The sequence below is a fragment of the Acidobacteriaceae bacterium genome (genome assembly GCA_028283655.1).
In the GTDB taxonomy this organism is placed as follows: domain Bacteria; phylum Acidobacteriota; class Terriglobia; order Terriglobales; family Acidobacteriaceae; genus Granulicella.
Map to the genome: position 1 here is coordinate 2,589,897 of JAPWKE010000003.1, position 57,671 is coordinate 2,647,567.

At 57.4% G+C, this 57,671-nt stretch carries 31 protein-coding genes, 1 tRNA gene, 1 pseudogene and 1 CRISPR repeat array (2 of these 34 cut by a window edge); of the genes and pseudogenes, 15 read left to right on the plus strand and 18 right to left on the minus strand.

The genetic code is table 11. The features are described 5' to 3' along the window. From PW792_13970 to PW792_13985, 4 genes are all read left to right on the plus strand, one after another. On the plus strand, positions 1 to 575 hold the final stretch of the coding sequence (locus PW792_13970; GenBank protein MDE1163033.1) for a TonB-dependent receptor. The gene continues 3,148 nt to the left of window position 1, outside the view; 575 of the gene's 3,723 nt are visible here — the last part of the coding sequence; the start codon falls outside the window, past its left edge; the stop codon is at positions 573 to 575. 72 nt (positions 576 to 647) lie between these two features. Continuing rightward, positions 648 to 2,810 carry a hypothetical protein gene (locus PW792_13975; GenBank protein ID MDE1163034.1) on the plus strand — a complete coding sequence of 721 codons (2,163 nt, stop codon included), beginning with the start codon at positions 648 to 650 and terminating at the stop codon, positions 2,808 to 2,810. 44 nt (positions 2,811 to 2,854) lie between these two features. Continuing rightward, entirely contained in the window at positions 2,855 to 4,321 is a 1,467-nt protein-coding gene (locus PW792_13980; GenBank protein MDE1163035.1) for a GH1 family beta-glucosidase, read from the plus strand. A 45-nt stretch (positions 4,322 to 4,366) separates the two neighbouring features. Then, positions 4,367 to 4,459: transfer RNA gene (locus PW792_13985), tRNA-Ser, on the plus strand. Positions 4,460 to 4,735: 276 nt separating this feature from the next. Here PW792_13985 and PW792_13990 read toward each other — a convergent pair. Further along, on the minus strand, positions 4,736 to 5,950 hold the full coding sequence (locus tag PW792_13990; GenBank protein ID MDE1163036.1) for a hypothetical protein: 1,215 nt from the start codon (positions 5,948 to 5,950) through the stop codon (positions 4,736 to 4,738). 613 nt (positions 5,951 to 6,563) lie between these two features. Between PW792_13990 and PW792_13995 the strand changes: the two are divergent. Beyond that, positions 6,564 to 6,998: pseudogene (locus PW792_13995) on the plus strand (integrase core domain-containing protein). Between the two features lie 180 nt (positions 6,999 to 7,178). On the opposite strand, the gene PW792_14000 reads toward PW792_13995, so the two are convergent. The 8 genes from PW792_14000 to PW792_14035 all read right to left on the minus strand — a co-directional run bounded on the left by PW792_14000 (position 7,179) and on the right by PW792_14035 (position 25,349). Next, positions 7,179 to 8,603 (minus strand): sulfatase, encoded by a 1,425-nt coding sequence (locus tag PW792_14000; GenBank protein MDE1163037.1) that lies wholly within the window; start codon positions 8,601 to 8,603, stop codon positions 7,179 to 7,181. Positions 8,604 to 8,611: 8 nt separating this feature from the next. Beyond that, positions 8,612 to 11,905, minus strand: coding sequence for a carboxypeptidase-like regulatory domain-containing protein (locus tag PW792_14005; protein ID MDE1163038.1), 3,294 nt, complete (start codon positions 11,903 to 11,905; stop codon positions 8,612 to 8,614). Positions 11,906 to 11,980: 75 nt separating this feature from the next. Beyond that, positions 11,981 to 13,462, minus strand: a complete 1,482-nt coding sequence (locus PW792_14010; GenBank protein MDE1163039.1) for a sulfatase-like hydrolase/transferase — start codon at positions 13,460 to 13,462, stop codon at positions 11,981 to 11,983. Between the two features lie 318 nt (positions 13,463 to 13,780). Next, on the minus strand, positions 13,781 to 16,987 hold the full coding sequence (locus PW792_14015) for a TonB-dependent receptor (GenBank protein ID MDE1163040.1): 3,207 nt from the start codon (positions 16,985 to 16,987) through the stop codon (positions 13,781 to 13,783). Positions 16,988 to 17,318: 331 nt separating this feature from the next. After that, complete coding sequence (locus PW792_14020) at positions 17,319 to 18,683, minus strand: DUF1501 domain-containing protein (protein MDE1163041.1); 1,365 nt, start codon at positions 18,681 to 18,683, stop codon at positions 17,319 to 17,321. A 25-nt stretch (positions 18,684 to 18,708) separates the two neighbouring features. Beyond that, the gene (locus PW792_14025) at positions 18,709 to 21,795 is read right to left on the minus strand and encodes a PSD1 and planctomycete cytochrome C domain-containing protein (protein ID MDE1163042.1); all 3,087 of its coding nucleotides are present in this window, start codon (positions 21,793 to 21,795) and stop codon (positions 18,709 to 18,711) included. A gap of 295 nt (positions 21,796 to 22,090) precedes the next feature. Then, positions 22,091 to 23,542, minus strand: coding sequence for a sulfatase-like hydrolase/transferase (locus tag PW792_14030; GenBank protein MDE1163043.1), 1,452 nt, complete (start codon positions 23,540 to 23,542; stop codon positions 22,091 to 22,093). A gap of 742 nt (positions 23,543 to 24,284) precedes the next feature. Beyond that, the gene (locus PW792_14035; GenBank protein ID MDE1163044.1) at positions 24,285 to 25,349 is read right to left on the minus strand and encodes a glycosyltransferase family 1 protein; all 1,065 of its coding nucleotides are present in this window, start codon (positions 25,347 to 25,349) and stop codon (positions 24,285 to 24,287) included. A gap of 209 nt (positions 25,350 to 25,558) precedes the next feature. Between PW792_14035 and PW792_14040 the strand changes: the two genes are divergently transcribed. Beyond that, positions 25,559 to 27,160 carry an ABC transporter ATP-binding protein gene (locus tag PW792_14040; protein MDE1163045.1) on the plus strand — a complete coding sequence of 534 codons (1,602 nt, stop codon included), beginning with the start codon at positions 25,559 to 25,561 and terminating at the stop codon, positions 27,158 to 27,160. Between the two features lie 8 nt (positions 27,161 to 27,168). Here the strand turns inward: PW792_14040 and PW792_14045 are convergent, their stop codons facing one another. Continuing rightward, complete coding sequence (locus PW792_14045; protein MDE1163046.1) at positions 27,169 to 28,362, minus strand: hypothetical protein; 1,194 nt, start codon at positions 28,360 to 28,362, stop codon at positions 27,169 to 27,171. Next, complete coding sequence (locus PW792_14050) at positions 28,349 to 29,275, minus strand: glycosyltransferase family 2 protein (protein ID MDE1163047.1); 927 nt, start codon at positions 29,273 to 29,275, stop codon at positions 28,349 to 28,351. The genes PW792_14045 and PW792_14050 overlap by 14 nt, the downstream gene beginning before the upstream one ends. 92 nt (positions 29,276 to 29,367) lie before the next feature. On the opposite strand from PW792_14050, the gene PW792_14055 reads away from it, so the two are divergent. Both PW792_14055 and PW792_14060 read left to right on the plus strand, forming a co-directional pair. Beyond that, positions 29,368 to 30,321, plus strand: a complete 954-nt coding sequence (locus tag PW792_14055; protein ID MDE1163048.1) for a glycosyltransferase — start codon at positions 29,368 to 29,370, stop codon at positions 30,319 to 30,321. Then, the gene (locus PW792_14060) at positions 30,318 to 31,523 is read left to right on the plus strand and encodes a glycosyltransferase family 4 protein (protein MDE1163049.1); all 1,206 of its coding nucleotides are present in this window, start codon (positions 30,318 to 30,320) and stop codon (positions 31,521 to 31,523) included. Before PW792_14055 ends, PW792_14060 begins: the two co-directional genes overlap by 4 nt. Positions 31,524 to 31,564: 41 nt before the next feature. On the opposite strand, the gene PW792_14065 is transcribed toward PW792_14060, so the two are convergent. The 7 genes from PW792_14065 to PW792_14095 form a co-directional block, all read right to left on the minus strand. Beyond that, positions 31,565 to 33,613, minus strand: coding sequence for a family 20 glycosylhydrolase (locus tag PW792_14065; protein ID MDE1163050.1), 2,049 nt, complete (start codon positions 33,611 to 33,613; stop codon positions 31,565 to 31,567). 144 nt (positions 33,614 to 33,757) lie between these two features. Further along, positions 33,758 to 37,330 (minus strand): TonB-dependent receptor, encoded by a 3,573-nt coding sequence (locus PW792_14070; protein ID MDE1163051.1) that lies wholly within the window; start codon positions 37,328 to 37,330, stop codon positions 33,758 to 33,760. A gap of 154 nt (positions 37,331 to 37,484) precedes the next feature. Then, a complete protein-coding gene (locus PW792_14075; GenBank protein MDE1163052.1) occupies positions 37,485 to 39,614 on the minus strand; it encodes a glycosyl hydrolase family 18 protein in 2,130 nt (709 codons plus the stop codon). Between the two features lie 477 nt (positions 39,615 to 40,091). After that, entirely contained in the window at positions 40,092 to 41,267 is a 1,176-nt protein-coding gene (locus PW792_14080; protein MDE1163053.1) for an ROK family protein, read from the minus strand. A gap of 132 nt (positions 41,268 to 41,399) precedes the next feature. Then, a complete protein-coding gene (locus tag PW792_14085; GenBank protein ID MDE1163054.1) occupies positions 41,400 to 42,356 on the minus strand; it encodes an alpha/beta hydrolase in 957 nt (318 codons plus the stop codon). Positions 42,357 to 42,381: 25 nt separating this feature from the next. After that, a complete protein-coding gene (locus PW792_14090) occupies positions 42,382 to 43,296 on the minus strand; it encodes a carbohydrate kinase family protein (GenBank protein MDE1163055.1) in 915 nt (304 codons plus the stop codon). Next, positions 43,293 to 44,654 (minus strand): amino acid permease, encoded by a 1,362-nt coding sequence (locus tag PW792_14095; protein MDE1163056.1) that lies wholly within the window; start codon positions 44,652 to 44,654, stop codon positions 43,293 to 43,295. Before PW792_14095 ends, PW792_14090 begins: the two co-directional genes overlap by 4 nt. Positions 44,655 to 44,774: 120 nt before the next feature. On the opposite strand from PW792_14095, the gene cas3 reads away from it, so the two are divergent. Genes cas3 through cas2 form a run of 7 tightly spaced genes read left to right on the plus strand, consistent with a single transcriptional unit; the run spans position 44,775 to position 52,904 of the window. Beyond that, the gene (gene cas3, locus PW792_14100) at positions 44,775 to 47,354 is read left to right on the plus strand and encodes a CRISPR-associated helicase Cas3' (GenBank protein ID MDE1163057.1); all 2,580 of its coding nucleotides are present in this window, start codon (positions 44,775 to 44,777) and stop codon (positions 47,352 to 47,354) included. Then, a complete protein-coding gene (gene cas5c, locus PW792_14105; GenBank protein ID MDE1163058.1) occupies positions 47,347 to 48,162 on the plus strand; it encodes a type I-C CRISPR-associated protein Cas5c in 816 nt (271 codons plus the stop codon). Before cas3 ends, cas5c begins: the two co-directional genes overlap by 8 nt. Next, positions 48,159 to 50,084: a type I-C CRISPR-associated protein Cas8c/Csd1 gene (cas8c, locus tag PW792_14110; protein MDE1163059.1), complete on the plus strand. Its 1,926-nt coding sequence runs from the start codon at positions 48,159 to 48,161 to the stop codon at positions 50,082 to 50,084. Before cas5c ends, cas8c begins: the two co-directional genes overlap by 4 nt. Next, complete coding sequence (gene cas7c / locus PW792_14115) at positions 50,081 to 50,935, plus strand: type I-C CRISPR-associated protein Cas7/Csd2 (GenBank protein ID MDE1163060.1); 855 nt, start codon at positions 50,081 to 50,083, stop codon at positions 50,933 to 50,935. Before cas8c ends, cas7c begins: the two co-directional genes overlap by 4 nt. A gap of 2 nt (positions 50,936 to 50,937) precedes the next feature. Continuing rightward, positions 50,938 to 51,573 carry a CRISPR-associated protein Cas4 gene (cas4, locus tag PW792_14120; protein MDE1163061.1) on the plus strand — a complete coding sequence of 212 codons (636 nt, stop codon included), beginning with the start codon at positions 50,938 to 50,940 and terminating at the stop codon, positions 51,571 to 51,573. A gap of 2 nt (positions 51,574 to 51,575) precedes the next feature. Further along, positions 51,576 to 52,607, plus strand: coding sequence for a type I-C CRISPR-associated endonuclease Cas1c (gene cas1c / locus PW792_14125; protein MDE1163062.1), 1,032 nt, complete (start codon positions 51,576 to 51,578; stop codon positions 52,605 to 52,607). 6 nt (positions 52,608 to 52,613) lie between these two features. Next, complete coding sequence (cas2, locus tag PW792_14130; GenBank protein MDE1163063.1) at positions 52,614 to 52,904, plus strand: CRISPR-associated endonuclease Cas2; 291 nt, start codon at positions 52,614 to 52,616, stop codon at positions 52,902 to 52,904. Positions 52,905 to 53,127: 223 nt separating this feature from the next. Beyond that, positions 53,128 to 57,671: direct repeats of the CRISPR family, unit length 33 nt; unit sequence GTCGCTGCCCGCAGGGGCAGCGTGGATTGAAAC (it continues 258 nt past the right edge of the window).

A 57,671-nucleotide genomic window follows, 5' to 3' on the forward strand; every position in this document is an offset into this window, starting at 1 on the left:
GCATCACCAGTTATCAGTCCGGCCCGAATCTGCAAGCGATCTATAGCCTTAGCCTCAAGGCCAAGGGCACGGTCACGCAGGCCATTGCAGGTTCGACCACGGCGACGCTGCTGAACGTGAACAACACGAATTACCTTGGCACATCCGAGGTAAGCCTGCAGCCCATGCTGACCTGCGACCCGAGCACGGGCCTGAAGGACAAGCAGTTTGTGCGCGGTGAGTGCTTCAAGCTGCCGTCCATCGGCACGGTGAACGGCCAGTTCAACTATCCGTACATTCATGGACCGGCCTACTTCGACACGGACCTTACGCTGGTCAAGCACTTCCGCATCAGCAACCAGAAGGAAGTGCAGATTCGTCTGGCGGCGTTCAACTTTGTGAACCACCCCGTCACGAGCTTCTCGTCGCGCTTCCCCAGCGAGTCGACCCTGACCTACTCCGGCACCTATGCAAACCCGACGCTGCAAAGCCCGGACAACGGAAACTGCTCAGTAACAAGCTCGAGCTGCTTCGGTTACGCAGGCTATAAGCAGGGTCGTCGCGTGGTCGAAGTCGCCGCCAAGTACTCCTTCTAACTCATCGGGAAGAGGCGAAGCAGCCTCTTCCCTTCACCGCCAGAACACTTCCAGAGACGCCCAGCCGCCGCCATGTCGCCCATCGCCAAGCTCCATACCTCCGCCCGCTTCGCCACTCTTGCCCTTGTGATGCTTGCGCCTTGCGCAGTACTCAACGTCACGGGCTGCTCCAGCTCTGCACCGACGAACACCACGCCGGCTGGCTCACTTACGCTTGCCAGTTCAGCGAACGCACTCTCCGTGGCGCCGAACGCCACGTCCTCTGCGCTCACGCTGAGCGTGACGCGCAGCAGCGGCAATCAAGCGGCTGTCACGCTCTCAGCGTCTACTCTGCCTTCTGGCGTGACCGCGACGTTCACGCAACCGGCCTATGGCACCTACGGAACGGTTCAGTTCTTCACCACGACCACCATCACGCCGGGGCTCTACCCCATCACGATCACCGCAAGCGACGGCACAAACAAGGCAACGCAGACACTGAACCTTACCCTGCAGGAGGTCGATACCGTCAGCCTCTCGGCATCGCCCGCAGCCCTGACCCTCTTTCAAGCAGGCGCTACGGCGTCGACCAGCTTCAGCGTGACTCGTTCGTACGGCAATACAAACAACGTGAGCGTAAGCGCCACGGGCCTGCCCACGAACCTTACCGCAAGCTTTACGCAACCGAACGCTGGCACAACAGGCAGCGTTACGTTTGCGTCCGGCACAGGGACGAGCGTTCCGGCTGCGGGCACTTACACCGTGACGCTGACAGCGAATGATGGTGTGGCGACAGGGGCAACGACGGTGGCCGTAACTGTCGGCGCAACGGTGACCGTTGCCAACGCAACGAACACCGCACAAGGCATAAGCGGCAAGCTGCAGGAGTTCATGACCACAGGCTTTCAGCCGCAGCAGTACACCAACAGCTTCTTCATCACCTTCCCTTCGACGGCAGACCTTGCTGCGCTGAACGGCCTGCACATGCGACTGCAGCCAACACACTATGACCTGCCGTGGGTCGCGAACTCTTCGCCCGCTGCAGCCACGGACTGGAGCTTCACGCTGGTGGACCAGACAGTGCAGCCGGTACTAGCCACAGGCGATAACTCACCGGTCTTTCAAGTTGCACAAGCGCCGAACTTCCTCTGCGACTCCTCCGGCAACTTCGTCTTCAACACTGCAAATCTTGCGCTCTTTGCGCAGTATGCCGCGAACCTTGTCCGCTACTACAACAAGGGCGGCTTCGACGTTGCCGGCAAGCACTTCCAGTCCAAGAGCTCGCATCCAATTACATGGTGGGCAATCTTCAATGAGCCAAACCTGAACGGTCTGACTCCGGCACAGTATGTGCAGCTCTACAACACGCTTGTCCCTGCGATGCTTGCAGTTGACCCTTCGCTGAAGTTCAGCGCGATGGAACTCTCCGGCTACTCCGGGCAGGCGCAGCTATGGATGCCAACGCTCGTGGCCACAACCGGACTCACGGCACAGGTGGACGCGTTCTCCACGCACTACTACTCAACGTGCAAACAGAGCGACACCGATGCCACGGTCTTCAGCAAAGCCGCAGCCTTTGCAACGGACATGAACTATATCCGTGCGCAACTCAAGACACGCTTCCCGAACACCCCGGTCTGGGTGACGGAAAACAACGTCAACTCCGACTTCCAGCTAACGGGCAACATCTCCAACTGCAACGGCGGCACGTTCGTGAGTGATACGCGTGGCAGCAGCTCCTTCTTTACCTCGTGGCGGCCGTACGTCTTCTCGATCCTCGGCAAAGCGGGCAACCAGGCGCTATATCACTTCCTCTTTAACGGCGATCAGCAGTACGGCGAAATCCTGCAGACGACTGCGGGCAAAACGCTTGCGTACTGGACGGATTACGAACTCTCGCACCTCTTCCCCTGGGACGGCACCTCGGCCACCGGAAGCACCATTCTGACGACGACGAGCACCGAACAGACTGCCTCCGTGGAAACGCTTGCGGTGCGCAACACCGATGGCAGCTACACCGTGATGGTGACGCCGATCGCGCAAACGACGACCAGCGATAACAACCTCGGCGGGGCACCGCGTACCGTGAAGCTCGACCTTTCCGCGCTCGGCACCTTCACCTCCGGCTCACGCATCGACCTCAACGGTGCAACGAGCCTTACCGCTGGCCCTACGGCTACAAGCTTCACGCCGACCTCCACCATAACGCTTACCTTCCCTGGTTATGGCACGACGTTCCTCACGCTCAAACCCTGACCTTTCGCGGTTCGCCGCCTGCTTCCTTCGCTCTGGAGAACACCATGTCCACGCAACTTTCACGACGCCAACTTGGGCGTCTGGCTCTTGGCACCGCGGCAGCCGCAGCATTGCCCGCGGTAGCTGCGGAAGCCGCGGCACCGCAGGCGCTCGCGCACAATTACGAAATCCAACATGCTTTTCCGAAAGACTTTCTATGGGGTACAGCGACCGCCGCCTACCAGGTGGAGGGAGCGTGGAACGTCGACGGCCGCGGGCCCAGCATCTGGGACACGTTCTCGCATACCGCGAACAAGATCGACGGCAATGCGAACGGCGACGTGGCGGACGAGGAGTACCTCCGCTACCGCGACGATATCGCGATGATGAAGGACCTTGGCGTACGCGGCTACCGCTTCTCCATGTCGTGGACACGGCTCTTCCCCACCGGCAGCGGCGCGCCGAATCCTAAAGGCATCGCGTACTACAAACGCGTGGTCGAGTGCCTGCACGAGAACGGTATCGAGCCCTACTGCACGCTCTTCCACTGGGACCTGCCGCAAGCCCTGCAGGACAAAGGCGGCTGGCAGAACCGCGACACGGCAGAACGTTTCGCCGAGTATGCGGGGTTTGCCTCTCGCCAGATGTCTGCCGCTGGCGTTCGCCGCTTTATGACCGTGAATGAGCTGCGCACGTTCACCGAACTCGGCTACAAGACCGGCACGCATGCTCCGGGGCTAAAAGTGGACCGGCGCGCGATGGCGCAACTCAACCATTACGCCGTGCTGGCGCATGGACTGGGCCTCGCTGCAGTACGCGCCAGCACGCCGGGCGGAACGCTTGTCGGCTTTGCGGATAACCCAATCGCCACCACGCCGGTGATCAACGATGAGGCGCACCTACAAGCGGCACGAACGGCCTTCCGCGAAGAGAACGCGCAATACCTGACCGCGATCATGGAAGGTCGTTACACCGACCGCTACCTTGCCTCGCTCGGGGCGGATGCCCCGCACTTCACGCCTGCGGAGATGAAGGCCATCTCCGCGCCAATCGACTTTCTCGGCCTCAACATCTACCAGCCAACGTACGTGATGCCGGATGACGAGGCAGGCTACCGCATCGTGCCGCAAAGTGCGACGTTTCCGCGGATGCAGAGCCCCTGGCTAACGATTGGACCGGAGTGCCTGTACTGGGCTCCGAAGCTGACGGCTGAGCTGTGGAACGTGAACAACATCTACATCACCGAAAACGGCGCTTCCGCGCAGGACCACCCCAACCAGAACGGAGAGATTCTGGACGTCGACCGGATCATGTACCTCCGTAACTACCTCTCGCAGCTACAAAAAGCGATCGCCGAGGGTATCCCGGTGAAAGGCTACTTTGTCTGGAGCCTGATGGACAATTACGAGTGGAATGATGGCTACAACAAGCGTTTTGGGCTGGTTTATGTCGACTTTGCCACCCAGAAGCGCACGCTGAAGCTTTCGGCCAGGTTTTACAAATCGGTGATTCGAGAAAACCGGGTGATCTAGAGGCTTCACACGAAAGCGTGTCGAGGTATAATCAAGCTCATCGAAGGACAGTTGGCCGAGTGGCTGAAGGCGGCGGTTTGCTAAACCGTTATAGGACCAAAAGTTCTATCGGGGGTTCGAATCCCCCACTGTCCGCCAGATCAAAGTAGGCATCCAGCAAATGCCGAAGAAGCAAAGCAAAGTCCCCGCATACTGCGGGGACTTTGGCGTTTTAGTATGAAAAGTTCCGTCTAGAGAATGCACACGGATGCAGCGATTCGTAGAATTTTCTCCCTGAAGCCAGACTGGAGATTTCTCCGCAGAGACGTGTGAACTTCCGACAAGCCGACATATGAGGAGTAATCCCCACGCCTGTTATCAGAAAGCAGCGCTACGGAGATCTTTCTGAGCAGGACCCATCGCATCCCTGATGGTCTACTCAGCCGCTGCATCAATGCCAAAGACGGACGTTTTCAAAAGACTATTCGAAAGCGTCTTGAAACCTGGTAAGCCGGTCCCAAGCACCCGATTGAACAACACCGTAAGAAGGATTGGCTCCTCGTTCTGCCAGTTGCGTAATATCGGCGAAACTTGCCAACCTTCGCTAACAGCCCTATCAACATAGCTAATCAATGAGCCAGGTATCGTATTCAGAGCGTGGCGCTTCACAAAATCGCGGCGCTGTGACAAAGCGGCAGCATTCTTGACCACATTCGTGATCTCCCTTCGCACCTGTGGGATAGAAAAGTGCTCGAGCGCATGCAAAACTGCTTCCTCAGTTTTGGGACCTACTCGAACATCGGGGAGCCGGTAGCTATCCACCTCCTGCGCGACATGATCGAGAGCGTCATCGTAGGCAAGCATGCGCCACAGTTCCGCAACCGCTTGTTCATATTCTGGATCATCTTCGCGTGCATCGATAATCTCTCCCAGTAGCTTCATGACACTTGGGAATGACCGACCATTTGAATCACGAGCAAACTTCCAGTGAATGCGATGAGGGAAGTAGCTCCATCCGCCCTCTTTACCTAGCTCAATTGCCTGCGGAGGGGTCGTCTCCTCCATCCCAAGAATGCCTCGGTTGAACAGCCTTCCTAGCAGCGTCCCGGAAAGCGTTGAGGTGGTACACAAATTTAGGCCATCACTCTGTCGGAATCTTCCTTCCTCGCATGCTTCATCAGAAGCGAGCATGACGGCAAAAGCAATCACTGCATCGGCGTATTGGATATCGTCGTAACAAAAAGTTTGGTTCCGTTGGCTGGCATTGATGACAATTTCCCGAAGAGTAGAAAATCTCTGCCCCTCCTCCTGTGCCTGCTTCTCCAGACGCGCTCGATTCCTGGCCTGAAGGCACGATGTGCAGAGATGATCCCCGTAGACCTTAGCGGTGAACGTCGAACGAGACGAAAGCTCCTGCGGAGAATGGCAACCGTGACACCGAATGGAAGGATTCACAGCAATAGCCGCTAGTTTCACAAGTTTGGGGACGTCCTTCTTGGGAACCCCATGCAGCTCGGAGATGTCTTCAACAGAAGCACTCCATTTGAAGCGGCCATCCACCACGCCGCCGCTCCAATAATCGAGGGCGATCTGCCTATACTCCAGGTAGGCTTCTTCAAAGCATAGAAACGGATGTGCCATGAATTCCATAGGCTCCTGCATCCTATTTTAAGAGAACATCCCCGCTGGAAATCTGGGACTCTCTGTGGGTTTGGGCACAACCCCGATGCTTGGTGATGAGAGCCGGTCAACGCATTCACCGAAACGATTCCAGTACTGGCCTTGTACATCACTCCCCATAAACGCCGATTTCGTCAGTTGGCCAGTATCCGTCTCTGGTCTTCCCACTCGCTGGGTATCGTGAACAACTGCCGGCTGAGGAACAATGTTGACTGTAGTCGACCATCAATTATCTGTTCGATGATATCTGGAGCCAAGAACGCCAGAGGCAAGATCTTGCTGACATATCGCTCGTCATAGCTGTAGCTTGAGCAAGTGCTCGTTGATTGGGAACTTCGCCTTTCAGGATGAGCCTTAGCCACTCATGAGCGCGAGCCACAGCGTGAAGTAAGGGGGCGGTGTCGGCTCTATAGCCCCACATTCAGGTGATAGCACCAATCGGAGTGTGCCACCCTGGCGTTTCACATACGCTTTCGTCACTAGCTCGACCATCCGAGACTTCGCTAAGCTTTGATCTGGGATGCGCCCTCGGAGACGCTGCCGGAGGCTCGCACCGAAGCGATTGCCCTCCTCAAGCGCGAAAGTGATCGCAGCGCTGGCCGATGCGATGATCCTCAAGGGCATACCGGAGCATCTGAGATCGGACAACGGACCTGAGTTCATCGCGCATGATCTTCGCAAATGGCTTGCGGATACAGGAGCGAAGACGGCCTACATCGAACCCGGCTTCCCCTGGGAGAACGGCTACTGCAAGAGCTTCAACTCGAAGATGCGCGACGAGTTCCTGAATGGTGAGATCTTCTACTCGATGAAGGAACTCCGAGTGCTTGCTGAAGGCTGGCGCAGGCACGACAACACCGTCCGCCCACACTCCTCGCTGGGCTATCGCCCACCGGCACCAGAGGCATGGCTGGCATCGACCGCTCGGCAGGCGGAGGAGCCGCTCGCTTCGCTCACACTTCCTCCGCCTACCGTATCCTGCATCGATCCGATCTCGGAGATCGCTGCGCTACACTAACAATCCAACTGCTACAAAACATCGGTCAGGCCATTACAGCCGACATCACCCGACGCTGTTCCACAGAAAAACGCTTCTCCTTCTTCCAAAGCCTCCACCCTCGGAAGTTAGGTCTTGGTCTAAAACTAACATTCAGACTCGTTCAGAAATAACGTGGCCGATCAGCGATCAAAGAAAGGTTCACCTTAGCGTTTTCGGGACATACTGCGCCAGTCCCTTAGGTGAATCGGCATCTTGCGGCATGATGTGTCCGCCGGGAGCGAGGGGCACGGGCCCCAGCAAGAGCGGATCCTTCGTCTCATGCATCCATGCATCAAGGCGACGACGCAATCCCGGTAATTCGTCATGCACTCGAGACTCTCTACTTGCGATCAGATTGTTCTTTTCCTGAGGATCGAACGTAAGGTCGTAAAGTTCTTCGTGCGACACACTCGGCAAAGACTTCCAGCCACGCTCCATCCAGTACGTCTTGCTCAAGCTGTCATCGCAGTTCGGCGCCACAATGTTCTTGCGGTCATCGAAATGACGAATGTACTTCCACCGCTGTGTGCGCACCGAACGCTTCGGCTCGTACGCTGCGTGATACGTCACCTCCGCGAAGATGGCTTCATGAATCTCAGCCTTCGCGCCCTCAACAACCGGCAGAAAGGATGTACCCGTGTTCCAAGAGGCTCGCGGGATACCAAGATACTCACAAATTGTCGGAAAGACATCGACCTGCGAAAGCATCGCGTCGACCACCTTCGGCTCCGAGAACTGCGCAGGGCCTCGCATGATCAGTGAGACACCTGTGCCAGTATCACGCAAGCTGCACTTCATCTCGGGGAAGGCAATGCCGTGGTCGGTGGTGCTGATAATGAGAGTGTTCTCCAGAAGCCCAGCGCTCTCCAGCGCGTCGAGCACCTCCCCGACACCACGATCGAGGATGCGCGCGCTGGCATGAAAGCCAGCCATATCGCGGCGAACTTCCGGCACGTCCGGCAGAGGTGCAGGTGGCTGGATGAAGTCAGGATTGTCGACCGGCGCAGGATACTCACGATGCGTTTCAAAGAATCCAACATCGAGGAAGAATGGTTGCTGCGGGCGGCTCTTAATGTAGCCAGCGGCGGCAGGGGCGACATCCTTTGCGCTGCTCGTTGCGTGCTTAAGTATCTCGTCGTACCCAATCACCTTCGGATCTGCCGCGATGTGCTGCACCCCCGCGAGTACGGAGTGGTAGCCATGCTCGCGCAGCGTGTAGAGGATGTGCTGTCTGTAGTCATGCAAAGACCAGCCAAGGTGAGCAAGGCCGAGCATACCGGAGGCATGAGAGGGCTGCCCCGTGAGCAACGCCGCACGACTCGGCGAGCACGTCGGGCATGCGCTATGCATATTGCGGAACAGAACGCCCTCTCGCGCCAGACGATGAATGTTCGGCGTTGGCACGTTATGCCCGTAAGGCCGCAGATAGCGTCCTGAATCATGCGAATGCAAATAGACGATGTTGTACTTCCCTGCTGCCGCAGGCGATTGCGCGGATGCTTTGCGACCAAGCACGTTTGCAATCACCGCGGCAGCGGCCGATGCCTTCACAAACTGGCGACGTGAACTTCCGTTGGACTCCATGTCTCTCCTTAAAACTCGAGCTTCAGCGCCACCTGCAGCACGCGTGGCGAAGATGTTGAACTGATCACGCCGGCAGTAGCCGTACCGATCGTGGCCGCAGGGTTCGCAAAGTTGGCACGATTGAGGGTATTGAAAGCTTCGCCGCGAAGATCTGCGCTGAAGCGATCGGAGATGATGAAGCGACGCTCGACCGTCATGTCTACATCGAAATATCCGGGGCCAGTGAGGATGCCCGTGCCGGAGTTTCCGAAGGTGTACGCTGCAGGAGCCACAAAGGCGCTTGTATCGAAGTAATGCGTCAGAGTCTTGCCGGTGCTTAGCTTGCCCGAGGCAATGCGGTTCGGGCGCTGCGTGCCGCCGCCTGACGAGTTCGATACATTGCTACCGTAGAAGACCGTGAACGGCGAGCCAGAGTGTAGCGACCAGATGCTGCTGAGATTCCACGGTCCAACAATGTACGACAGCGGACCATGCGAAAGGAACTGACGACCGCGGCCGAAGGGCAGTTCGTAAACCTCGTTGATCACAAGGGTGTGACGATAATCATCCGGCGTCGGGCCATAGTTGCAACGCAGGCACTGTGCATCCTGAATGTCAGAGTTACCGCTGCCATTCGGGTTACCCACGTCCGAGAGATACTTTGCGTAGGTGTACGAAGCGCCGAAGTTCAGACCACGCGAAGTACGCTTCTCAAGGTGAACCTGCAGGCTGTTGTAGTTCGCGTCGCCACCGGCAGTACGATAGCCCACGTTCACTAGATTCGGATTGATGCTGTAGTACGGACGCAGCGTGTTCACGTTCGTCGCAGCGCCAGGGCGTGACTGATTGATGTTGAGGCTATTGATGAGCAAGTGCTCTGAACGAGTGCCCACATATGCCACATCAGCATAGATATCCGAACGCAACTCACGCTGCACGCCAAGGCTGTACTGGATGACGCCGGTCTGGCGCGTGTTCACATCCCACGCAGTCGGGCTACCGGTTGAGATCGCAGCGGTGTTGGTCGGATCCGGCTGAACCGGGGTCGTGAAGCCGTTACTCAATAACGTGACCGGCGCGGCCGTGGAGCTTGTCGTGATGGTCTGCGCAAAGTAATACGGCAGGTTCTTATAAAGCTGAGCACCACCGGCAAGCGTATCAACGTAGGAAATTCCGAAGCCAGAACGAATCACGGTCTTCTTATTCTTATCGAGGCTGTACGAGAGACCAACGCGCGGCGAGAACGTATTGAAATCAAAGTTGCGCAGACGGCGACTGTTGCCATTGAGCCCGGCAACCTTCATCGTGCCTGATGCCAGATCGAAGTTTGCCCAGTGGTTGTGAACCTCATACGGAGGCGCACTGATCTCGTAGCGAGCTCCATACTCCAATGTGAGGCGGTCAGAAACGCGCCATGTGTCCTGAATGTACGGGGCAAGCTGGAAGGTTCGCATGCCAAACTCGCCAGTGAGAATGTTCCGACTGGCTGCGTCCGTTGCGCCGAGCGCAAAGTCCGCCAGTGCCGAAGCCGCACCCGTTGTACCGATCTGGCGTGTGAACTGACCATTGAAGTCATATGTGCCGCGCACCGGGAACGCCGAGAAGCCGTTGAAGCGATGACGAAGGAAGAGTATGCCAGCCTTCACCGTATGGCGCCCCGAGGTGTGGATCACATCGCCGTCGTACTGGAAGGTTGTGATGAAGCTGTTCTCCGGATACGAGGAGCTATCGCCCAGCGTCGAGAGCCCTAAGATCGTGAAGCCGGGCAACCCGCCCGCGAGCGAGTTGTAGTTAATGCCCGGAATCCCGATCGCTGTTGCGGCAGCATACGGTTGGCCAAGCGGAGTGACCTCTGCGCGCCAACGCACGATCGCAGCATGAGCCTCGAGCAGTGTCTTCGGCGTGAAGATGTGGGAGTAACCAAGCGTAGCCGATTGCGTGCGAACCGGAGTATCGGTACCGTTGCCGCCTGTGGCGACATACGGACCAATGCTCGCGGCAGCACTTGCAAGGGTGCGCACAGTGCCGGGCGCTATCTGCTCCGTCTGGTCAAAAGAGTACTTGCCGAAGATGCGATCGCCATTGTGGAAGTTCTGATCGATGCGCACATCAAACTGATTATCCTTCAACGTCGTTGCGGGTGTGATGGTGTAGTTGTTCGTCGCGCTGCTCGTCGTATTCGCAGGCAGGCTGTTGATGAGGTTGATGGCTGCAGGGTCCAAGGAACTCGTGATGATATTGCTCGCATAGGCCGCACGCGTTGTCACGCCGCCTGTAGTCGTCGTTGAGAACGGGTTATAGAGCTGCGTACCTAGCGCGGAAAAGTTACCTGTACGCACCATGTTGCGTTGAACGTCCGTCGGCAGTGTCGACGTATAAGTATTCGGCACGGACTGACGAATTCCCTGATAGTCCACAAAGAAAAATGTCTTGTCCGAAACGATGGGGCCACCGAAAGTTCCGCCGAAAACGTTACGGTGATACGCCGCGCGAGCAATGTTGCTCTGCTTCGCAAAGTAGCTATTTGCATTCATCACGTTATTGCGCAGAAACTCCCATGCGCTGCCGTGGAAGCGATTGCTACCAGACTTTGTGGTGACCGTTGTGATCGCGCCTGCAGCTTCACCGAATTCTGCATTGAAGTTGCTGGTCATCACGCGATACTCCTGAATCGAGTCCACGATGGGCACAAGCACAAGCGTGTTCAACCACTGGTTGCGGTCGTAGATACCGTCGATCAAGTAGGAGTTCGCCGCCGCAATCGCACCGTTAACGCTGTAGTTTGCGCCACCACGAATGGAGTATGCGCTTGCCCCCTCAGCGAGGTTTAAAGCCGAGCCAGTATGTGCACCGGGCGTCAGCAGTACAAGGTCCGTAAAGTTGCGCGTGGCTAGAGGAAGCGCTACCATCTGCTTCGAATCAACAAGCGATGAAACAACACCGCTCTGCGTCTGCAGCAACGATGCAGCCTCAGATACATTGACCGTTTCTGTGGCGCTACCTACAACGAGCTTGAGGTCAACATTCAGCGTGGATGCGCTGGAGAGCGTGAGATCACTGCGGTCAAGCTTCTGGAAGCCAGCTTTCTCTACCGTGATGATGTACGAACCAGCAGGCAGTGAAGCCGCAGTGTATTGACCTACAGAGTTTGTCGTCACGATACGGTGCAGATCCGTCGAGGTATTGACCAACGTGACATTCGCGCCGGGAACTGCAGCACCTGAAGCGTCAGCAACGACGCCGACGATTGATCCAGTTTGCTGCGCCAGTAGAGGCACAGAAACGAAGATGAAAAGCAGGAAGAAACGAATAAAACGCGACAAGATACAGCCTCCAAAAGATGCAGGAATTAGGCGATCGCACCTGAGTACGTCGTCTTTTATGAAATTGAGTGGGATTTACAGCGAAGGGTTATGCCAAGCAAACAGCACAGCCTTCAAGCGATCGGCCGCTGGACGACATCGCGGATCCACCGCGAGGTTCCGCAACTCCATCGGGTCCGCCTTCAAGTCGTAGAGTTCATCGCGATCATTCAATCGATAGATGTACTTCATGTAGCCTTCGCGCACCATGTATTTTGCGCGTGGCTTACCGAGTTCATACTCCGCAAAGACCGGCCCAGCCTCGAACGTGCTCTCAGGCTTTTTTACCAAGGTGGCAAAGCTCACACCGTCATTTGGCTGCACCAGCTTCACGCCAGCGAGGGACGTTAGCGTTGCGGAGAGTGATACCTGGCTGAGTGGCACATGCGCTACCCCAGCATCGCCACCCGGAACATGGATGAGCAACGGAACACCGCAGGATCCTTCATAGAATTCGAATTTCTGCCACAGGCCGAGGTCACCAAGCATCTCACCGTGATCTGAGGTGTAGCAGATGATCGTATCGCGGTCGTGACCTGTGTCCTTCAGCGCTTGCATCACCTGGCCAAGCGCATCGTCCATCTGAGCGAGGTTCGCGTAGTAGAACGCGATATGCCTCTTCGCCTGCTCAGGATCTCGCACCTCGGGCGTTGGGTTGTTGTACTGAATCCCCTTCACCACCTCGCGCGGAAGCGTACTCAAATCAGCCTTGCCCCAGCTCGCGGGCAGGTGCATGTCTTCAGGCCTGAACATATCTGCAAAACGCTGCGCGGGCATGAAGGGATCGTGCGGCTTGAGGAAGGATGTAATGAGGAAGAACGGGCCGCCCTCCTCACGATGCTGATGCAAGAAGCGAACAGATTCGCGCGCCACAAACGAGTCGAACTGATCCTGCTCTGGAATCTTGGAGACACGCCCGTTGTGCACGAAGCCTTCACGATCATCCTTCTCGCGAACACCCTTCCAAGGATCGCCTTCGTCCTTCCAGAGAGAATCAATCTCAGGCAAGCCTGATCCCGAGTTCGGAATCGCCAACTCATCGGCATAGAGCTTCACCTTCGGCCCTAAGTATTGCAACCAGTCATTGAACTCAAGGCGATAGTCGAAACCATGTGTCTGCGCATCAACCCAGTGCATCTTGCCGATGAGAGCTGTCGTGTATCCCGCAGCTCCAAAGTGGTGCGCCATGGTCTTATGATTCGACGAAAAACCATGAGCGTTGTCCTGCGCCTCGTGATGATGACTGTAGAGGCCTGTCAGAATCGAGGCACGCGACGGTGTGCAGACGGGATTCGTGCAGTAAACGTCCGTGAAGCGCACACTTCGTTCAGCCAACGCATCAAGGTGCGGCGTCTTCGCGACGTTGTCGCCATAGGCGCCCATGCAACTACGCTTGTGCTGATCGGACATCAGCAGCAAAACGTTAGGGCGCTTTTCAGCGCTTGCCCAATCCAGCTGTGGGAAGGAAGTTGTAATCGCGGCAAGAATACTTGCCTTCAGAAGGTCGCGTCTGTCCATGGTCTTGCCCTGAACACCCACTAAGGAAGCGATCTCAAACGCTTTAACCTAATGGTGCTCGGATTGTTGTGCTGTGCAATCAACGCACGCACGCGCGCGTCCTCAACGTCAGAGAGACGGAGTGCAACAACAGCTACAACAATTCTGGCAAAGGAAAACCATCTGCCCTAAGTATGGCACAGATGTGCGCTCAGCATCGCCTTACGATGCTGAGCGGGATCCAGAACGCCCTTGGAGTGGATCAAGTACAGTACATTCGCGATACCTCCCTACGAGAGATGGGAGACCTCGGCGAGTAATCCCGACGAGGCTCCTCGGTTAGAAGGCAAGATGCAGCGCGAACTGCAAGACTCGAGATTGATTATCTCCAGCCTGCAGCGCAGAGATCGTACCGAACGCGCTGTTGCCGAAGGTTGTATTTGGGTTTGCAAGGTTTGCATGGTTCAGCACGTTGAGCGCCTCCGCACGAAACTGAAGCTTCGTGCTCTTCACAAGCGCAAACTCCTTCAACAGAGACGCATCGAGCAGTGTCGTTCCTGGACCACTGCCGAAGCTGCGCGGAGCGTTGCCAAAGGTGTAGTTCGCGTTAGCCGTAAAAGCCGCAGTGTTGAACCATTTGCTGATTTTGTCATTGCGCGATCGCGAGGCCGCAACAGCGTTTGGATCACTCGTCAGGTTCGGCCTCACAGCACCGGAGTACGTACCCGTGTTGTTTGTCGCGTCATACACTTCGAGAGGTGAGCCCGAGTGAATTTCGAAGATGCCGCCCAGTGTCCAGCCGCCGACGACTTCATCCAGCCAACGAGAGTTGACGTTCACGAGCTTGCCTCGACCGAACGGAAGGTTATAGAGCGCGTTCGCGATCAGACGATTCCTGACATCGTTCGCGGAGAGTCCACGCCACGCCGCAGGATGGTAGTAGTCAGTAATTGTTCCACTCGTTTGGCCAACGTTGCTACGAGCATCCACATTGTCGATGTACTTCGACCATGTGTAGTTCGCACCAAATTGCAAGCCAGACTTCGCCCTACGCTGAATCCCGATGTTGAGGCCGTTATAGCTTGAGGCACCGTAATCCTTTGCGAGGATGCTCACGTTGTTGAACTGCGGAAAGGGACGCAACGTTTGCTTATTGCTCGTCGTCGCAAGGAGCACCATCTTGTCGGGAGCAACCTGGTTGGTGTTGATCGAACTCGTCGCGGAGAGATGGTGACCGAAGGATCCCAGATAGCCCACCTCAACAAGCAGCGTCGGTGTGATCTGACGCTGCACGTTGAGGTTGCTCTGATAGATGTAGCCGGTGATGCGGTTCCTGTTGAAGTAATCCGGCGCCTGTGTCGGCTGACTGCCGACCGTCACCGCTCCGAAGGACGAGTTGAGCTGCAAATCAGTGGGCACTGACGCCTTGCCTGTGCCATCCGTTGCGTTGTTCTTGAGCAGAAAGGCAGGAGTACCGCTCACGGTATCCGTCGAGGTCAAGGAGATCGATTTGGAGAAGCCCGTGTACGCCACGATCGGCGTCGCCTGATCGTATTCACCGGGGTAAAGGATCGCGCCACCACCACGCACCACGGTGTTGTCGTCTACCTTGTACGAGAAGCCGAGGCGTGGACCAACATTGTTCAGATCCCACTGATGTGCGTAGCGAGTCAGTCCATTGCGTCCTGAGAACGTGATGACACCAGGCGTTCCTGACACGGGATTCAGCGTTGTTGGATCAAACGAGTTCTGACGATTTTGATCCTCCCAACGTGGCGTGTCCACGTCATAGCGAACGCCAAGATTCAGCACGAGACGAGGTGTGATTCTCCAGTCATCCTGAAAGAACGCAGCCCAACCATAGGCCGTAGTGTTCAATCGCAGCGTGTCATTTAGCGTGCCGCTATTCACGCGCCCCATCAGCAGATTGGCAAGACTGCCCAACGCCGTAGACGAGCTCACACCAAGATTTGTGAAGCCGAAGGCGCCGCCTGCTGAAGGACGATACACGTCCGAATTCTTCGAGGTGCGCCACTCCACACCAGCCTTGAACTGATGCTTGCCGCGCACAAATGTCACGTGATCGGTGTATTCGTCGCTGAGGATCGGCACCTGTAGGCGCTCTTGTTGAGAGTAGCCAAGTGTCGCCAATCCAGAAAGAGTAACCGTTGGGAAGAAGGAAGCGTCCGTTCCCTTCAATCCCACTTGATCAGCCAGTGCTGTGTTCGCCCCCAGCGAATAAGCCAAGGCCTTGCGCTGCGTGAACGTGACGCGCAGTTCGTTGATCACCGAAGGGCTGAAGTTATGGATCCAGGTAGCGAGCTCGTTGTAGTAGTAGTTGTCGCTCCGATTGCCATAAGAGTCCGTTCCAGGCGTCGGAAAGATGGCAGTTGTGTTCGAGGTATCTACCTGCGCGAGAAAGTGTCCATACAGACGATCGTTAGGTCCAATAATGTGGTCGATACGACCGGTGTAGGCATTGACGATCGCGGTCGTCGGATCATTCACGCGGTAGTTGTTCGTGTTCGCAGCCGCACCACTCACGTTTGGGTTCGGAAAGAACGCGGCCAACTTCACACCTACGGGATCCAGAACGCTCGATGGCAGCTTGTTCAACGTGCCGTCATCACCCACCGCCTGCAATCCAGTGTAGGGGTTCGTCACTACTGTGCTGAACGCCGAGAAATCGCCAGCACGTTCCGCAGCCGTTGGCACGTTCGCCGTCACCGTGGTCGACTTCGTCGAACGACGACCTTCATAGGTGAAAAAGAAGTGCGTTCGATCACGGATGATCGGACCACTAAAGCTCGCGCCGAAGAGGTTATAACGAAGGCGCGGCTTGGTCGTCGCAAAGTATGGAGTCGCTTGAATTGCATCGTTGCGAATGTACTCGTACGCCGAACCGTGGAAATGATTGGTTCCGGAGCGAGTCGTCATCTGCAGCACACCACCGCCGCTGCGACCGAGCTCGGCTTCATAGTTGCTGAGCGCGAGATTGAACTCCTGCAATGCCTCGATAGGAGGATCGAAGGAAAGCGTCGGAACACCTTGCAACAGATTTTGCGCGGTTCCACCGTCAATGAGATAGTTGGCGTTGCCGCCGCGACCGCCAGCAATGGAGAACGTTGCGCTACTACCACTGTTGCTACCAACGACGAATCCGCTCAAGCGTTGCAGTTGCGATGCTCGCCTATCCAACAGCGGCATATCCACGACGGTCTCGTTCTCGATGACCTTGCTAATGGTTGAGCTCTCGGTTTGCACGAGCGGAGTCTCAGCAGACACATCAATCGTCTGGTTCACAGCGCCTGCATGCAGAACGATATCCGCCACCGACGCGTTGCCCGTGAGAACAATCACTCCGCGCGTAATCTTCGTCTCAAATCCATCATGTTCCACCTTCACGTCATAATGGCCGGGAACAAGAAGCGGAAAGACGTAGTGGCCATCCGGCTTTGACTGCGATGTTTGCACCGCGCCGGTTTCAACCTGCTTGATAGTAACCTTCGCGTTGGCGACAACAGCGTTTTGTTCGTCCGCGATCACCCCTGAGATCTGTGAACTCTGAGCATGCGCCAAGCCGCCCACCAAGAGGACCGCAGCGAAGAAGAAGGCCCCCATAGCGGAGCGAAAGAAAGAGCGTGCCCGAAGGCGAGAATGTTGCGGCATAACAAATGACCTCAAATCAAAAACGAAAAAGCCCACGATTTCACTGATCGTGGGCATGAAACGGATTGCGCTTGTCATTACAAGCGCAGTATCCAGACGCCACGAGGCGGATGAGCAACCAGAGCGAATTCCGTGCAACAACAGAGCATGAGTGACATCAGAAAATTCCTTCGTGAAGAGAGATGAAGTACCGGTGTGCGTAAGACCTCTACGCAAAGACCTGCTGCTGAACAACGCCCGCGACGTTCGTTAGACGGAAGTCTCGGCCTGCGTACTTGTACGTCAGTCGCTCATGGTCGATGCCCATCAGCGCGAGCAGAGTCGCATGAAGATCGTTGATGTGCATACGTCCCTCCACTGCAGCCATGCCGAGATCATCCGTGCCGCCGTAGCTAAAGCCTTTTTTGACTCCCGCTCCGATCATGGCCATCGCATAACCAGTGATGTTGTGATCGCGACCATCAAGCCCCTGAGACGTTGGCAAACGTCCGAACTCAGAACCGAAAAGCACGAGCGTATCTTCCAACAGGCCCCTCTGCTTGAGGTCTGTCAGCAGAGCCGCGATAGGCTGATCAATTCGACGGCTTTGCTCGATCAGGCCATTATGAAGATTCGTGTGATGGTCCCAACCCGGTTGGCGAACCTCCACGAAGCGAACGCCTGCTTCACTCAGACGTCGCGCCATCAAGCACTGCCGCGCAAACGATCCCTCGATCCCTGCCTTCACGCCGTAAGCATCCAGCACGCTCTGCGTCTCCTTCGAGATATCAAGCAACGCAGGCACACTGTCCTGCATGCGGAAACCAAGCTCGTAGGACTTGATGAGCCCCTCTACTTCTTCAGGAGCTCCAGGTTTCCGTGCCTCTGACTCATTCAAGGACTGGATCAGATCAATCTGCTGGCGCTCCAGTTCACGACTCGTAGCGGCTTCAATGTTTGGCATGAGACCCGAATCGCTGATCGCGGTCCCCTGATAGTACGCAGGCAGGAACGCACTGCCGTAGTTGGACGCTCCACCGAATGCGACCGGCGGATTGATCGTGATGTAACCAGGGAGGTTTTGATTTTCCGTACCCAGCCCATAGAGCAACCACGACCCCATGCTTGGACGCGTGAGTGATGCGTTCGAACTGCCGGTATGCAACTGCACTACCGCCTGCGGATGCGCGGGCGTGTCTGTGTAGAGGCCACGCAAAAAGCAGAAGTCATCCGCATGCGTTGCCATATGTGGCAGCAGCTCCGAGAACCACGCTCCAGAGGCACCATACTGCTTGAACTTGAAGCGTGACGGCGTGATCGTGCCGCCTCCTGGGCCCGACTTGCCGCTCAGCTTCTCCAGTTGTGGCTTGTACTCAAAAGTGTCCACGCTGGACATCGCACCTTCCATGAAAAGGAAGATGATCTTCTTCGCCTTCGCAGGCAGCGGCGGGCGTTTCGCTGCGAGAGGGTTGAGCGTATTGAACTCCGCTGCAGCCGCAGTCTTAGAAAGCGAGCCGAGCAAGCCAGCCAATGCCAGATGGCCAAAGCCCGCACCAGCGGATCGCAGAATATCTCTTCGGGTAAAGCGATTCATTGCATTCTCCTGAAATCAACACGAGTTAGTGAACAAACTGAAACGCAGCAGAACCGTACAGCGACTGCACGAATGCAGACCAGGCAGCCTCTTGCGCGTTATCTAGGGTCACGGCAGACTGCGCGGGTGGAGCCTTCGCATCTTCGACCTCATCGTCCTGAGCAAGACCGTCTTCACGAATGATGCGCGCAGGATCGTTCGGCTTGTCTTGCCCCTGAAAAGCTATGCGGGCCACGCGCTTGTTCGACCGCGCCCAGGTCGCGGAGTACTCACGCAGAAACGCGGTCACACGCTTCCGCTCTGCGGTAGAGGGATCTCGCCCAAGCACCTTTTCATAGGCGATCCGAACTCCATCGTGTCCGCCATGATGTGCGAGAAGATTCCGCGCCAACTCCAGCGATTGCTCACGCACAAACGGTGAGTTGAGCATGAACAACGACTGCTTTGACACAGTGGTCACCTCTCGCTTGCCCGCAATCAACGTTTGCGTCACGGGATCGAAAGCGGCCAGCGAACGCGGCGTCTCATCACGAAGCAACGGCAGATAGATACTGCGATAGTGACTGCCGTCCGCTGCTTTCAGGATCGAGGCAACAGCCGGCCCATCATCCCTGACCTCGATCATGCGTAGAGCCATCGTTGGCGAACCATGTACCGCATGCAAATCCAGGTCACCAGCTGAGGCAAGAATACTGTCGCGAATTTCTTCCGCATCCATCCTGCGTGGAGAATGTCTCCACACATACTGGTTCTCGGGATCTACATTCTGGTTCTTCGCCGGTGCATCGGAACCGAGGCGATAGACATGTGAGAGTACGATCTCGCGAATCAGCTTCTTCGTCGACCATCCTTGCTCCACAAAATCATTCGCAAGATAGTCAAGCAACGCTGGATCCGAAGGAGTACCTCCCGTCACGCCGAAGTTGTCCTGCGTGACCACGATTCCCCGCCCGAACAAATGCTGCCATACGCGGTTCACATACACGCGCGTTGTCAGCGGATTGTCCGGACGCGCAATCCAGTCAGCGAGTTCGAGGCGCCCGCTATGATCTGCAGGAATGGTCGGCGTATTCGGTAACGAGAGCACAGTGAGGAAGCCGCGCGGAACCGTTGGTCCATGGCGCTCCTCCACGCCACGCACACGCACAGTCGTATCTGCGATCACGCCATCATGCATGCTGTGAATGCCATAGCCGTGTTCGCCCTTGTCCTCCAGCAATTGAAGGTTTTCACGTGCAGCGATGAAGTGTGTTCGCAGCTCGAGCCGATGTTTTTTCTCTTCATCCGATGGCGGAGGCAGACTCGGATTGAGCTTGAGCGCAGCCTCACGTTTCGCGTTCATCTCGTCCAGCTGCTTGCGATAGCTTGCAGCCTCCGCCTGCAGCTTCGCCTTCGCCGCTTTGTCCTCAATCGACACCGAGCTAGCGGCGCTCATGTATCCAAGGTGCTTCGGGTCGTAGTAGTCCAGGCTCGCGCCACCCATACGGCTGCTCAATCCAACATTGTCGTCCGTGCTGGTGAAGATGCCCGCCAGCGCGTAGTAGTCCTTCGTCGGAATGGGATCGAACTTATGGTCGTGGCAACGCGCGCAGGAAACAGTGATCGCCATCGTGGAGCGTGTCACCGTGTCGATGAGATCGTCGACGTTGTCCATCTTGTAGCGCGCCTTGAAGCGCTGGTTTACGTCTTTCGGCCCCAGAGCAAGATAGCCGGTCGCGATCAGCAGGCGATCACGCTCTTCTGGAGTGCTCGCAGGCAGAAGATCGCCTGCTATCTGTTCCCGCAGAAAACGGTTATACGGAACGTCACGATTTACCGCGTCGATAACGTAATCGCGATAGCGCCACGCGTTCGGATACGGCATGTTGCGCGAGGGCCCCGAAGACTCACCATAACGAGCGATATCAAGCCAATGTCTTCCCCACCGTTCGCCGAAGCGCGGCGAGGCAAGCAAGCGATCCACCAACTTGGCGTAGGCCTGCGGAGAATGATCGCGCTGGAAAGCACGCACTTCCTCCGGTGTAGGCGGCAAACCAGTCAGGTCAAAGGTGATTCGGCGCACAAGCGTGCCGGTATCGGCATCGGCAACCGGCGCCAGATGCTTCTCGTCTAACTTCGCAAGGACGTAGCGATCGATGTTTCCGCTCGCCCAACCAGCATCCTGAAGCACGGGAACGCCCGGATTGGTCAGCGGTTGCCATGACCAATGGCTCTGCTTCAACTTCGGATACAGTGCAGCAAGCCGACCAGGCGTCTGCGGCAGCTTCTCGGTTTCATCCGGCCAAGCGGCGCCATCCTTGATCCAACGCTCGAGGATAGCGATCTCTTCTGCAGGCAAAGCCTCCTTGCTCTCCTGCGGCATGCGTTGCTTTTCGTTGCTGCTCTTCACCCGCTCAATGAGCAAGCTCTTCTCCGGATGTCCAGGCACGATCGCAGGTCCGGTGTTACCACCGGCGAAGATGCTGATCCCAACATCAACGCGAAGGCCACCAGCTTCTTTGAAAGCGTCTGAGTGGCAGTTGTAGCAGCGGTTCACGAGGATGGGTCGCACGTTCTTCTCGAAGTACGCAAGCTGCTCTGCCGTTGCGGCGCGTGGATACGCTACGGCCGTCGCGATGAGCGGCGTCTTTGACTTCTCCATCACATCCTGCTGCGCCTTCAACTCACTCCAAGGCAGGTCATGCGCCACCCAGGCACGCAGGGCTGCGATCTCCGCCTCTGGAAGAGCATCGTCTCCCTTGGGCATGCGCTTCTTGTCATCGCTCGTGATGATGCGTTCTATCAACAAGCTCTCGTCGGGCTTGTCGGCGATGGCCGCTGGTCCCGATCGCCCGCCGCGCAAGATGCTCTCGCGATCGTCTAGCAACAGTCCACCTGCGGCGCGCGTGTCCTTGGAGTGGCAGTCATAGCAACGGCTCTTGAGAATCGGTTCGACCGTCTTCTCGTACGAAGCTGCGTCCGTCGCGTGCGGAGCCGCAGCGGGCTTCTCCGCAGCATCTACAGTAACCGTGCCAGAGCTGATGACAGAACCTAAAGCTAAGGCTCCAAGAACGATCGACAGCACAAGAAATGAGGATGGAGCAACATGGCTCCAACGCGATGACAATCGCATGTACATATCTCCGCAACCAAACGCACGCATATAGAGCGAAGCGCAGCTTGGCTAGCTAAGAAGGCAAATCAAATAAGAGAAAGAGGGAGATCCGGGAATGGACTAGCAACAACCACAACAGGGCGTCGTGGTTTGCGAGAGCGAGCGCTCAAGTACAGAAATGAATTCTGCAGGTTGCATTGCAAGACCTTAGCACTACAAGAATCAATAGTCAACATGTGGCAATGTAAATTACGCGTTGCTCGATAAAGGCAGGTAGCAAAGAGAATAGGCTCTTCGCTACCTACCTTCCATCCTAGGGATATAAAGCCGCAGACCGTATTACAGGCTCGCCTTCACCAGCGGCCCTTAGTAACTCTTTGAGTCGCTCGCGCAGTTCATCTGCTTTCTTTCGATATTCCTGCCTACCTGCGAGGTTGATAAGTTCATGGGGGTCTCCGCGCTGATCATAGAGTTGATACTCCGTGTAACTCTCCGCCGCAGGTGAAGTGCTTGAACCGCTCAGGTCGGCGACGCAGTATGTCCAATCCGGCGTCCGAATAGCACGAGCCGTCATCGACTCACTGATCTGGATGAACTGCTCTTGTTTCCAATGCTCACGTGCTGCAGAGTCATTCAGAAGCGCATACGCACTGCGGCCCTTCCACGAGGCCGGCACCGCTACCCCTGCTGCCTCCAGCAACGTAGGCGCAACATCAATCAGTCCAATCAGCTCCGGCACTTGCTGTGCTCCACGAAAACCCGGACCATCGATGATGAGCGGCACTCGAATCGAACTGTTGTGCGTGCTGCGCTTGTATTCCTTGTTGCGAGTAGCGAAGTGGCAGCCATGATCGCTGATAAAGACGAAGATCGTGTTCTCCGCTAAGCCCTCTTCTTCCAACACGCGACGTACTCGCCCCACCGAAGTATCGATAGCCGAGATGCAGCCGTAGTAGTCGGGAAGTTGCGACTGCCAGATTCCTGGCTGCGCGCGCAGGTCCTCCGGCACGGTGATGTTCTTGAACGTATCCGCCACACCATTTGGTGCGACCGGCGTGCCTCGATCATTCTGCTGATGCGGCTCTAGCTGCGAGATGAACAGGAAGAATGGCCTGTCATGTTTCTGACGAAGAAATCGCTCCGCACGGTCCGTGAGGAAGTCGACGCGGTACTCATCCTTGTATTCGATAGGTTGATTGTCGCGATCCCATATCGTGCCTTCGTAAGGGTGCGTGGTGCCCTCAATCGAATTGCTTCCCTCCCATAAATCGTCAAAGCCACCGCGCTCGGCAGCAGGCACAGCGCCCGGCCCACCACCTTGAGCCTTCCCGGGTGCAAGATGCCACTTACCGATGAGATTTGCCGAGTACCCGGCCTTGCGTAGCTCACCAGCCAACGTAGGAAGCGACTTGTTGAGCGGAAGACCGTTGTGCCACACTCCGGTTTCCGTCGCATAACGGCTAGTAAACAAAACCGAACGCGCAGGAGCACACACCGGCTGGTTCGTCACCGCTTGAGTAAAGTTCTTCCCTCTCGCTGCCAACGCATCGAGATTCGGCGTACGCGTAGAGTTGTTGAGTCTATTCGCTCCGACGAAATCCCAGCGGAACTGGTCAGCCAGATACAACACTATATTCGGTGCCGGCTTCTTCTTCGTTGTGGCAGCTGCAGCCGTGGTTACTTCGACTTGGCTTGCCCCAACCGTGAGTGCAGCGGCGACCGACTTTTTGAGAAATGACCTACGGGAGTTCGGTGATTGAGACATCAATATCCCTCCGCCGGCTTCTTGTCCGGCATGCTTCAAATAGTGCTCACCAGCCTCAGAATGCGGGACACTTCTTGAGGACACATGCAAAGAGTCGGCGCTCTGCAGCCATGGATTCAGCGCAGCATGTGCGAGGAGTGACCATCAACGCGATCGACCATTGGCATACAACACTCGTACGCAACTCGCCAGCAACCAGAGGCTCTGGAACCCAGACGGCTACAACAATGAGTTTTGAAATGAAAAAGGAATAGCAGAGCGCTTAGAAAAGAATCGCATTAGTAGCGACAACAAGCAGTCTGGTGATAGAAGTCCACGAACTCACGTTACCCACGATCAGTCACAATGTCAAACAGCTGCGGATCGCGTCTACACCTCTTCCGCGGACGGAACAATCATGAAATCTATGATGATTGAGGGTTCCCCCTTTAGGCGTACGCCTCAAGAATCCCTAGAGGAATACAAGGTGCGGTGAGTAGGCCCTACGCAAATGGTTTCCCTGTTTTTTCCTGTTTACTACGGGCCGCAGATTAGGATCAGTCTTTTAGACCGAATACACGGTGCGTCTGCTTGCTGTTGAATTCCCCAATTCCTTGTTTAATTCCCTGAAACAGCGAATGTCATTTAGAGACAGGGTTCGCCACAGACTACATCCACCGCCAGATTGAATGAGGCTTCGGCCTCAGAATGCGAAAGAGCCCGCTAAGCAGCGGGCTCTTTGCTCTTCTCTCCACGCTCTCCGCTAATCGTCCTTTGCAGCTCGCACGAGCGCATCGCGAAAGGCGTCCATCATCTGCGGGACGCGGAACAGAGCGGCCTGTGCGGCCCCACGCGCAATGTACTCCTGACGCGTCTCCGGCTCTTCGAGCAGCTTGCGAACAGCCGACTCGATGCTGCTCGGGGCAGAGGAATCGACAGCAAAGGGATCGACAAAAAGCGCGGCGGAACCGGCAATCTCGCGCAGAGCTCCCTCCTGCGTCGTAATGACGGGGCAGTTGAAGTGCATGGCCTCGAGGACGGGTAGACCAAAGCCCTCATAGAGCGACGGATAGACCAGTGCGAAGGCGCGCTGGTACAGCGCCACCAGCGTGCTGTCGTCTGCGACAACTGCGGTGACGCCTCCGCCCAGGCCCCAGCGGCTCAGGTAATCCTCTTCGGTATGGCTCAACCGGCCGGTACAGACGAGTTGCAGATCGGGGTACTCCTGCAGGATGGGCTGCAGGGCGCGGACGAGCGAGTAGAAGCCTTTCCTACCAGAGCGTTCGCCGACGAAGAGCAGGAATTTTTCTGGCAGCTTTGAGGTTGTCGGCGTCGCGCGGGCACTCGCCAGCAGGTTTCCCGTGGGAACGACGACGACGCGACGAGGATCCACCACAACCTGCTTGAGCAGCGCGTCGCGCGTGTCGTTTGAGATACAGAGCACGAGGCTTGCCCGGCAAGCGGCGTAGAGGAGGCTGGTCATGCCAGGGCCTGCGGCGTCAAAGAGCCCATCCGGTGCGGTCACGCACGTCATCAGATCATGCACGACCATCAGAAACGGTGCGTCTGCCCTCTCGTCCAGAAAGCGGGAGTCAAACTCGGGCGACGTGAACAGGATGACGTCGTACTGGCCTTGTCGCACGGCACGCCGAAACAGGCGCCGAGAAAGATAGTCCATCACGCGAACCGCAAAGGGAATGCGGTGCAGCCACAACGTGCGGCGGGAAAGCGGCGTATGGAAATCGCATTTGCTGGAGACCAGAGGAACGTTCAGCTCCACTCCGCGCTCGCGTAAGCCATCGCAAACAGCCGTGTAATAACGAGTCAATCCGCAACGACCAAAGCGAAAGACCGATGGATCAACGAGGACTCTCAAGGTAGGTAGAATACAAGAGATATTTACGCTTCATGAGCCATCGGGCGTCCTTTATGCAAACAGAAATCAGTTCCGATGGGATGAACCGCAAGGGAAAAACGCTCCACGCGGCAGGTCTTCGATTTGCTCTCAGACTGCTGTCGCCCAGCCAGCAGCGCTTCATGGGATTGATCGTCGGAGAGCGCATCCTTCTCGGCATCTGCGATCTTCTGCTTGCCGGGGCGATGTATCTGATGTTTCTGCAGCTCCAGGGCGGCCACCCCAAACATCACGCAGCATGGATACCCCAGACCGCGCTCTCCTCTGCGCTCTGCTCTGTTGTGCTGGTAGTCATACGGCTGCTGCTGGATCTGGGAGCGTCTCACCACGTCGTTCGATTTACGCAGAAGCTCTATGGCGAGTTTTCTCGGCAACTGGTGCAGGGATACAGCGAGCTTCGCTGGAATGCGTTTGTGCAGCGCAACCGCAGCGAGTTGGTCAAACACGCGACCTCTACCGCGCTCGATGCAGCGTACTCGTTTCAGATCTACACAGAGTTGATCGCGGGCTCCGTGATTGTTGTGCTGATGGCAACAGCACTGGTGTATCAGAGCGTCACGATTGCGGCCTGCCTCTCTGTCATCATCCTTCTGCTCTATCTGCTGCATCGTTACATCCTGCGGCGCAGACTGAAGCTGGCAGCGGCCAGCCGAGAGCAGTCGCTGCGCGTCATGCAACGCGTGCTGACCGAAGTCTTCACCTCCTCCAAGGAGATACGCGCGTACGGCAATCAGTCATTCTTCTACAAGCTTCTGACCAGAGAAACCGCGATACAGGCAGACAGCAACACGCAGCTTGCGCTGCTGCCTCAGTTCTCTCGCGTGGTTGCGGAGCAAGGCGTGATCCTGGTGTTTCTTGGGATCATCCTTTCCGCACTGATCTGGGGCGGCGACATTCATCAAATGCTTTCGCTGCTGATCTTTTACTTCGTCGTCTCGCGGCGGATGCTTCCTCTCATCAGCCAACTCGCTCTCCTCTTCGGGCAAATGGACGGAGCGTACGAGAACCTCAGCATCGTCCATCAAGAACTCAAGGACTCTCGAACAGCAAGAACAACCACAGAGTCGCCCCGCAGCCCGGAGCCCGGCTATGCGCTGCAACTCAACCATGTAACGTATGCGTATGACGATGGCAGCCGCGTCCTGGAGGACATCTCCTTCGACCTGCACGCAGGAACTACCATGCTTCTTCGCGGCGTTTCCGGCAGCGGAAAGAGCTCGCTCTTGAACCTGATCGCTGGAGTCGCGGAGCCCACAAGCGGAGAAGTTCTGATCGATCGCGCGACGGCAGCGTACGTGCCACAGGAGATCGCGATGCTGGATGAGTCCGTTCGCCATAACCTGCTCTTCGGGCTGGCTCCCTTGCCTGACGAGGTTCTGATGCAGGCGCTCGCCATCGCAAATCTGGATCAGTTTGTCGCAGCTCTGCCGCAGGGGCTCGACACGAGAGTCGGCGATAACGGTGTGCTCTTCTCTGGCGGCCAGCGGCAACGCCTCGGCATCGCTCGTGCCACGTTGCGTGGAAAAAAACTGCTGCTGCTGGATGAAGCGACATCCGCACTCGATGCAGAGAACGAGCGCCAGATTTTGGAACGCATTATCCAGTGCGACACGGCGGTGCTGATTGTGACGCACCGGTCCGATGACATAGGCATCGCCGACCGCACCCTGCAACTCGAGAACGGGAAGCTGGTGGAGCAAGCGTCAGAGCCTCCGTCGCAGTAACGCGGCTACTACCGCTGCGCGCGCATCGTCTCCTGCAGATTCTCGATCAGGCTGGCAGTAATGGACTCGTCTGAAAACGTCTCTCGAAGATGACGAGCCACGGCAGCGGCCTTTGCCTTGAACGCAATGCGATTCGCAAAGCAAGCCTGCATCCTCGCGGCCATCGTCTCGACATCCGTCTCCACCCACTGCTGATCTGCGGTGTAGGAGCCATCGCGGTCCCGGGAAGGAATCCGCGACCAGGCACTCTCCACCAAGCCATACTCCGCTTCTGCCGTCAGGTAGGCACGGTGTCCACCTTCGTTCGGCGCAAGAACCGGTTTCCCGTAAAGCGCGGCTTCATACATTCCGATGCCCCACCCTTCGCCACGCGTGCAGGAGACGTAGCAGCCGCCAAGCGTATGCAGCGCGGCGATCTCGCAGGACGGCCAGTCCTCTTCGATCGAAAGAATCTGTGGAGACTCTTCGGCGAGCTTTCGTGCGCGATCCATGGGAGAAGGAACGATCCTGCAGAAAGCACGCCGTAGCCGCCCTCCCGGAGCAGAGGTCCGCGTCGCTGGGGTCTTCAGAACAAGTGCTACGTCCTCGCGTGCCGCAAAGGCACGCAGGAACGCCTGCACCAGAAGATCGTTGCCCTTACGCGCAGACCACGTACCCACGTTGTAGAAGAGGAAGCGGTTGCTTGAGGACGGAAGACGAACGCGCAAAGCCTGCAGGCAGGCATCCTGCGGCGCATGGCCATGAAACTCTGACAGATGCGGTACAGCGAAGAGGGGGCACGACACGCCACTCTCACGAAAGAGCGTTACGTTCCACGGAGACGGCGCCATCAAGGCATCCAGTGGCTGCAGCAACGCTGGCCAGTGTTGCGGAATCCGCGTCGTCTCCCAGACCGTCATGCCGACGATAGGCCCGCGAACGCCACGACTCCGAAGCCACGCCGTTAGGGGCGCGTAGTACTCGGGAACGCAGTGCAGGATAGAGATGCCGTCGAGAAAGAGAGTCGCAGAGCACTGTTCACGAAGCCCCGCAGGAAGCATGTCCGTAGCGGCACATTCGTACCAAAGGCCAAGCCCCGGCCCGGGAAGCAAAGGCTGAAAGCAGACGGAGACACCCATGCGGCTGAGGGCTCTGACGTACTGCCCGGCGGCACACGCGTAGCCGGTCTGGTCCGCAGGGGCAAGGTAGTTAACCTGCAACATCGCTCTTTACGATCCATTGGTGAGCTTCGGTGTTCAACCACCGGGCTTCGTTTCGCCGATAGCCGATGAAGCCAACAGCGTATCCCTTCAGACTCAGAATGCGGCTGCGCCTGCGCTTGCCACGAAGCAGCACGCTGCCGGCGAGATGCTTGCCTGTCTCCCAGACTGCGCGAGGAAGGTAGCTGGACCTCCAGTGGCGAGCAAAGCAGGCGCCGCGTGCGCGGGCGTATCGATACGTTTTCTGGAGCGCGACCTCATCGCTGTAAGGGCTTGCATCCGCATGGATAAAACAGACATCGGGAACGTACGCCGCGCGCACATCGGGCACGGCCGCCCATAAGCGCCGAATCAGATCCACCGCTTCTTCTGCTCCGTAGACTCCGCCGGGCCCGAAGAAAGCATCGAAGCCCCCGATCTGATCGAACAGGCTGCGACGGATGTACAGAGTGGACTCCGCGAAGGCGTTGCGCAGGCTGCGACGATCAATCTCGCAGGCCTGATCCGGCCAGCGCAGCACGGAGGCCTTCCCCTCACGATCAATCGTGCGGCCGCTCAGCACATCGCACGCCGTAGTTTGCAGGTGATGCCGCAACCTTTCTAGCGTTACCGGAGTGAGCGCGCAGTCATCATCGGGAAAGCCAATCCACTCTCCAACCGCAACCGAAGCCCCGAAGTTCCTCGCAGAGCTTGCGCTCTTGCGGTTCATGCGAAGGTGCTGCACAGGCAAAGGAAGCTGAATGCTGGCGAGCAGGTCCACAAGACGATCATCATCATTCTGATCCACGATGATCAGTTCTACATCCGAGAGCTGCGAGGACTGGAGGCTACGCAGGAAGCTCTGCAACTCCGATGTGCGGTCGAGCGTGGCCACGATGAAAGAAAGCAGGGGCGCAGGATCAGCAGGGAAGCTCATAAAGTAACTCTTCTGGAATGAATGCGATAAGTGATGGGCGCAGCGTTGTGGCATCTACTGCGTAAGGGGCATTGCGGTTATATTCGAAAACGATGAGCATTCCCCGAATATTTCACTTCATCTTCGGCTTGAAACAGCAAATTGAACCGTTTCATCTCATGCACTATCTCTGCCTGCGATCGTGCCTGGAGCGCAATGCGCCAGACGCAATCCATCTGCATTATGTGCACGAGCCTTGGGGAGAGCTTTGGGATGCGATTCGTCCTCATCTTACCCTTCGCCCGCTTGAGGGCGCTCTCCCCCTTTCCGGTTATCGTTACGCCGAAGGGAGTAGCTCTGCGGCGTACGGCTATGCGCATGCTTCGGACTTTCTGCGCGTCGATATTCTGCAGCGGGAAGGCGGTGTTTATGCAGACATGGATACGCTGTTCCTGCATCCTCTGCCAGACGTGCTCTTTGAGAATCAGTACGTTATGGGACACGAAACGGTGGATACGACCGCTGCTGCCGCCATACTGGGCGGATCCCTGTGCAACGCCTTTCTCATGGCCGAAGCTGGTTCAGAGTTTGGCGCGCTCTGGTACGACAAGATGAGCGCGCACTTCGATGGGTCGTGGAGTCGCCACTCCACCTTTCTTCCGTACGAACTCAGCGTTCAGCACCCGCAAATCATCCATGTCGAACCACAAAGTTCCTTCTTTTCGCTGGACTGGACCGCAGAGGGCATCGCGAGGATTTTTGAGCGTTTTGAAACGTTCCAAGAAGAGGTCTATTCGCTGCATTTGTGGGCGCATCTCTGGTGGAGTGAAAGCCGCGTAGACATCAGCCGCTTTCACCAGGGACGGCTCACAACAGAGTATGTTGCCCATGCAGAGACGACGTACGCGCACTACGCACGAACGCTGCTGCCTGCGGGCGCGAAGACCGGAAGCGCAACGGCGTACCGGCTGCAGCGGTCGGCGCAGAAAGCAGACGACCTCAGTCGCAACATCGCAGGCGCTGTGCGAAGGAGAGTTGCGCGACTTTGGAAGAGCCAAACGCGATGAAGAAGAACTGCGTTCTCGTCACGCCCACGTTGCCCGGCCGCGAAGGCTCCGGCCTGCAACAGCGTGCGTTTGCGTGGCTGCTCGAACTCGCTCGCGAGTACAACGTCACCCTCGTTCTGGCGCTGCCGGCTGAAAACATCGCTTCTACGCTTGAAGCACGAGCGACGCAGGAGCTTCAGCCTTATGTGACGCAGATAGAGATTTGCCGTGCGACTACTTCGCCCAAGTGGCTGCGTCTGGCGGCGCTGCTCTGCCCTCTGGCGCTGCTGTGGAAGCCCCAGCTTGCGGACGATTGGGTGCAACCGCTTGGCTGGGAACCTCAACTGCCCGAGCAGATTGACCATATCCATGTCTTCCGCTTTCGGACGATGATGATCGGTGAGTTCCTTGCGCGCGCTTATGGCCTTCGCGATTACGGTATCGATCTGGATGATGTCGAGTCGAACACGCTTGCCAGCATCGCGCGATGCGTGTGGAGACGGAAGCAGCCAAAGTTTGCGTTTCACCTCTTTGCCGCTTCGTTGCAGTACCGCATTCTTGAACGCACGCGCCTCGGTCGCGCGTCGCAAGTGTACTTTTCGAATCCCGAGGACCTGCGCTACCTGAGCAAACGAGTGCCAAAGGAACGGCTTCACTACAGGCCGAACAAAATCACGATTCCTGCCAGCCGGGCAGAACGGCGACTTCCTGGTGTCTTCAGCCTTCTCTTTGTTGGCACGCTGGACTATGTTCCCAATACGGATGCAGCTCTCTGGATTGCAGAGGAGATTGTTCCCGCCCTGCGTGAGGCGATTCCGCAAGGTTTTGAGGTCGTCATCGTGGGACGTGGTGCGAGTGATTCGCTAACGGCTCGCCTACAGCAAGAGCCGGAGATTCGCTTTGTGGGAGAGGTCGAGCATTTGTCGCCCTACTACGCGGCCAGTCATGCCGCTCTGGCCGCGGTGCGCTATGGCGGAGGCACGAAGCTGAAGGTGCTGGAGGCCGTTGCGGAGTTCTGTCCGGTCATCACTACGACACACGCTGTAAGCGGACTTCCCTTCGCAGCGGACCGGGACGTTCTCGTCGCGGATACACCGCAGGAGATCGCGGCCGGATGCCTCCGGCTACGTCAGCACCCAGACTCCGCCGAACAGATGGCCCAGCAAGCCAACAGGGTTTTGCATGAAAGCAACCTCGCCCATGCAGGCATGGGCGAGGGATGAGTCTCTGACTCGGTACGGATCGCTTGAAATGCTGAGGGCAATCAATGTCCGACAGATCGTACGAGCCGTTCCACCGCCGGGGCGATTTGGTCGAGGAGAGCAGCTTCGGGCTGTTCGAGGTGCTGCAGAAGAACGATCTGCTGCTGTTGCGATTTCTTGCTGACGGAGGCCTTCTTTTGCAGATTGCTGAGGGCCGCCAACCCGATCTCCGCGACATCGGCGAGATGATGAGAGACCGGAACAAGTTCCGCAGTCAGATCAGAGTTCTTCAGCGAAGGCTGTAAGCGGGCGTCGTTGTCACGCCACATGGTTAGCCATTGGCGAGCCTGCTCCCACTCCGCCGGAGTGGCTTTGCCGGAGGCGATGCGTTCGGCGAGCTGGTGAAAGATCCTGGCCTTTTCGCTCTCGGCAGGGATCGAATCCACCAGACGGTTCAAAGGAAAGAAGACGTTGTAGTGGTTGAGCGTTTCGCGCACGTAGTCGCGCGTTGGCTGTACGGCGCTGCCAAGGACCTGCAACGCGGAAGGATCGGCGTAACCACTGAGCCGCTTGAGCTCCTGCGCTTCCGTGGCCTGAACGGGAAGATTATAGAAGGCGAGCTTCTGCGCGAGGACGTCGAGGCGCACGTACATCGAGTCGGTATCCTTCACGGCGCGTGGCGACCATAGCCGCTCGGCGACGACGGCGGCCCGTGGCCAGATGCGCATGTTCACGTTCTCCGGAGTGACGTACTCCGTCCACATCGCAGCTTCGCCGCCGAGGATGTTGGCTTCCTGCGCGGCGGTGAGCGTGATCTTGCCACTATCGAGGGGATCGGCCAGATAATGGTCAGCGGCAGAGTGGTTCAGATCAAGGTAATAGCCCGCCGACAGGATTCCACGGTATCCGCTACGTGCGGCTTCGGCGAGGGACCTGGGGCCACGCCAGGACTGGATGACAACGTCGTGAGGTGTGTCCGGCTGTAGCACTTCATCCCATCCCACCATGATCTTGTGATGATCCGCGACAAGCTTTTGCACTCTGGCGGTGAATTCAGCCTGCAGAGCAGCATTGTCCTTGAGGTGATGCGCCTGCATGTACTGCTTGATATGGGCGTTGGCGTCCCATTCCTTGCCGTTGCATTCATCGCCACCGATATGGAAGTAGGCATCCGGAAAGAGGCTGGTCATCTCGTCGAGGAAGCGATCCAGAAACTTGAAGGTGCTCTCGCGGGTGGGATCGATCGCGGGATCAAAGACTCCCCAGTCGCGCTCGATCTGATAGGGTCCGCTGCCGCTGGCGAGTTGGGGATAGCCAACGAACCACGAGGTGGTGTGGCAGGGCATATCGAATTCGGGAATGACACGGATGCCGCGGGCGCGAGCGTAAGCAAGGACCTCGCGAACCTGATCCTGGGTGTAATAGAGACCGTCTGAGCCTTTCTCGTGCAGCAGAGGAAAGGCCTTGCTTTCCACGCGGAAGCCCTGATCGTCCGAGAGGTGCCAGTGGAAGACGTTGAGCTTCACGGCTTCCATGCCGTCGAGGTTCTGGCGAATGATGGAGAGCGGCATGAAGTGACGGCTGGAGTCGATCATGAGTCCACGCCAGGGGAAGCGGGGCTTGTCGTCGATGGTGACGGCAGAGAGGGCGAATCCCTGAGGCGTGGTGTGGACCAGTTGCAGTAGCGTCTGCAGGCCATGAAGGATGCCGAGAGGGTTGGGGGCGCTAAGCAGAATCTGCTGCGAGGTGACCTGCAGATGGTAGGACTCGTCTTCTCCAAGCTGCTGCACGGGAGCGGATGGTCCGGCGGTCTTGACGATCAGCAGCACTTGTTTGGACGGCTGCGAGGGGAGGGCCGGAGTGCCGGTCAGGCGAGAGAGGACGTCGAGGAAACGAGTGCCAGCGTCCTTCAGGCGAGGTTCGGTGTAACCCTGAAAGTCGATCCTGATGCCGGAAGGAAGGTTCAACTGACCGGGAGCGGAGACGACGCTTTGCGGCACAGGCAGGAGCGTGAGCGGAGCTTGCTGTTGCGCGTCCGCGCGGGTGAGACCCAACGTGAAGCAGAGCAGGACAATCATGCAGTTTGTGCAGAGCAAAGCGGGCTTGAACACGGTACCTCTTCGACGAAATCCTTCATAACGTTACAAGAAGTGAGCGAAGCCTTATGCCGCGGAGAACGGCGGCATAAGGCCCCTTTCTTGCGATCGAAGGCCGAAGCTGACGCTTCGGCCTTCGATCTGAGGCTACAGCTCAGGCTAGAAGTAGATCTTTCCGCTGAACTGCATGATGCGGGCGGCGTGTGCACTGGTCGCCTGTCCGAACAAACCATTGCCAAAACCGGTGTCGATGAGCCAGAAGTTCGTGTGGTTGAACAGATTGAAGGACTCCGCTCGCATCTGCAGGCTGATGCTGTTGGTGAACTTGAAGTTCTTCATCAGTCCTAGATCGACCTTCTCCGTGCCGGGTCCCAGGATGTTTCCGGCCCTGCTGCTGCCGAAGTGTCCCTGAGCCGTAGCGAAGGAGCTGGTAGAGAACCACTGCGTTCTGTTCTTGGTGTGCTGGATAGGCGCAACCTGATCCGGACGAGGTGAGACGTCCGAGTTGGAGGTGACCATGCCGAGACCGCCGGGGTATGTTCCCGCCGGGCTGTTGTTTGCGCAGAGAGGATTCGCCGCGGTGCCCGGGTTGTCCGTCGTTGGCGTCGGGCAGGCGAACGGATCGCTCGTCTGATAGGCGCTGATGGACTGGCCGGAGTTGAGGGTCACGATACCGGAGACTTCCCAACCGCCAGCGATGTGGCCAAGCAGACCGCTTTGTTCGCGGTAGAAGGGCAGCTTGTACACAAAGTTGGAGATGAAGGTCTGAGGCTGGTTGAGACCGGACGGACCGTAATCCATCTTGAGGTTGTAGGCGTAGGTGCTTGCCGATCCCGGAGGTCCGCTGAGAGCCGAGCCTGTGGCAGCGGTTCCACGGTCGTTCCAGGAAGTGGTCAGGTTCTTGGACCAGGTGTAGGAGATTCCGAGAGTCAGATCGCGAGTTGTGCGGTGCTGCAACGAAACCTGAACGGAGTTGTAGTTTGCGGTGAAGGCGGGAATTCTGTTCTTGAAGTAGGAGTACCCAAGGTAAGGACGAATGTTGTTCAGAGGTAAGGTGGGGTTATCGGCACGCGTCGACAGCGTTGGGACGTTGCTGTCGATCTCACCCTGGAGATGGCGAGAGATGGAGCCGACGTACGCGATCTCCAAGAGGGTTGTGGGCGCCAACTGCTGCTGAACGGACAGGTTGTAGGCCGCATACGACGGGACCTTGAAAACCGGTGAGCCAGCAGTGGTCAGAGGGTTCGGGCCATAGGCGGGCGTGATGCTTCCAGCGCCGATGGGGTTATCAAAGCTTGTTTTGGTGATGGTGGTCGTCTGCACGAGCGGTGGGTCGCTGAAGGCGTTCTGCTCCCAGATGCCGTTGCTCGTACGGTCGAAGAAGATACCGAAGCCGCCGCGCAGGACGCTCTTGCCATCGCCGAAGAGGCTGTACGAGAAGCCAACGCGCGGACCGAAGTTCCAGTTATTGTTGGGGTTTACCGTACTTCCGTACGGTGAGCAGGAGACCTGGGAAGAGATGGCCTTCGCCGCCGTGCAGGCATCGCCCTGTGGGAAGATCAGGCCGTTGGCATAGGTAGCCGGAGTAAACTGCTGGCCCGCTGCGAAGTTTCCATCGCTATTCAGCGTCGGAGCCTGCAAGGGGTTGTAGAACGCAGGAGCAAAGTTGGCCAGCGTGTTCTTCGCGTCGGAGGGCGCGGGGAACCGCGTCCAGCGAACACCGAGGTTCAACGTGAGTCGGCGGTTCACCTTCCAGTCATCCTGAACGTAGGCTTCGGTGTTCCAGAAGCGAAGATCGGGGACGATGTCGCGATCTGCCTGCTGATACTGAACGGCGTTCCCGAGCAGGAAATCTCCCCAGGTGTTGAAGGAGAAGCTCGGATTACCTTCGCTGGCGTTCTCGGTCTTCAGCATCTGCTGCGCCGTGATGCCGGCACGCAAGGTGTGGTTTCCAAGTGTGATGGTGAAGTTATCGAAGATGTTTCGGTCAAGGTTGCGCTCATTGTAAGGAGCAGAGCCCTGCGAAAGAACGGTGACGGACTGGTCAAGAATATTGACGCTGGGGATACGGCCGTAGGGGTCAGGGTTGGCGATGTTGTTCGTCAACGAAGAGAGGACGCTGGGCGAGTTAGCCGGGCCAGAGAGCGAGGCGTTAATCGTGCCCTGTGAGTAGGCGAACTCAAGCTCGTTCACCATGCGGGGAGAGATGGTCCACGTAAGATTGGCGACGACATTCTTACCGGGAGCGTTGATGCCGGCGTTGACGATTCCGGGATAGTTCGCACCTCCCCAGAGGCCGGTCGGGAGATTGCTGGGTGCGTCGTCTTCCATGCCGCGAGCGAAGAAGTGGAGCTTGTCGTTGAAGTAGTGATCGATACGAACAAGGTCCTGACGGAAGTTGTTGAGCGTGGAGAACGAAGAGATCTGCGTTCCGTAGGTGAAGTTGTTGCTGGCGTTGAAGGTGTTGAAGTTGGCCTGATTCTTATTGAGAACCTGGGAGAGGTACACCTGCGCGTTTGCACTGTAGCAGGCAGGGTTGATGGTCCCCGTACCGCCGCCAACAGGAATGTCGGGATTCGGGGTCCAGTTCGTAATGCAACCAGCCGGTGCAGAGGGCTCGTTCGCTGCGTAGAAAGAGCCTGCGAGCTCTCCCGCCGTTGGAGCCGCAACGTTGTTCGACGTGGGGCTGGTGATCTTGCGCCACTCTTCTGACCAGAAGAAGAAGGTCTTCTTCTTCTCGGTGTTATAGACCCGCGGAATATAGATGGGGCCGCCGAGAGTGAAGCCGAAGTTGTTGTAGTGATCGGGAGGGCGCGGAATTCCCTGCTGGTTGTTGAAGTAGTAGTTTGCGTTGGTATTCGCCGTGCGTGCGAACTCATACACGGAGCCATGGAAGGCGCTGGTGCCTGAACGTGTGGCAACCACTACCTGACCGCCACCGCTGCGTCCGAAGCTGGCGTCGTAGGAGCTGCGCTCGAGCGTGAACTCCTGGATGGCATCGATGCTCGGCACATTGAGCAGTGAGGAGTTCGCGCCGCTGTCGTTGATGTCGGCACCATCTACGGTCCAGTTGTTCGCCGTGGCGCGAGCTCCGTTGACCGAGACAAAGGCGTTGCTATTGAGGCCGCCAAATCCAGGTTGATCGCCAAGGATATTGACCACACCTGGCTGGAGCGTAACTAACTGCTGGAAGTTACGGTTCACAAGTTCCAGTTCGCGAACCTGCGTTCCTGAGATCGTACCGGCTTGAGAGCTGCTGCCTGTGTCAACAGAGACCGGATTGTCCTCTACCGTGACCGTCTGGCTTTCAGAGCCCGGCTTGAGGACGACGTTCAGCGTGCGCCTCTGTGCCACGTTCAAGATCACATTGGGACTGGAGTAAGTGGCAAAGTTCGGATCGGAGACCTTTATCGTGTACGTTCCAGCAGGAAGATTGCTGGCGGTAAAGCTGCCAGAGCTGTTGGACTGCACGATGCGTGGCTCACCGTTCACGCCGTTCTGTGTGATGGTGATCGTGGCGTTCTGAATCACCGCGCCGGTGCTGTCGGCGACGATTCCGGTGAAGGTTCCGGCCAGCTCCTGCGCACGTGCCACAGGGGAAAGCAACAACAAGGCCGCCACAGCCAACATCAGCCAGGAGCATAGCGTGATGAAGCTCGCCCCCTTGTTTGAGATGCCCGAAGCGGATGCCATCTCGGCACAAAGCAAGGAGCTAGAAGAAGATCTAAACATTAGGCTCTCCATGAGTGATTGCATAAGGGAACTTTGACTTCGTTCCGATTCTTTCGATTCCTATGCGGTCTTTCTGGCCTTCGGCATTGACCGCCGAAGGCCCAGAAAAGGTTAGTGGTGACCGCCACGCAGAGGCCTGCGCGGCGGACAGAGGCTACGGGTTGAGGTCTGTTGCCAGAGCCTTGGTGAGAGAGGAAGTAGCGTCGTCATCCTTCAATGCCCAGACGTAGCCACCACCCAAGCCATTGGCTTTGATGTAGCTGACCTTGCATTGCACGGACTGCGGGTTGTCATAGCTGATAGCGCTCGCAGTGGTCGAGTTGAACATGCGAGCCGTGCAGCGGGTAGCGTCGTAGCTGGAGGTGTACCCGTTGCTCAACAAGTTCTGAATGGTGCGATAGGTGATGAGGCCATCCGTCAGCAGATAGTCACAACCTGCAGCAGGGCTCGACTGGTTATTTCCGGTGGAGCAGTTACCCAGTCCGTTGAGGTTGAAGACAGGAGTCGCTCCGTTTAAGGTGAGGGCTCCAGTCGGATCTGTAACTCCGGTTGAGTTTTGATACATGCCACCGTTGGCGGAGGTTAGGCCGCCGGCCCAGCCAGAGCCGTAAAGTGGGAAGCCCATGGTGTACTTCGCTGCGGGAGCGCCGTGAGCGAGGTAGTACTGCACGGTGTCGTTGATGGTTTGCCCAGTTCCATAGATCGGGCTGGCCGCCTCGTCGTACAGCGGCGAAGCGTCGTTCGAAGCGTTGGACCAGTCGCCGGCGTAGTTATAGCCGTCGACGTTTAGATAATCCAGGACTGCGCTAAGACCAGAGATATCGATGGTGTCGTACCCACCGTCGTCACCAGAGAACTCAGCGGAGCCAGCCTTCGAAGGACCTGCAGCGAGATCGGCGAGAACGTAATACTGCTTACCCGTGGTTGCGGACAAGGTATTGAGCTCGGTGCGGAACTCCGTCATCAGAGCGGTGAAGCCAGCCGTCTCGTTCGCGTTGGGGAACTCCCAGTCGATGTCGAAACCATCGAACAAGGCTCCCGAAGAAACACCCGAAGCTATGTTGCCCTGGATGAACATGCTGACGCATGAGCTGACAAACGCCTGACGCTGCGCAGCCGTGCTGGAAGCCTGGTCAAAGAGCTGGTTGTAGGTGGGTGGGTTCCAACCACCGATTGAGATGAGGATCTTCATATCGGGGTGGAGCTGCTTGAGCTGCGCCAGAGCACCGAAGTTACCCAGCAGCGGCGACGTTGCAGCCGTCGCTCCGGTTACCTGCGGAACGCTTTTCTGATAATCCGCATAGCTGTCAGCCAGAGCGCAGCTTACGCTGCTTCCATTGGCAGAGGGCTTGGCGAAAGCGTAAATAAGATGCGTGAGCGAAGCGGCTGCGCCGCTGGTCTGAAGATCAGCAACGTTTGAATTCGCGTAATACGTTCCCCACTCTTCAAACCAACCACCCACGAATAGCTTGCTGCTGGTGGCAGGCGTAGCAACCGTCACGGACGTTCCCGAAGACGTACCAACGCTGTCGGTTGCAGCAACCGTGAAGGTGTAGCTCGTAGAAGCAGTGAGCCCGGTGACGGTATCCGTTGTCGAAGAGGATGTGAGCGTGGAAGGCCCACCTGTGATGCTGTAACTCACGGTGCAACCGGTCGGAGCTGTTGCTGCCGTCCAGCTAAGCGTTGTGCTCGTTGCGGTGGTTCCTGCAGCCGTCAGTCCTGTTGGAGCCGATGGAGCCGCAGAGCAAGAGCTGGCGGAAGTGGTGACGCTGACCGCCGAGCTGGCCGCAGAGGTGCCTGCAGCGTCCGTGGCCTGAACCGAGAAGCTATAGGTCGTCGAGGCGGAAAGACCGGTGATGGCATCGGAGGTCGTGCTGATGGAACCGATCGACGAGCCGCCACGCAGTACGTTATAGCTGACCGTGCAGCCTGTCGGAGTCGTAACTGCAGCCCAGCTCAGATTCGTTCCGGAACTCGTAGTGCCCGAGGCCGCGAGACCTGTCGGCACAGCCGGAATAGTCGTACAGCTGGAGCAGGAGCCGGTGAGCGTCCAGGGCTCTCCGGAGCCCGCTCCACCGCTGTTTGTGGCGGGGCTGTCACCCTGCGTCCACCAGTTCGCTACGTAGTTTTCACCGCTCAGGCTTGCTGTCATGCCAGCGGTGTAGATGGCTGTAGAACTCCACGTAGCGGCGCATGAGCTCTGCGCCACCGCTGCATGAGGAAGCATGAACAGGACCACGTTTGTTACTAGAAAGAGGAAAAGGGAAAGCAACTTGCGTTTCATCAACTCACCTCGACTTCAAGAAAGGGGGAGATTATCCCCGCGAATGGTTTAGGAGCTTGGGAGCTCCATTTGGTGCGGGCCATACAAGTCAGAGAGAAAGTGAGACGAAGAACCGCAACGATGCCACGAGCGAAAGACTCTCGCAAAGACCGATAGCGTAATGGAGGTATCTTGAGCCATGTCGACAGGAAAAGCAGATAACGGGAATCCGAGATTCGAGACATGCGAAATCTCCCATGAATGGTCGTTGAAGCAGAACGGAACGCACAGCTTGAAAACAAGACGGTGGTTATGGCCCAGATACGACGGAGACACAAATCAAGACTTTTTAACTAGAGATGCAAAAGATACTTATGAACGTATCATTAAGAACTGAGTCGGTCAACTGTTATTTCATACAATTTGCGTTGACTTGTCTGAACAGATCGACCTTGCCTGTCGACGTGTCACCAGCTCGGCACTAGCTCTCCCCTGTGCTTACTTGTGTGGCGCGGGGTAGCTGTACAGATGTTGCTCTGCCTCCTGCATGGAGACAGCAAGAGCGCCCCAAACAACGGCTGAGTTGCCGAGATTGGAGGGCAGAACACGAGCGGTACCAACCTCGTTTTTGCGCAGCATTGCTATCGTGGGCTCCAACAGCGCGGGATGAGAGCCGAGATCGCCGCCAAAGACAAAGAGGCTTGGGTTGAGCGTCAACGAGAGGTTGAGTACGACGTCGCTGAGAAGGCGCGCGCGTTGATGCACGACCTTGATGGCAGTGCTATTCCCTGTCATCGCAAGGTCCAGCACGTTGAGCGCTTTATGGATCTTGCCGGGAACTCCAGATTTAGCGCTAACTGCATTCCAGCTTCTGAGAATGCCTGGGCCGCTGAGGATCTGCTCGAGCCGACCATACTCATACAGCGCAGGCTGCATGCTGGAGATGTTCGGAACGTGAAGGTAGCCGATTTCGCCAGCTGTCCAGCTGGAACCGTGTACGATTTTTCCGTTGACGAAAATGCCTGCTCCCACGCCAGAGCCTGCCGTGATGAGAATGCAGATGAAACTCTCCTCCGACTGGGCGACACCGTTGAAATGCTCGCCTATGGCGGCAAGGTTCGAGTCGTTCTCCACGAAGAGAGCGCATGAGAACTGCTTGCGGAGCATTTCAAGCAAGGGCACGCCTCTCCAAACACTGGAGTCGCCCACCGAGATGACTACGCCATCGCGCGCATTGGTGATGCCCCCTACGCCAACGGTCATGGCGAGCAGCTTCTTCCATGGCAGACTGTTCTTCTGCATGAGCGCGCGCAGGGAAACGCCTAATGCATCGACGACACCCTGGGGGTTGCGAGCATCCTTTGGCAGAGCTTCGACCAGCTCTTCGATTCGCTCGCCATTCAGGTCGGTGAGCAGGACTCTTAGGCTGTCGGCCGTAACATCTACGCCTGCAAGACAGCCATGTTCGGCTTTGAAGCGAAGGTTATCGGGACGGCGTCCGCCGCTTGACGTTCCCTCTCCCATCCATTCGATCAAGCCGCGCTCATCCAGATCAGAGATCACGTTCGCAACGGTTGGCGCGCTCATTCCTGTTTTGCGAACGAGATCGGCACGGGAGCAGGGACCGAGTTTTTTCAGCAACGACAAAATTGCGCGAGCGTTTGTCTCGCGCATCAGTGCCGGACTGCCGATCAAGATTCGATTTCCACTCATACCGCTGTTTTCACCCGTTGCAATTCCTTAGCATTCGGTCAGGCGTTGATCTGGCACCCTGCCCGCTTCCCATTCGTATCTCAAGGAAACATTCTAACGATTCTTAGGATTTCTTTCCCCAAACTGAAACGCCTTTTGCAGTACGCGGACCTGCTCCTGCAGCAGTTGCTTCGAGGTTGCAGCAGAAGAGATGCTGGCAAAGCCGTGAGGGAGCGAAGGAACAAGGTGTAACTCGACGCTAACTCCGGCTTCGAGCAGACGTTGTGCGTAGCGGAGGCCGTCGTCGCGCAGAGCATCCAGGCCCGCACAAAGAACATACGCAGGCGGAAGGTGCGTGAGGTCCGCGGCATGGACAGGCGTGGCGTAAGGGGAAATATCGCGATCCTGATCGCCGAGGTACCACTGCCACATGACCCTGGCCTCAGGAGTGGCGAAGTCTGGAACATCCGTGAACTCGCGAGCAGAGACAGAGTCGAGGCGGTTGTCCAGCGCAGGGATCAGCAACATCTGAAAGCAGAGTCCGGGGCCGCTGCGGTCTCTTGCCAGAAGTGCAACTGCTGCTGCGAGATTAGCCCCGGCGCTCGATCCTCCGATCGCGATACGGGCAGGGTCGAGCCCAAGTTCAGCCCCTTGTTCACGCAGAAACTCCAACACACGATAGCTATCGAAGAGCGCAGCTGGATAAGGATTTTCTGGAGCGAGGCGGTAGTCAACGCAGATGACGAGGCACTGTGCCTGCGCCGCATAGTGCGCACACTGCCATTGCTCCGAGAAGAGGTCTCCGCAGAAGAACCCGCCACCATGCAGGTAGAGCAACGCGGGTAACGGAGCCGCGATGCTTTTGGGCCGGTAAATTCGTAAGGGGATTTGACGAGCATCTTTAGTGGAGAACGGGATGCTGAGATCGTTCACCTCAAGGTCGAAGCTGGCGTAGTCCATCGGCTGCCTGGAGGCGATGCTTGCCTCTCGAACGAGGTTCGCGTCGTTGAGAACCGGCCGGGGCGTCTTGATGAGAGGCATGAACTCGGGGTCCATCCAACGGTTCGACATGGATCCTCCAGAGAAAGTGGTCTTGCTAGACAACGTCCATCATCTCAAGTCTTGAGGGCAATGCCGTCAAAGCACCAGCTGCCCGCGTGGAAAGTGAACCACAGATGCAGGCCCGCCACAACTGCTCTTCAATATCAGCGCCAGAGAGCCAGGCGTCGATGAATCCTGCGTCGAAGGCATCCCCTGCTCCAGTTGTGTCTACAACCCGAACAGAAGGAGGAACCACTGTGTAGAGGTGATCATGATGGAAGGCTGCAGCTCCGCGAGGCCCTAATTTAATGACCGTATTCTGCAAGCCCAAAGCGGCGAAGACACGCAGCATCTCTTCAGGGTTTTTATGCTTTGTTAGCAGCTGCGCTTCGCTTTCGTTCGGTAGGAAGAGATCGACATCACGAAGAACTTCGAGGCTCCCTGGGCTGAGAAACCACTCTTTACGCCAACCTGGATCGATGGACACAGTGCAACCCGCAGCGTGGAGGGCCGGAAGCAGATGACGAGCGAGGTCGACCTCCAGCGGCATGGCAAAGTGAACATGCTGCGTTTTCGTGAGAGCTGTGATCGTTTCAGGTAGCGCCACATACTCCGCCAGCATCCGGTTGGCGCCAGCGTAGCTAAGGAAGCTACGGTCTTCCGTGGTGGACATGCTGACGGTGAGAGCATTGGGCAGCCTGGAAGAATGAATGTGCTCGGAGTGAACGCCGAAGGAACTCAAGCGGGCCTTCAGCCAAGTCTCCTCGTCGGCACCGAGCACACCAAAAACAGAAGTTTCATGGCCGAGTCGAGCCAGCGCGCAGGCGGTATTGACCGTGCCTCCACCAGCTTCGCGACGATACTGCTCGGCAAAGACTTCTTCACCAGGTAATGGGACATGGTCGAAATCAGTGAAGATGTGGTCCACATAGATTTCGCCCACTACTGCGATATTCCAGCGTTTCATCATAGGGTTTCAAAAGGACGTCCATGCACCTGACGTGACTTGTAAAAAAATGCTGCGACTCCGAGTAACGTGGCGAAGACCGCGAACAGAATGTTCTTCGCGCCGCTGGAGAAAAGGACAAAAAGCCAACCGGTAGAAGCGACGACTACCGGCAACGGATAAAGAGGCATTCGAAAGGTTCGCTTGCCCTCACTGAGGTTTCGTCTGCGAAGAAGCACTACGGCAACACACTGCGCAAGGAACTGAACGATGACCTGAATGACGATGACCAAGCTAATCAGCGTGTTGAGATCCAACAGACAAGCCAGGGCAGAAAGCGCTCCAAGGATCAAAAGTGAGACGTGAGGAAATCCTTTGGTCGGGTGAACTTTTGCAAATATGCTAAAGAACTCTCCCTCACGAGCAGCCATGTAGGGGATGCGAGAGAAGCCAAGCAGAATGGCGAAGACCGAGGCAAAAGCCGCGACGAGGACAAGTACATCGGCGACCATCGCAGAGCGTGCGCCATAAACATGCTGGATAAATTCGGCAACGATGGCGCTCGAGTGCATGCTGTGTTCTGCGGGAAGCACGCCAAGAATGGACAGGTTCATGGCTATATAAAGAATGGCCACAAAGACGATGGAAAGAACGATCGAGTAAGGGATCGTTCGCTCCGGCCGCTTCAGTTCTCCGCCGATGAGACAGACGTTGTAATAGCCGGCATAGTCATAGACAGCAATCAACGTTGCGGCCCCGAGACTTTGCCAGTACCCGCCTTGCAAAGAGAAATGAAACCCGCTGATCTGCTGATGGAAAGCCGCTGGGATATGTGCCGCGCCACCCAGGATGATCCACAGAATCGTACCGATAACGAGGAGCCACAGAACTACTGAAATTACGCCGATGGTTGTGATTCTGCGGTAAAGCAGAACAACGTTGACGAGGCAGACGGCCATCGATATGGCGCATAAAGCGACAGAGTTCAGCGTTGGGCAGAGATAATGCAGGTACTGCGAAAATCCAACGGCGCCAGAAGCAATTAGAAGAGGAGCGGTGAGCACGGCAGACCAGAGGATAAGAAAGCTGGCCACCCTTCCATACGAGTCAGGGCCAAAAGCTTCACGGAGGTAAAAAAATGGGCCGCCGGAGAACGGCATCGCGGCCCCTAGTTCTGCCCATACCAAACCATCACAAAGCGAAATCACCGCTCCAAGCACCCAGGGGAGGAGGACGCTTGAACCATGCATAGCAACCAATGCCAGAGGAATGCTCAGGAACGGACCGACACCGATCATGTTGAGCATGTTTGAAGTGCTGGCACCGAGGATGCCCAACCTTCGATCCGAGTTATCCTCTGCACCCCCTACGTTGGTTCGCATGAGAGACTCCGCACTGCTGTGAATGAAGACAAGTATCAAAGGCCGTGAAGTCTTTGTCAATAGTCATTAGAAAGTTTTGGAGGCACTGGTTCGGGGCTTTGGCATGCAGAGCAGAAATGGGTGCTTATAAGCTCCCCTTCAAAATGGCGCTTGAAACACTGCTTGTACGCTATTCTTTGCACACCCATGCCTATCGACCCTACTGAGTTTCTTGCGCATCTTGGCGGCGACAATGGTCCGCAGCTCCTGTCAGAGCACCTTTCCGGTGTAGGAAGACGCGCTGAACGGTATGCCGCGAAGATAGGACTGCCTCTGGCTGGCGCGCTGCTGGGGTTACTGCATGATGCAGGTAAAGCGACTGAGACCTTCCAAAGTTATCTGCGGAGCTTTGACGAGACGTCCGGGCTCAAACCGCAGGAGCACCTGCGCGGCAAGATTGACCACTCGACCGCAGGGGCCCAATGCATCCTGAAAGAACTTCATGGGGGCAAGGATCTTTCAGATCCGGCATCGCTGGCAGCATTACTTCTTGCACTCTGCATAGCCTCACATCACTCTGGTCTGATCGACTGCCTGGCAATTGACGGTGGCGATGCTCTGACAGCTCGGCTGAACCGTGCGGAAGCGCAGTCGCGCTCAGGAGAAGCGTGGCGACACCTGCCACCTGAAGTGAAGAGTGAAGCGCGTCTTCTGATGCAGAACCCTGAACTGGTAAGCCAATGCCGCAAGAAGATGAGCAGAGTGCTGAACCGCTCCTTTGGGGATGGGAACGTACAGCTTGGGCTTTTGGTTCGGACACTATTCAGTTGCCTGATTGATGCGGACCGTAGCGATACCGCCGATTACGAAAAACCGAGGAACGCGCAGCATCGGCAGCAGGGAGAGTACGAACCGTGGGAAGTCTTGCTGGCACGATTGGACGAGGCTTTGTCGAGCTTCCCCACCGAAGGCAAAGTAAACCAGGTACGCGCGAACGTTTCCCTGCAATGTTTTGAAGCAGCACAGCGGCCACGCGGGATTTATACGCTTACTGTTCCGACTGGTGGCGGCAAGACACTGGCAGCTCTACGCTTCGCGTTGGAACATGCGCGGTTGCATCAACTCGACCGAGTTGTCTTTGTAAGTCCCTACATTTCCATCGTGGACCAGAATGCAGCGGTAGCGCGAAGATACCTGGAGCCGGAGGGCGTGCCGTACGCCTCCGTAGTACTGGAGCATCACTCCGACCTTGCGCGCGATCGTGTACAGATGAAGAAGCGAAGTGCTGGCGAATTCAAGGAGCAAGATATCGACGGATGGCGTCGCAGGGTGCTGGCTGAAAATTGGGATGCGCCCGTTGTCTTCACCACGATGGTGCAGGTTCTTGATGCTCTGTTCGGTTCAGGAACAAGCTCAGTACGTCGCCTGCACACACTCGCCAAGGCAGTCATCGTCTTCGATGAGGTACAGAGTCTTCCGACGAAGCTGGTCCACCTGTTCAATAACGCAGCGAACTTTCTGGCAACGCATTGCGGCAGTAGCATCTTGCTTTGTACGGCGACGCAGCCTCTGTTGGCGAAGGTAGACGCGAAGCTTGGGGTGGCGCATCTTGCGGACAAAGCTGAATTGATCGATGACGTCACCGCGTTGTGGAAGAGCCTCCGGCGCTATGTGGTGCTGGACGAAACCGCAGGAAGCGGTCCACCGTGGAGCCACGAAGCCGTCGCGGAACGAGTTTGCCGTGAGGCGATGCAGTATGGAAGCTGTCTGGTTATCGTAAATACCAAACGTGATGCGCGAACCATCTTTGAGCACTGCCGTACAGCACTGCCAGCAAACGCAACCATTTTGCATCTGAGCACAAGCATGTGTCCGGAGCATCGAAGCGACACACTTGCCACGCTGCATCAGAGGTTGACGACCGCGACGAGCGATACGCCTGTGGTTTGCATCAGCACCCAACTGATTGAAGCGGGTGTCGATATTGATTTTGCTGTCGTCGTTCGCGATCTTGCAGGGTTGGATTCACTTGCACAAGCTGCGGGCCGATGTAACCGTCATGGCTTACGCACGGAGCCTGGCAGGGTGGTTCTCGTTGAACTTCCCGATCCGCCGTCGCAATTGGAAGATATTTGCGAAGGCCGCAAAGCTGCACGGAGCGTATTACAAAAATGGCACCGCGATCATCCAGAGGAAGCGATCCCACTCGATAGCAACGAGATCATGGAGCAGTATTACGAGCTTCACTTTTTCGGACGCCGCAATACGATGGTCTACCCGCTCGACGCGAAAACAGTGGGGAGAGAGAGCTCCATGCTTGAGTTGCTGGGCAATAACGAGCGGAGCCTGATTGCTCGAAGCAGGGCTGGTAAAGAGCCGTTATCACGCCCTATTCTGCAGCAGAGCTTCTCAACGGCAAATCATGCTTTTGTTTTGATAGAGCCGACACAAAGTATCGTTGTTCCATTTAAGGAAGAAGGGTTAATAATCATCAACAAACTTTGTTCCGCACAGCACTTTGACGTAGAGTGGCAATTACTTCGTCAGGCACAACCATTTTCTGTCTCCGTTCGATCTTCGGAGTTTCGTCGATTGGAATCGGAGGGCGCGATTTATCCTGCTCCCACAGAGAGCGGCGTGTACTGTTTGCGGAGCGAGTTTTATGACAATGAGTTCGGTCTGCACGAAGTGGCAGGCACGCTGGAGAGCTTGATTGGCTGATCGCAGGAAGACACCACGGAACACCCTCGAATTTAAAGTGTGGGGCCGCTATGCCCTCTTTACCGATCCGCTGACGCGCGTGGGAGGCGAGAAGTGCTCGTATCATCTGCCGACCTATGAGGCGCTCAAAGGTATCTGCAAATCAATTTATTGGAAGCCGACGCTGATCTGGCACGTCGACCAGGTGAGGCTTATGCGGCGCATCCGTACGCAGGCGCGAGGCATGAAGCCGTTGGAGTACACCAGCGGCGGCAATACGCTGGCAATCTACACCTATCTGACCGGAGATGCGCGCAGCAAAAACCTTCTCGACATAACAGACGGTCCGGGTGTCGAGTACCAGGTAAGAGCGCACTTTGAGTGGAACGAGCATCGTCCCGCGCTCGAACAGGACCGTGTTGAAGGCAAACACTTCTCCATTGCTCAACGCAGCCTTGAGCGTGGCGGACGACAGGACATCTTCCTTGGAACGCGCGATTGCCAGGGCTATGTCACACCATGTGAGTTTGGTTCCGGCGTCAGCGATTACGACAATGATGGCCCGCTTGATTACGCTCTGATGTTTCACAGCTTTAGCTATCCCGACGAAACTGGTACGTCGCGCCTGGGCACGAACTTCTGGCGACCTAAGCTAGAAAATGGCGTGCTGACCTTTCCACGACCGGATGATACGGACCAGATTGTGCATAAGGATATCCGCGCCATGCCCTTCAAGGCCTTTGGCGAATCTCACAATATGCAATCCGTGAGCAGCGAGTTCGAACACCTGCAGGCAGAGACGGGTTCTCTGGTGGAGGCAGCTGAATGAGCTGGCTTCAGAGATTAGTAGAGACCTATGACGCCTGCTTCGGGAAATCTGCTTATGTCAAACTCGCGTTGACTCCTATCAATCACGTCGAGCAACAGGCGCACTTAGAAATTACGCTGGATAAAGATGGAGAGTTCCTACGAGCCAGCGTTGTCCCCAAAGAGGCTACCTTGATTCCTGCGACCGAAGCATCAGCCGGACGCACCTCTGGGCCCGTTGCCCATCCTCTTTGTGACAAGCTACGATACGTCGCAAAAGATTATGGTTCTAACGATCATGAACTCTATCGATCGGCGCTGGATGCCTGGGTAAAGTATTCTGAGCACCCAAAGCTCAAAGCCATCAAAAGCTATGTGGCCAAGGGAACAACGGTCCATGATCTAGTTGCTGCCGGGATTGTCGTCATGCAATCCGACGGCACTCTCGAGTCAGCGTGGAACGATGGCCCATCTCCGTTGGCCAAGCTTCTGACAGCCGATCCGAAGACAAAGCTGCGTGATCAGGGAAATGCTCTCGTCCGCTGGAAGGTAGAACTTGCGGGAAGTCTGCAACACTCCGTATGGGAAGATACGGAGCTGCAGAAGAGCTGGGCAGAGTTTCACACAACGCTACCCGCTGAAGAAGGCTTTAGCCTTTATGAGGGAGAGAACAGGCCCCTGGCGCTAAGTCATCCGAAACGTCTTCGCCATGGAGGAGATGGAGCTAAGCTCATCTCCTCAAACGATAGTGGAGGCTTCACGTTTCGTGGACGCTTCATGTCTGCCAAAGAAGCTTATGGTCTGAGCGCAGAAGCAACGCAGAAGGCGCATAACGCGCTGCGCTGGCTGATCGCACGGCAAGGGTATCGCAATGGTGACCAGGTGATCGTCGCCTGGTCTGTGCAGCATGTCACGCGCATCCCCTTGCTGGCTGACTCACGCGCCTTACTTGGCGAGGAAGACGAGGACGTGGAAGAGGGTTACGCGGAGTGCTCTCCACCAAGCATTACTCCCGAAAACTCTGCGGGTGACGTGGGTCAGGAGTATGCTCTGCGACTGAAGAGTGCCATGCAGGGATATCGCAGCCACATCGGGGACTCAGACAATATCGTGGTCATGAGTCTGGATGCAGCGACGCCCGGCCGCATGGCCATTGTGTACTATCGCGAACTCACAGGTTCGGAGTTGCTGGCACGTATCGAGAGGTGGCATAGCCTGCTCGCCTGGCAGCAGAACTTTGGCAAGGACCATCACTTCGTTGGCGCTCCTGCACCACGCGACATCGCCGAAGCTGCTTATGGCCGGCGTGTCGACGACAAGCTGCGACGTGCCACCGTAGAACGACTGCTCCCATGCATCGTCGATGGCACGCCGCTGCCTCGCGATCTCGTGCTGTCGTGTGTGCAGCGGGCTACCAACCGCATCGGCATGGAGCGCTGGGAGTTTGAGCGCGTCCTCGGCATTGCCTGTTCCCTTTACCGCGGATCCCATCCGCAGGAGTTTCCATCGATGAGTCTTGATGAAGCCCGAACGAGCCGAGATTATCTGTACGGCCGCCTGCTTGCCGTTGCCGACAATATCGAGAGCATGGCCCTCAGCATTGCGCGTGAACCTCGCGAGACCAATGCAGCTCGGTTTACGCAGCGATTTGCCGATCACCCTTACACCACATGGCGAACGCTCGAGTTGCAGCTTCGCCCCTATATTGCTCGGCTTAATGGATCACGCTACGTCGGTGCTCTGAAGTTACGGCAGCAGCTTCTTGACCGTATCTATTCGAGCTTCGAAACAGTCAACGGAGAAAGCACGTTTCTCGATAACCGCCGCCTCTCCGGCGAGTTCCTGCTGGGTTTCCATAGCCAACGCGAAGCACTGCGACCGTCCCGGGACGCCGCTTCCGCCACGACCACAACACAAACAGACGTTGAAGGAGATACCGAGTGAGCAGCCTTTCCCATAAGATCGATTTCGCCGTAATTGTGCATGTTCACAATGCAAATCCTAATGGCGATCCCCTGAACGGCAACCGCCCGCGCACCGACTATAACGGCACGGGAGAGATTACCGATGTGTGCCTGAAGAGGAAGCTTCGCGACCGTTTGTCCGATGCAGGCGAGAGTATCTTCGTGCAATCTGACGACCGAAAGACTGATGATGCCACCAGCCTGGCTGATCGCGCGGTCAAAGTGCTTGGCGCGGCCTTTGGAGGTTCTGAGACTGCGAAGAAAGCCTGCGAAACGTGGATAGACGTTCGCGCTTTCGGGCAGCTCTTCGCCATGAAGCCACAAAAGAACAAGAAGGCGAAGGATGTTGGAGAAGAAGACGGCAATGGTGCCGGAGTTTCCATTCCGATACGCGGACCTGTCACGGTGCAGTCAGCGTTCAGCATTGAACCTGTCGACATCACAAGCACGCAAATTACAAAGAGCGTTTCTGGCGAAGGGGACGGAACAAAGCGCGGGAGTGACACCATGGGCATGAAGCACCGTGTCGACAAGGCCGTCTATGTTTTCTTTGGCAGTATGAACCCGCAACTGGCGCAGCGCACAGGCTTCAGCGATGCCGATGCGGAAGCTATCAAGAGCGTGCTGCCAAAGTTATTTGAGAACGACGCGTCCTCTGCGCGTCCCGAAGGCAGCATGTCGGTAAGCAAACTTTTGTGGTGGAAACACAATAGCGCCGCGGGTCAGTACTCCTCCGCAAGAGTCCACAGCACGGTGAGCGTTGAGCCGAATGGCAGCTACAAGCTCTCGAACCTGGACGGTCTTGCACCGGAAGAGATCGACGGCTTCTAACGATGGCCGATGGACTGCAACTCGAGGACGCATTGCCGTTGAGCGGCTTGCAGCATCTTGCTTTCTGTCCACGCCAATGGGCGTTGATCCATCTGGAGCAGGCGTGGGCGGAAAACCGCCTGACCGCCGAAGGCAAAGTACTACATGAGCGGGCAGACTTGCCGGGGCAAAGCCGTCGAGGGAAGCTGCGCACGGTGCGCGGGCTGATGCTGGAGAGCCGAAGATTACGGCTCTCCGGCCGCGCTGATGTTGTGGAGTTCTGCCCGCAGCCCTTTCCGGTCGAGTACAAACGGGGCAAGCGAAAGCCCAACGACTGCGATGTCGTGCAACTCTGTGCGCAGGCACTCTGCCTGGAGGAGATGCTCGGTGTACCCGTTGCCGACGGCGCCATTTTCTACGGAGACCCGCGAAGGTGCATGGATGTGAGCTTCACGGTAGAGCTACGTGCACGCACGGAGGAGCTTGCGGCAGAGATGCATCGGCTCTACACGAACGGCATCACTCCAGAAGCAACGCCGGGAAAACACTGTCGTAACTGCTCGCTCGTCGACGTTTGCCTGCCCAACGCAACCGATCACGTTGCCATTGCAACAACGTGGAAAGCCGCACAACTTCGCGCATTACAAGCTGAGGAATAACGATGCGTAAGCTGCTCAATACACTGCACGTCATGAGTCAGGGCGCGTACCTTCATCGCGATGGTGAGACCGTTGCGGTGAAGATTGAACAACAACTAAAGCTTCGCGTTCCCGTGCATACCCTGGAAGGACTTGTGTGCTGGGGACAGGTGCTGTGCTCACCGCCCGTTCTTTCACTCTGTTGCGAGAAAGGCGTTGGCATCTCCTTCCTGACAGAACAGGGACGGTTCCTTGCTCGAGTGCAGGGGCCTGTTTCCGGCAACGTGCTGGTGCGACGCCAACAGTACCGGCTGTGCGACGGAGGCGAAGCGGCGTTACCAACCGTACGCATGATCGTTACCGCAAAGATTACGAACAGCCGTCTGGTACTTCTTCGAGCCGCGCGCGAATCTTCCGATCCCACAACAGAAGAGCTTCTGCGTGCTGCCGCGCGGAGACTGCAGTGGATCGGCCTGGACGCAGCCCGCGCGGAGAGTCTCGATATCGCGCGCGGACACGAGGGGCTGGCGGGGCAGGAGTATTTTTCTGTCTTTGATTACATGATCGGACGCGAGGATGAAGCATTCCGCTTTAGCGGCCGGTCTCGTCGCCCCCCACTTGACCGCCCAAACGCTCTGTTGAGCTTCGTCTACGCCCTGCTGCGGCACGATATCGAATCGGCGCTGGAATCTGTGGGGCTCGACCCGGCCGTTGGATTTCTGCATACAGATCGCCCAGGGCGCCCGAGCCTGGCACTGGACATGATGGAGGAGTTGCGTGCTCCACTGGCTGACCGCTTGGTGCTAACGATGATCAATCGGCGCCAAGTGCAGGCATCTGATTTCACCGTGCAAGATGGCGGAGCTACATTGCTGGAGGACGATGCCCGCAAGCAGATTGTCGCGGCCTGGCAGTTGCGTAAACAGGAAGAGATCGAGCATCCTTTCCTGAAAGAACGCGTACCTATTGGGCTTATTCCTTACACGCAGGCCCTGTTGCTCTCGCGGTACGTTCGCGGTGGGCTGGATGCGTATCCCGCGTTTCTGTGGAGATAAGCCACGATGCTTGTTCTGGTGAGTTACGACGTAAGCACACGGGATGAGGCAGGACGACGACGCCTGCGGCGCATTGCGAGACTGTGCGAAGATCGAGGTCAGAGAGTGCAGAACTCAGTGTTTGAATGTCTCGTCGATGCCGCGCAGTGGGTGAGATTCCGTGCGTCGCTTATTGCGGAAATGCACGCGGCAGAAGACAGTTTGCGCTTCTACTTCCTTGGCAATGAGTGGAAACGCCGGGTTGAACATGTCGGCACCAAGCCCTCGTATGACCCACAGGGCCCACTGATCCTATAGAACGCGCCTCTCGGACTACGGACGCGGAGTGCGCGACATCGCCGTGCGCGGACTGGAAGCGATCATTCGTTTTCAGGGGAGTTCGCGCGTTGGCTAAATCGTGCGTACTGAATGATTTCGCTTAGTAGCCAACAATCTCAAAGAGAAAATCATCCACAGTATCACCATGTTCGCGAATGTGAGACTCTAAGTACAAGTACGTGAAGCTCTTAGCTCTCGTGCCGTCGCTGCCCGCAGGGGCAGCGTGGATTGAAACCATCTCGCCGAATACGATGGCGTCGACATTGAGAGTCGCTGCCCGCAGGGGCAGCGTGGATTGAAACCACTTACCTCGACACCGAAGGCAACCTGCAGAACGTCGCTGCCCGCAGGGGCAGCGTGGATTGAAACTCGTCACCTCACTTTTCCTTCCTCGCATCGCTCTGTCGCTGCCCGCAGGGGCAGCGTGGATTGAAACGACAGCGTGGTAGCCGAGAAGCGCTACACGCAAGGTCGCTGCCCGCAGGGGCAGCGTGGATTGAAACTATGCTCTCGTCTGATCTCGCACCATGCGTCGCGGTCGCTGCCCGCAGGGGCAGCGTGGATTGAAACACATCCCACCACGGCTCCGTGATCGACAACCGCGTCGCTGCCCGCAGGGGCAGCGTGGATTGAAACGGCGAAGGAATCGACACCTGCGCTACCTGCAACGTCGCTGCCCGCAGGGGCAGCGTGGATTGAAACAGAGCCTCAAACCTATTAGGACCGCTCCAGTGCTGTCGCTGCCCGCAGGGGCAGCGTGGATTGAAACATCCCGGCCTTGATTCCCAGTTCTTCCTGGGTGAGGTCGCTGCCCGCAGGGGCAGCGTGGATTGAAACTGCCATTGCCCACGGCGGTGGTGTCGCCGTACGGTCGCTGCCCGCAGGGGCAGCGTGGATTGAAACTGCGCCAGACCGACGCCGACGTTGGTGAACACCGTCGCTGCCCGCAGGGGCAGCGTGGATTGAAACCTTTGCCCGGGGCGTATCGCCCCCCGGATGGCCGTCGCTGCCCGCAGGGGCAGCGTGGATTGAAACCACCGCGCCCCCGGCGCGATATCCGGGAATCAGGAGTCGCTGCCCGCAGGGGCAGCGTGGATTGAAACGTCGCATCGGCAATGAGGGAAACGGAATCATCCTTGTCGCTGCCCGCAGGGGCAGCGTGGATTGAAACCTCAGATATCGAAAGTACAGAGGGAGAGGGAATTGTCGCTGCCCGCAGGGGCAGCGTGGATTGAAACTTCGGGATCAGCACATACTTCACCTGCTCCCGCGTCGCTGCCCGCAGGGGCAGCGTGGATTGAAACGCGGTCGTAATATCAATGGCTACACTCACAACGACGTCGCTGCCCGCAGGGGCAGCGTGGATTGAAACTTGTGATGCCAACGGCGCGGTTTTTGAAGCCGAGGTCGCTGCCCGCAGGGGCAGCGTGGATTGAAACGGTCGTCACTACGCACACAGCTACAACGACGGCGTCGCTGCCCGCAGGGGCAGCGTGGATTGAAACCGCATCCTCGCGAGACTCACGCTCACACTGCCTCTGTCGCTGCCCGCAGGGGCAGCGTGGATTGAAACCTGCAGCAGTCCGGCAGCCTTAGCTTTCTTTAACGTCGCTGCCCGCAGGGGCAGCGTGGATTGAAACAGTTTGGTTTTCGGGCACAGCTAAAGCATGCGATGTCGCTGCCCGCAGGGGCAGCGTGGATTGAAACAGTTCCTCTTTCGAGGGCCTCCCGCTTCACCTTTGGTCGCTGCCCGCAGGGGCAGCGTGGATTGAAACCACCCGATGTAACCATCGAGCAACTGAGCCTCCAGCGTCGCTGCCCGCAGGGGCAGCGTGGATTGAAACGTCAGCAACACCTTCAGGCCGTCCTGCCTCGATTTGTCGCTGCCCGCAGGGGCAGCGTGGATTGAAACTTATAAAGCAACCAGTGCTTCCCCGGAGTTGAGGTCGCTGCCCGCAGGGGCAGCGTGGATTGAAACCATCTCATCCGACAGTGCAAGCCTACAGTTATCGTCGCTGCCCGCAGGGGCAGCGTGGATTGAAACCCGCCGAAGAGATGCCCTGGTTGTTCCAGGGGGGTCGCTGCCCGCAGGGGCAGCGTGGATTGAAACTCGTTAACGACAGAAATGGCAGCGTCAAAACTCGTCGCTGCCCGCAGGGGCAGCGTGGATTGAAACTCCTATTTCCTTTTTCCTCTGGTCCGCAGCTGTGGTCGCTGCCCGCAGGGCAGCGTGGATTGAAACCGCACTCACCATTGATCAGCTCGACGAGTGCATCGTCGCTGCCCGCAGGGGCAGCGTGGATTGAAACTGCAGCAGAGCGCTTTTATCTGCGGCACGGCCCTCGTCGCTGCCCGCAGGGGCAGCGTGGATTGAAACGGCGTAAGCCTCTTATTGCGGCGGATGAAGCCCATGTCGCTGCCCGCAGGGGCAGCGTGGATTGAAACATGCACTCGTAGGCGTACGCGCTGGGAGTAGACGTCGCTGCCCGCAGGGGCAGCGTGGATTGAAACTTGCCACGGCGTCTGTGGGCACTCATAGTCAACGTCGCTGCCCGCAGGGGCAGCGTGGATTGAAACAGGTCCACCACATCGCCGCTGTACGTCAGAATCGAGTCGCTGCCCGCAGGGGCAGCGTGGATTGAAACTCGTACACTCTTACTACGACCCGACCGCGTACAAGTCGCTGCCCGCAGGGGCAGCGTGGATTGAAACTTTGGGAGCAGGGCATCCAGAATCAGATCATCGACGTCGCTGCCCGCAGGGGCAGCGTGGATTGAAACTTCGACGACAATTACGCCGACACTTGGCGATGGGTGTCGCTGCCCGCAGGGGCAGCGTGGATTGAAACATCACAGGAAAATGGAAGCAGGTGCGGCATGAGCTCGTCGCTGCCCGCAGGGGCAGCGTGGATTGAAACACCGGCCTCGCGCCGGAAGCCAAGGGCACGATCGTCGCTGCCCGCAGGGGCAGCGTGGATTGAAACATTCAGGCTCTCGGTATCAAGCTCGGCACGGACAGTCGCTGCCCGCAGGGGCAGCGTGGATTGAAACATCTTCTCCATCGTGCCGTTCTGGTATCGCTTCTTGTCGCTGCCCGCAGGGGCAGCGTGGATTGAAACTAACCTCCTAGTTTCAAAGTTTCGCGCCGCTAAGTCGCTGCCCGCAGGGGCAGCGTGGATTGAAACTTCTAACTTAAATTCTTTACTACCTTCTAGGGAGGTCGCTGCCCGCAGGGGCAGCGTGGATTGAAACCCTCTGGTCCGCAGCTGTGTGGCGCGTAGACGCGTCGCTGCCCGCAGGGGCAGCGTGGATTGAAACGATACCGTTGCGGAGCGAGAGAGCCTGCAGCACGTTATGTCGCTGCCCGCAGGGGCAGCGTGGATTGAAACCCGTCGCCTACGATCCGCTCGATCCGAGCCGCATCGTCGCTGCCCGCAGGGGCAGCGTGGATTGAAACCCAAGCCCTCACATACGTGAGGGCTTTTCTTTTGTCGCTGCCCGCAGGGGCAGCGTGGATTGAAACGCTGCAGCCAACGAGTCGAAGCGAGCCGCAAGCTCGTCGCTGCCCGCAGGGGCAGCGTGGATTGAAACGCAAGCGGATTGCATCGCGGTCGCTGTGATGAAAGTCGCTGCCCGCAGGGGCAGCGTGGATTGAAACTGCTCCTGGTGGTTTGCGTAGATTGAGAAGGGAGCGTCGCTGCCCGCAGGGGCAGCGTGGATTGAAACTACGGGGCCATCCTGCGATCCTCCAGCTCGAAACGTCGCTGCCCGCAGGGGCAGCGTGGATTGAAACCGAGCGTGCTCGCGAGATCTCTGCCATGCGCAAGGTCGCTGCCCGCAGGGGCAGCGTGGATTGAAACCGCAATGATAGCTACAAAACGGTAACCAGCACTGTCGCTGCCCGCAGGGGCAGCGTGGATTGAAACGATCCTGGTGGTTTGCGTAGATTGAGAAGTGCCGTCGCTGCCCGCAGGGGCAGCGTGGATTGAAACGCAAAAGAGCCTTCAAAGGCCGAGGTGATCAACGTCGCTGCCCGCAGGGGCAGCGTGGATTGAAACCGGCTCACGCTTCTGCGCACTCCGCAGCGCGGACCGTCGCTGCCCGCAGGGGCAGCGTGGATTGAAACATACGTCACGCCACGGTCGTAATAAAACGCCTGGCCGTCGCTGCCCGCAGGGGCAGCGTGGATTGAAACTAGGGAGGACACATAGGTGTCCTCCTCCCCCCGGGTCGCTGCCCGCAGGGGCAGCGTGGATTGAAACATCGTTACATCCCTCCCTCAACTGCGCCGCCATCCGTCGCTGCCCGCAGGGGCAGCGTGGATTGAAACTGCCGTTATTGATGTGCAGGCGACGACACCAAAGGTCGCTGCCCGCAGGGGCAGCGTGGATTGAAACCTGGATGTGACGTATGACGGCACGGTCTCCGGCGCGTCGCTGCCCGCAGGGGCAGCGTGGATTGAAACGGTCGGCGTCCCTTCGGCATAGCCGATGGCACCTGTCGCTGCCCGCAGGGGCAGCGTGGATTGAAACCTTTTGAGTGTCTTCACCAGGACCGCGGACGTCATCGTCGCTGCCCGCAGGGGCAGCGTGGATTGAAACGCACCAAATTCCGCTGTGGCCAGATGTCGCGTTGGTCGCTGCCCGCAGGGGCAGCGTGGATTGAAACATGTCGCTTTGACCGACGCCATAGATCTGAGCTGTCGCTGCCCGCAGGGGCAGCGTGGATTGAAACGAAGAAACCCAGC

What these genes read in the sequence shown, in the direction of transcription:
- PW792_14085 (MDE1163054.1), bottom strand. Translation starts at nt 42,356, where the DNA reads ATGTCGAACCGTTGGATGGACCCCGAGTTCATGCCTCTCATCAAGACG.
- PW792_14025 (MDE1163042.1), bottom strand. Translation starts at nt 21,795, where the DNA reads ATGCGATTGTCATCGCGTTGGAGCCATGTTGCTCCATCCTCATTTCTT.
- PW792_14060 (MDE1163049.1), top strand. Translation starts at nt 30,318, where the DNA reads ATGAAGAAGAACTGCGTTCTCGTCACGCCCACGTTGCCCGGCCGCGAA.
- PW792_14000 (MDE1163037.1), bottom strand. Translation starts at nt 8,603, where the DNA reads ATGGAGTCCAACGGAAGTTCACGTCGCCAGTTTGTGAAGGCATCGGCC.
- PW792_14040 (MDE1163045.1), top strand. Translation starts at nt 25,559, where the DNA reads ATGGGATTGATCGTCGGAGAGCGCATCCTTCTCGGCATCTGCGATCTT.
- cas2 (MDE1163063.1), top strand. Translation starts at nt 52,614, where the DNA reads ATGCTTGTTCTGGTGAGTTACGACGTAAGCACACGGGATGAGGCAGGA.
- PW792_14080 (MDE1163053.1), bottom strand. Translation starts at nt 41,267, where the DNA reads ATGCGCGAGACAAACGCTCGCGCAATTTTGTCGTTGCTGAAAAAACTC.
- PW792_14075 (MDE1163052.1), bottom strand. Translation starts at nt 39,614, where the DNA reads ATGAAACGCAAGTTGCTTTCCCTTTTCCTCTTTCTAGTAACAAACGTG.
- PW792_14030 (MDE1163043.1), bottom strand. Translation starts at nt 23,542, where the DNA reads ATGTCTCAATCACCGAACTCCCGTAGGTCATTTCTCAAAAAGTCGGTC.
- PW792_13980 (MDE1163035.1), top strand. Translation starts at nt 2,855, where the DNA reads ATGTCCACGCAACTTTCACGACGCCAACTTGGGCGTCTGGCTCTTGGC.
- PW792_14010 (MDE1163039.1), bottom strand. Translation starts at nt 13,462, where the DNA reads ATGGACAGACGCGACCTTCTGAAGGCAAGTATTCTTGCCGCGATTACA.
- PW792_14070 (MDE1163051.1), bottom strand. Translation starts at nt 37,330, where the DNA reads ATGTTTAGATCTTCTTCTAGCTCCTTGCTTTGTGCCGAGATGGCATCC.
- PW792_14090 (MDE1163055.1), bottom strand. Translation starts at nt 43,296, where the DNA reads ATGATGAAACGCTGGAATATCGCAGTAGTGGGCGAAATCTATGTGGAC.
- cas8c (MDE1163059.1), top strand. Translation starts at nt 48,159, where the DNA reads ATGAGCTGGCTTCAGAGATTAGTAGAGACCTATGACGCCTGCTTCGGG.
- PW792_14020 (MDE1163041.1), bottom strand. Translation starts at nt 18,683, where the DNA reads ATGAATCGCTTTACCCGAAGAGATATTCTGCGATCCGCTGGTGCGGGC.
- PW792_14045 (MDE1163046.1), bottom strand. Translation starts at nt 28,362, where the DNA reads ATGTTGCAGGTTAACTACCTTGCCCCTGCGGACCAGACCGGCTACGCG.
- PW792_13975 (MDE1163034.1), top strand. Translation starts at nt 648, where the DNA reads ATGTCGCCCATCGCCAAGCTCCATACCTCCGCCCGCTTCGCCACTCTT.
- PW792_14095 (MDE1163056.1), bottom strand. Translation starts at nt 44,654, where the DNA reads ATGCGAACCAACGTAGGGGGTGCAGAGGATAACTCGGATCGAAGGTTG.
- PW792_13990 (MDE1163036.1), bottom strand. Translation starts at nt 5,950, where the DNA reads ATGGAATTCATGGCACATCCGTTTCTATGCTTTGAAGAAGCCTACCTG.
- PW792_14055 (MDE1163048.1), top strand. Translation starts at nt 29,368, where the DNA reads ATGAGCATTCCCCGAATATTTCACTTCATCTTCGGCTTGAAACAGCAA.
- cas1c (MDE1163062.1), top strand. Translation starts at nt 51,576, where the DNA reads ATGCGTAAGCTGCTCAATACACTGCACGTCATGAGTCAGGGCGCGTAC.
- PW792_14050 (MDE1163047.1), bottom strand. Translation starts at nt 29,275, where the DNA reads ATGAGCTTCCCTGCTGATCCTGCGCCCCTGCTTTCTTTCATCGTGGCC.
- cas4 (MDE1163061.1), top strand. Translation starts at nt 50,938, where the DNA reads ATGGCCGATGGACTGCAACTCGAGGACGCATTGCCGTTGAGCGGCTTG.